Source organism: Pseudoalteromonas sp. SR43-5 (genome assembly GCF_014163835.1).
In the GTDB taxonomy this organism is placed as follows: Bacteria; Pseudomonadota; Gammaproteobacteria; order Enterobacterales; family Alteromonadaceae; genus Pseudoalteromonas; species Pseudoalteromonas distincta.
This window is the reverse complement of the sequence record NZ_JACJEA010000013.1, coordinates 57,672-115,342: the sequence shown is the minus strand read 5'-3', so window position 1 is coordinate 115,342 and position 57,671 is coordinate 57,672. Positions and strand designations below refer to the sequence as shown.

General features: G+C 39.3%; 54 protein-coding genes (2 of these 54 cut by a window edge). 30 read left to right on the top strand and 24 right to left on the bottom strand.

All coding sequences use genetic code 11. From position 1 onward, the window contains the following. The 4 genes from ftsY to rpoH all read left to right on the top strand — a co-directional run. Window positions 1-1,819, top strand: the 3' portion of a protein-coding gene (gene ftsY, locus H5090_RS09835; protein ID WP_182695585.1) for a signal recognition particle-docking protein FtsY. The gene continues 179 nt to the left of window position 1, outside the view; only the last 1,819 of its 1,998 coding nucleotides appear in the window; its start codon lies beyond the left edge, outside the window; its stop codon occupies window positions 1,817-1,819. A gap of 87 nt (window positions 1,820-1,906) precedes the next feature. After that, window positions 1,907-2,584 (top strand): cell division ATP-binding protein FtsE, encoded by a 678-nt coding sequence (gene ftsE / locus H5090_RS09830; protein ID WP_002957793.1) that lies wholly within the window; start codon window positions 1,907-1,909, stop codon window positions 2,582-2,584. After that, window positions 2,581-3,567 carry a permease-like cell division protein FtsX gene (gene ftsX, locus H5090_RS09825; protein WP_002957792.1) on the top strand — a complete coding sequence of 329 codons (987 nt, stop codon included), beginning with the start codon at window positions 2,581-2,583 and terminating at the stop codon, window positions 3,565-3,567. The genes ftsE and ftsX overlap by 4 nt, the downstream gene beginning before the upstream one ends. 314 nt (window positions 3,568-3,881) lie before the next feature. Next, on the top strand, window positions 3,882-4,745 hold the full coding sequence (gene rpoH, locus H5090_RS09820; RefSeq protein ID WP_002957791.1) for an RNA polymerase sigma factor RpoH: 864 nt from the start codon (window positions 3,882-3,884) through the stop codon (window positions 4,743-4,745). A 343-nt stretch (window positions 4,746-5,088) separates the two neighbouring features. On the opposite strand, the gene H5090_RS09815 is transcribed toward rpoH, so the two are convergent. From H5090_RS09815 to gpmM, 4 genes are read right to left on the bottom strand one after another with little or no spacing between them, the layout of a single operon-like run. Then, window positions 5,089-5,850: a divergent polysaccharide deacetylase family protein gene (locus tag H5090_RS09815; RefSeq protein ID WP_182695584.1), complete on the bottom strand. Its 762-nt coding sequence runs from the start codon at window positions 5,848-5,850 to the stop codon at window positions 5,089-5,091. Between the two features lie 50 nt (window positions 5,851-5,900). Further along, complete coding sequence (locus tag H5090_RS09810; protein WP_024597558.1) at window positions 5,901-7,166, bottom strand: S41 family peptidase; 1,266 nt, start codon at window positions 7,164-7,166, stop codon at window positions 5,901-5,903. Between the two features lie 34 nt (window positions 7,167-7,200). Beyond that, complete coding sequence (locus H5090_RS09805; protein WP_024603730.1) at window positions 7,201-8,340, bottom strand: murein hydrolase activator EnvC; 1,140 nt, start codon at window positions 8,338-8,340, stop codon at window positions 7,201-7,203. Window positions 8,341-8,343: 3 nt separating this feature from the next. Then, entirely contained in the window at window positions 8,344-9,888 is a 1,545-nt protein-coding gene (gene gpmM, locus H5090_RS09800; RefSeq protein WP_182695583.1) for a 2,3-bisphosphoglycerate-independent phosphoglycerate mutase, read from the bottom strand. 340 nt (window positions 9,889-10,228) lie between these two features. Here gpmM and H5090_RS09795 point away from each other — a divergent pair, with 340 nt between their 5' ends. From H5090_RS09795 to gpsA, 4 genes are read left to right on the top strand one after another with little or no spacing between them, the layout of a single operon-like run. After that, the gene (locus H5090_RS09795) at window positions 10,229-10,660 is read left to right on the top strand and encodes a rhodanese-like domain-containing protein (protein WP_002957784.1); all 432 of its coding nucleotides are present in this window, start codon (window positions 10,229-10,231) and stop codon (window positions 10,658-10,660) included. A gap of 31 nt (window positions 10,661-10,691) precedes the next feature. Continuing rightward, entirely contained in the window at window positions 10,692-10,949 is a 258-nt protein-coding gene (gene grxC, locus H5090_RS09790; protein ID WP_182695582.1) for a glutaredoxin 3, read from the top strand. Window positions 10,950-10,983: 34 nt separating this feature from the next. Continuing rightward, window positions 10,984-11,469, top strand: coding sequence for a protein-export chaperone SecB (gene secB, locus H5090_RS09785; protein WP_002957782.1), 486 nt, complete (start codon window positions 10,984-10,986; stop codon window positions 11,467-11,469). Window positions 11,470-11,472: 3 nt separating this feature from the next. Next, the gene (gene gpsA / locus H5090_RS09780; RefSeq protein WP_024597561.1) at window positions 11,473-12,480 is read left to right on the top strand and encodes an NAD(P)H-dependent glycerol-3-phosphate dehydrogenase; all 1,008 of its coding nucleotides are present in this window, start codon (window positions 11,473-11,475) and stop codon (window positions 12,478-12,480) included. Window positions 12,481-12,548: 68 nt separating this feature from the next. On the opposite strand, the gene trmL is transcribed toward gpsA, so the two are convergent. After that, window positions 12,549-13,013, bottom strand: coding sequence for a tRNA (uridine(34)/cytosine(34)/5-carboxymethylaminomethyluridine(34)-2'-O)-methyltransferase TrmL (gene trmL / locus H5090_RS09775; RefSeq protein ID WP_002957780.1), 465 nt, complete (start codon window positions 13,011-13,013; stop codon window positions 12,549-12,551). Between the two features lie 160 nt (window positions 13,014-13,173). On the opposite strand from trmL, the gene H5090_RS09770 reads away from it, so the two are divergent. After that, complete coding sequence (locus H5090_RS09770) at window positions 13,174-14,037, top strand: cation diffusion facilitator family transporter (protein ID WP_182695590.1); 864 nt, start codon at window positions 13,174-13,176, stop codon at window positions 14,035-14,037. On the opposite strand, the gene H5090_RS09765 is transcribed toward H5090_RS09770, so the two are convergent. From H5090_RS09765 to H5090_RS09755, 3 genes are read right to left on the bottom strand one after another with little or no spacing between them, the layout of a single operon-like run. Then, window positions 14,000-14,947, bottom strand: coding sequence for an alpha/beta fold hydrolase (locus H5090_RS09765; RefSeq protein ID WP_182695581.1), 948 nt, complete (start codon window positions 14,945-14,947; stop codon window positions 14,000-14,002). The genes H5090_RS09770 and H5090_RS09765 overlap by 38 nt on opposite strands. A gap of 3 nt (window positions 14,948-14,950) precedes the next feature. Next, window positions 14,951-16,366 carry an ATP-binding protein gene (locus H5090_RS09760; protein ID WP_182695580.1) on the bottom strand — a complete coding sequence of 472 codons (1,416 nt, stop codon included), beginning with the start codon at window positions 16,364-16,366 and terminating at the stop codon, window positions 14,951-14,953. Further along, window positions 16,344-17,033 (bottom strand): response regulator, encoded by a 690-nt coding sequence (locus tag H5090_RS09755; protein ID WP_002957776.1) that lies wholly within the window; start codon window positions 17,031-17,033, stop codon window positions 16,344-16,346. Before H5090_RS09755 ends, H5090_RS09760 begins: the two co-directional genes overlap by 23 nt. A gap of 164 nt (window positions 17,034-17,197) precedes the next feature. Here H5090_RS09755 and H5090_RS09750 point away from each other — a divergent pair, with 164 nt between their 5' ends. After that, entirely contained in the window at window positions 17,198-17,686 is a 489-nt protein-coding gene (locus tag H5090_RS09750; protein ID WP_182695579.1) for a periplasmic heavy metal sensor, read from the top strand. A 72-nt stretch (window positions 17,687-17,758) separates the two neighbouring features. Here the strand turns inward: H5090_RS09750 and yacG are convergent, their stop codons facing one another. From yacG to nadC, 8 genes are all read right to left on the bottom strand, one after another. Beyond that, a complete protein-coding gene (yacG, locus tag H5090_RS09745; RefSeq protein WP_002957774.1) occupies window positions 17,759-17,989 on the bottom strand; it encodes a DNA gyrase inhibitor YacG in 231 nt (76 codons plus the stop codon). A 101-nt stretch (window positions 17,990-18,090) separates the two neighbouring features. Then, entirely contained in the window at window positions 18,091-19,767 is a 1,677-nt protein-coding gene (pilB, locus tag H5090_RS09740) for a type IV-A pilus assembly ATPase PilB (RefSeq protein ID WP_182675564.1), read from the bottom strand. Between the two features lie 126 nt (window positions 19,768-19,893). Beyond that, entirely contained in the window at window positions 19,894-20,535 is a 642-nt protein-coding gene (coaE, locus tag H5090_RS09735) for a dephospho-CoA kinase (RefSeq protein WP_182695578.1), read from the bottom strand. A 1-nt stretch (window position 20,536) separates the two neighbouring features. Continuing rightward, window positions 20,537-21,430, bottom strand: a complete 894-nt coding sequence (locus H5090_RS09730; RefSeq protein WP_182695577.1) for an A24 family peptidase — start codon at window positions 21,428-21,430, stop codon at window positions 20,537-20,539. Window positions 21,431-21,593: 163 nt separating this feature from the next. Further along, complete coding sequence (locus H5090_RS09725) at window positions 21,594-22,823, bottom strand: type II secretion system F family protein (protein ID WP_024597567.1); 1,230 nt, start codon at window positions 22,821-22,823, stop codon at window positions 21,594-21,596. A gap of 86 nt (window positions 22,824-22,909) precedes the next feature. After that, the gene (locus H5090_RS09720) at window positions 22,910-24,253 is read right to left on the bottom strand and encodes an O-antigen ligase (RefSeq protein ID WP_182695576.1); all 1,344 of its coding nucleotides are present in this window, start codon (window positions 24,251-24,253) and stop codon (window positions 22,910-22,912) included. A gap of 64 nt (window positions 24,254-24,317) precedes the next feature. Further along, window positions 24,318-24,728: a pilin gene (locus H5090_RS09715; protein WP_182695575.1), complete on the bottom strand. Its 411-nt coding sequence runs from the start codon at window positions 24,726-24,728 to the stop codon at window positions 24,318-24,320. 484 nt (window positions 24,729-25,212) lie between these two features. Further along, window positions 25,213-26,064 (bottom strand): carboxylating nicotinate-nucleotide diphosphorylase, encoded by an 852-nt coding sequence (nadC, locus tag H5090_RS09710; RefSeq protein ID WP_182695574.1) that lies wholly within the window; start codon window positions 26,062-26,064, stop codon window positions 25,213-25,215. Between the two features lie 215 nt (window positions 26,065-26,279). Between nadC and ampD the strand changes: the two genes are divergently transcribed. The 7 genes from ampD to H5090_RS09675 all read left to right on the top strand — a co-directional run bounded on the left by ampD (window position 26,280) and on the right by H5090_RS09675 (window position 35,932). Continuing rightward, window positions 26,280-26,834 (top strand): 1,6-anhydro-N-acetylmuramyl-L-alanine amidase AmpD, encoded by a 555-nt coding sequence (gene ampD / locus H5090_RS09705; RefSeq protein ID WP_182695573.1) that lies wholly within the window; start codon window positions 26,280-26,282, stop codon window positions 26,832-26,834. Between the two features lie 13 nt (window positions 26,835-26,847). Continuing rightward, complete coding sequence (gene ampE, locus H5090_RS09700; RefSeq protein WP_182671424.1) at window positions 26,848-27,699, top strand: beta-lactamase regulator AmpE; 852 nt, start codon at window positions 26,848-26,850, stop codon at window positions 27,697-27,699. A 352-nt stretch (window positions 27,700-28,051) separates the two neighbouring features. Further along, complete coding sequence (pdhR, locus tag H5090_RS09695) at window positions 28,052-28,801, top strand: pyruvate dehydrogenase complex transcriptional repressor PdhR (protein WP_002957764.1); 750 nt, start codon at window positions 28,052-28,054, stop codon at window positions 28,799-28,801. 90 nt (window positions 28,802-28,891) lie between these two features. Beyond that, the gene (aceE, locus tag H5090_RS09690) at window positions 28,892-31,558 is read left to right on the top strand and encodes a pyruvate dehydrogenase (acetyl-transferring), homodimeric type (protein ID WP_002957763.1); all 2,667 of its coding nucleotides are present in this window, start codon (window positions 28,892-28,894) and stop codon (window positions 31,556-31,558) included. A 10-nt stretch (window positions 31,559-31,568) separates the two neighbouring features. Next, entirely contained in the window at window positions 31,569-33,485 is a 1,917-nt protein-coding gene (gene aceF / locus H5090_RS09685; RefSeq protein ID WP_182695572.1) for a pyruvate dehydrogenase complex dihydrolipoyllysine-residue acetyltransferase, read from the top strand. A 205-nt stretch (window positions 33,486-33,690) separates the two neighbouring features. Next, a complete protein-coding gene (lpdA, locus tag H5090_RS09680; RefSeq protein WP_002957761.1) occupies window positions 33,691-35,115 on the top strand; it encodes a dihydrolipoyl dehydrogenase in 1,425 nt (474 codons plus the stop codon). Between the two features lie 136 nt (window positions 35,116-35,251). After that, on the top strand, window positions 35,252-35,932 hold the full coding sequence (locus H5090_RS09675; RefSeq protein WP_182695571.1) for a tRNA-uridine aminocarboxypropyltransferase: 681 nt from the start codon (window positions 35,252-35,254) through the stop codon (window positions 35,930-35,932). Window positions 35,933-35,942: 10 nt separating this feature from the next. Here H5090_RS09675 and H5090_RS09670 read toward each other — a convergent pair whose 3' ends face one another. Continuing rightward, on the bottom strand, window positions 35,943-36,458 hold the full coding sequence (locus H5090_RS09670; protein WP_024604547.1) for a hypothetical protein: 516 nt from the start codon (window positions 36,456-36,458) through the stop codon (window positions 35,943-35,945). Window positions 36,459-37,394: 936 nt separating this feature from the next. Between H5090_RS09670 and H5090_RS09665 the strand changes: the two genes are divergently transcribed. From H5090_RS09665 to H5090_RS09650, 4 genes are read left to right on the top strand one after another with little or no spacing between them, the layout of a single operon-like run. Next, the gene (locus H5090_RS09665; protein ID WP_182694322.1) at window positions 37,395-38,399 is read left to right on the top strand and encodes a Fe(3+) ABC transporter substrate-binding protein; all 1,005 of its coding nucleotides are present in this window, start codon (window positions 37,395-37,397) and stop codon (window positions 38,397-38,399) included. Next, window positions 38,399-40,030 (top strand): iron ABC transporter permease, encoded by a 1,632-nt coding sequence (locus tag H5090_RS09660; protein WP_182695570.1) that lies wholly within the window; start codon window positions 38,399-38,401, stop codon window positions 40,028-40,030. The genes H5090_RS09665 and H5090_RS09660 overlap by 1 nt, the downstream gene beginning before the upstream one ends. Beyond that, window positions 40,031-41,080: an ABC transporter ATP-binding protein gene (locus tag H5090_RS09655; RefSeq protein WP_024604545.1), complete on the top strand. Its 1,050-nt coding sequence runs from the start codon at window positions 40,031-40,033 to the stop codon at window positions 41,078-41,080. Between the two features lie 48 nt (window positions 41,081-41,128). Then, complete coding sequence (locus tag H5090_RS09650; RefSeq protein ID WP_182671418.1) at window positions 41,129-42,028, top strand: Dyp-type peroxidase; 900 nt, start codon at window positions 41,129-41,131, stop codon at window positions 42,026-42,028. A gap of 7 nt (window positions 42,029-42,035) precedes the next feature. On the opposite strand, the gene argR is transcribed toward H5090_RS09650, so the two are convergent. Then, a complete protein-coding gene (gene argR, locus H5090_RS09645) occupies window positions 42,036-42,503 on the bottom strand; it encodes a transcriptional regulator ArgR (RefSeq protein ID WP_002957753.1) in 468 nt (155 codons plus the stop codon). A gap of 225 nt (window positions 42,504-42,728) precedes the next feature. On the opposite strand from argR, the gene mdh reads away from it, so the two are divergent. Further along, window positions 42,729-43,661, top strand: a complete 933-nt coding sequence (mdh, locus tag H5090_RS09640; RefSeq protein ID WP_002957751.1) for a malate dehydrogenase — start codon at window positions 42,729-42,731, stop codon at window positions 43,659-43,661. An 85-nt stretch (window positions 43,662-43,746) separates the two neighbouring features. Here the strand turns inward: mdh and ispB are convergent, their stop codons facing one another. Continuing rightward, complete coding sequence (gene ispB / locus H5090_RS09635) at window positions 43,747-44,718, bottom strand: octaprenyl diphosphate synthase (RefSeq protein ID WP_182695569.1); 972 nt, start codon at window positions 44,716-44,718, stop codon at window positions 43,747-43,749. Between the two features lie 422 nt (window positions 44,719-45,140). On the opposite strand from ispB, the gene rplU reads away from it, so the two are divergent. The 7 genes from rplU (at window position 45,141) to H5090_RS09600 (ending at window position 49,980) form a co-directional block, all read left to right on the top strand. Next, on the top strand, window positions 45,141-45,452 hold the full coding sequence (gene rplU / locus H5090_RS09630) for a 50S ribosomal protein L21 (RefSeq protein ID WP_002957748.1): 312 nt from the start codon (window positions 45,141-45,143) through the stop codon (window positions 45,450-45,452). A 16-nt stretch (window positions 45,453-45,468) separates the two neighbouring features. Further along, entirely contained in the window at window positions 45,469-45,726 is a 258-nt protein-coding gene (rpmA, locus tag H5090_RS09625) for a 50S ribosomal protein L27 (protein ID WP_002957747.1), read from the top strand. Window positions 45,727-45,864: 138 nt separating this feature from the next. Next, window positions 45,865-47,022 carry an Obg family GTPase CgtA gene (gene cgtA, locus H5090_RS09620; RefSeq protein WP_002957746.1) on the top strand — a complete coding sequence of 386 codons (1,158 nt, stop codon included), beginning with the start codon at window positions 45,865-45,867 and terminating at the stop codon, window positions 47,020-47,022. 73 nt (window positions 47,023-47,095) lie between these two features. Then, the gene (folA, locus tag H5090_RS09615; protein ID WP_002957745.1) at window positions 47,096-47,587 is read left to right on the top strand and encodes a type 3 dihydrofolate reductase; all 492 of its coding nucleotides are present in this window, start codon (window positions 47,096-47,098) and stop codon (window positions 47,585-47,587) included. A 78-nt stretch (window positions 47,588-47,665) separates the two neighbouring features. After that, complete coding sequence (locus H5090_RS09610; protein WP_024594810.1) at window positions 47,666-48,043, top strand: DUF3718 domain-containing protein; 378 nt, start codon at window positions 47,666-47,668, stop codon at window positions 48,041-48,043. Window positions 48,044-48,491: 448 nt separating this feature from the next. Next, window positions 48,492-49,376, top strand: coding sequence for a UTP--glucose-1-phosphate uridylyltransferase GalU (gene galU, locus H5090_RS09605; RefSeq protein WP_165744542.1), 885 nt, complete (start codon window positions 48,492-48,494; stop codon window positions 49,374-49,376). 130 nt (window positions 49,377-49,506) lie between these two features. Beyond that, window positions 49,507-49,980 carry a peroxiredoxin gene (locus H5090_RS09600; protein WP_024594812.1) on the top strand — a complete coding sequence of 158 codons (474 nt, stop codon included), beginning with the start codon at window positions 49,507-49,509 and terminating at the stop codon, window positions 49,978-49,980. Window positions 49,981-50,085: 105 nt separating this feature from the next. Here the strand turns inward: H5090_RS09600 and H5090_RS09595 are convergent, their stop codons facing one another. Continuing rightward, the gene (locus tag H5090_RS09595; protein ID WP_182695568.1) at window positions 50,086-52,212 is read right to left on the bottom strand and encodes a S8 family peptidase; all 2,127 of its coding nucleotides are present in this window, start codon (window positions 52,210-52,212) and stop codon (window positions 50,086-50,088) included. Between the two features lie 328 nt (window positions 52,213-52,540). Between H5090_RS09595 and H5090_RS09590 the strand changes: the two genes are divergently transcribed. Further along, window positions 52,541-53,725 carry an NAD(P)/FAD-dependent oxidoreductase gene (locus tag H5090_RS09590; protein ID WP_182695567.1) on the top strand — a complete coding sequence of 395 codons (1,185 nt, stop codon included), beginning with the start codon at window positions 52,541-52,543 and terminating at the stop codon, window positions 53,723-53,725. 196 nt (window positions 53,726-53,921) lie between these two features. Here the strand turns inward: H5090_RS09590 and H5090_RS09585 are convergent, their stop codons facing one another. From H5090_RS09585 to H5090_RS09570, 4 genes are all read right to left on the bottom strand, one after another. Continuing rightward, complete coding sequence (locus tag H5090_RS09585) at window positions 53,922-55,001, bottom strand: DUF4238 domain-containing protein (protein WP_182695566.1); 1,080 nt, start codon at window positions 54,999-55,001, stop codon at window positions 53,922-53,924. A gap of 353 nt (window positions 55,002-55,354) precedes the next feature. After that, window positions 55,355-56,554, bottom strand: coding sequence for an AGE family epimerase/isomerase (locus tag H5090_RS09580; RefSeq protein WP_182695565.1), 1,200 nt, complete (start codon window positions 56,552-56,554; stop codon window positions 55,355-55,357). After that, window positions 56,551-57,528, bottom strand: a complete 978-nt coding sequence (locus tag H5090_RS09575) for a carbohydrate kinase (RefSeq protein WP_182695564.1) — start codon at window positions 57,526-57,528, stop codon at window positions 56,551-56,553. The genes H5090_RS09580 and H5090_RS09575 overlap by 4 nt, the downstream gene beginning before the upstream one ends. Before the next feature lie 16 nt (window positions 57,529-57,544). Then, window positions 57,545-57,671 carry the 3' end of an MGH1-like glycoside hydrolase domain-containing protein gene (locus H5090_RS09570; RefSeq protein WP_182695563.1) on the bottom strand. The gene runs 1,175 nt beyond the window's last position, so 127 of the gene's 1,302 nt are visible here — the last part of the coding sequence; its start codon lies off the right edge, out of view; it ends in the stop codon at window positions 57,545-57,547.

Here is a 57,671-nt window from a genome sequence, read left to right as displayed (position 1 = left end):
TGAAACAGAGCGTTTAGAACAAGAACGCCAGCGTGCTGAAAACGCGGAAAAGATTGCCATTGAGCAGGCCAATTCTGAATTGCTTGCAAAACAGCAAGCAGATGCCGAGGCGCAAAGACAAAAACATGCGCAACGTTTAGCCGATCAAGAAAAAGAGATGCGCTTAGAGCAAGAACGATTAGCGGCAGAAAAAGTAGAGGCTGAGCGACTAGAGCAAATACGCCTTGAAAAACAAGATGAGGCAATCAAAGCCGAAAAGCTTGCAATAGAGCAAGCGAATGCTGAGTTATTAGCAAAAGAACAAGCGGATGCTGAAGCTCAAAGGCAAGAGCAAGCGAAGCGCTTAGCAGAACAAGAAGCGCAGATGCTTTTAGAGCAAGAACGCATTGCGGCTGAAAAAGCAGAGAATGAACGCTTAGAGCAAGTACGTATTGCAGCTGAAAAAGCAGAGAATGAGCGTTTAGAGCAAGAACGCCTTGCAGCTGAAAAAGCAGAGAATGAACGCTTAGAGCAAGAACGCCTTACAGCTGAAAAAGCAGAGAATGAACGCTTAGAGCAAGAACGCCTTGCAGCTGAAAAAGCAGAAAACGAGCGTTTAGAGCAAGAACGTATTGCAGCTGAAAAAGCAGAGAATGAACGCTTAGAGCAAGAACGCCTTGCAGCTGAAAAAGCAGAAAACGAGCGTTTAGAACAAGAACGCCTTGCTGCTGAAAAAGCAGAGAATGAACGCTTAGAGCAAGAACGCATTGCGGCTGAAAAAGCAGAGAATGAACGTTTAGAGCAAGAACGTATTGTAGCTGAAAAAGCAGAAAATGAGCGTTTAGAACAAGAACGTATCACAGCAGAACTTGCAATTGAAGAAGCTAAAAAAGCCGAAAAGCCAAAAAAAGAAGGGTTTTTCTCTCGTCTAAAAAAAGGCTTGTTAAAGACTCGCGTTAATATAGGTTCTGGTTTTGCGTCTATTTTTAGTGGAAAAAAAATAGACGACGAATTATTTGAAGATCTTGAAACTCAATTACTCACCGCCGATTTAGGCGTTGATACTACCATGAAGTTGATTGATCGTTTAACTGATGCAGCGAACCGTAAACAGTTAAAAGATGGTGATGCGCTTTATGAGTTAATGAAACAAGAAATGGCTGCGATGCTTAAAACGGCAGAACAGCCTTTAGTCATAAGCGAAGATAAAAAGCCGTTTGTTATTTTAATGGTAGGTGTAAATGGTGTTGGTAAAACAACGACTATTGGTAAAATGGCTAAGCAATTTCAAAACGAAGGTAAGTCGGTTATGCTGGCTGCTGGTGATACGTTTAGAGCGGCAGCTGTTGAGCAGCTTCAGGTTTGGGGAGAACGTAACAGCATTCCCGTTATTGCACAGCATACAGGTGCAGATAGTGCATCAGTTGTGTTTGATGCATTCCAAGCGGCTAAAGCACGTAATATAGATGTGTTAATTGCTGATACAGCTGGGCGCTTGCAAAATAAAGATAATTTAATGCAAGAGCTTGAAAAGATAGCTCGTGTAATGAAAAAGATTGATCCTGATGCGCCGCACGAAGTGATGCTAACTATCGATGCAGGCACAGGGCAAAATGCAATTAGCCAAGTAAACCTGTTTAATCAATGTGTTGGTTTAACTGGTATTACGCTTTCAAAACTTGATGGAACTGCAAAGGGTGGTGTTATTTTTGCGGTTGCAGATAAGTTTAATATTCCAATTCGTTACATTGGTGTTGGTGAAGGTATTGATGATTTACGCGCTTTTAAAAGCGATGATTTTATTGATGCGTTATTTAGCCAAGATGAGGACGACGTTTAATTTACCAAAAAAGGGAGCTAGCTCCCTTTTTAATTGCGAGGAATACTAATTTCATTAATGTGTTAATGGAGTTGGCATAATAAAAAGATGATAAATTTTCAGCAAGTAAGTAAGACCTATCCTGGAGGGCACCGCGCCCTCGAAAAAGTTAATTTTCATATTAAACCGGGTGAACTTGCCTTTTTAACTGGCCACAGTGGTGCGGGTAAAAGTACGTTGCTTAAGTTAATTAGCTTAATGGAACGTCCTTCAGCAGGTAGTGTATTTATCAACGGTGTTGATTTAAACAAAGTAAACTCGCGTCAAATTCCTTATGCTCGTCGTGATATAGGTATTATTTTTCAAAATCATAGGTTATTAGAGCGCTATACTATTTTTGATAACGTGGCATTACCTCTCATTATTGAGGGGACTCACCATAAGCAAATAGCTAAACGGGTCCATGGCGCGCTTGACAAGGTAGGCCTAATTGACAAAGTGAAATGTCATCCTTCAATGCTCTCTGGAGGCGAACAGCAACGAGTTGGTATTGCCAGAGCTATTGTAAACTCCCCACCAATTTTACTAGCTGATGAACCAACAGGTAATCTTGACCCAGAGCTTTCAATGGAAATACTAAAGTTGTTTGAAGACTTTAATAAACACGGTACCACTGTTCTTATCGCAACGCATGATTTGGGTTTGGTTGCACGTATGAAGTATCGTAGCTTAACCTTAAAAGATGGCCGTATGCTTCAAGACCCGCTTGCTGAGGGGGCACTATGAGTTTACTTTTTAAAGGTCGCCAAAATAGTAACGACAAGCAAAAAAAATCAGTATTAGCTGGCGGTTACTTTTTTATTATTAATATTTTTCGCCAAGGTGTGCATAGCTTAGGTGAAATGTGGCGCACGCCGCTTGCGTCTATGATGACTATCGCTGTACTTGGTTTGAGTCTAACGTTACCTGCAACACTTTACTTAGTCGTTAAAAACGTACAGCAAGTGAGTAGTGGCTTTGAAGAGGCGAGTGAAATATCGTTGTTCGTAAAAGAAAGTATGAACGAGCAAGAAACGCAAACATTAGTAAAGCGTTTAGCACTTTACCCAGAAGTGGAAAGTGTTGAGTTTATTTCAAAACAACAGGCATTAACTGAATTTAAAGATGTATCTGGCTTTGGGCAAGCTTTGGAGTATTTAGATAAAAATCCATTACCGGATGTGGTACTCGTTACTCCAACAAAACGTCACAGACACCCAAATGCCGCTAAAGTACTGCTAACTAAATTAGAAAGTGAACGTGAAGTTGATTTTGGTAAGCTCGATATAGCCTGGTTAGAGCGTTTAAATGCATTACTAGATTTACTCAAAGAAAGTGTAATAACTATCGCATTATTACTACTTACCTCAGTGACACTTATTATTGGTAACACCATTCGTTTGTCGATCATGGATAAAAAAGAAGAAATACAAGTAATGAAGCTAGTAGGCGCAACGAACACCTTTATACATGCCCCATTTTTGTGGACCGGTATTTGGTATGGTGTAATAGGTGGTTTGTTTGCCTTTATATGCGTAGGTCTGATGATGTGGTGGCTTTCAAGCGCTGTGAGCAGTGTGGCGGGGGTGTATCAAACAAGCTTTTCGTTAATAGGATTATCGCTTAATGAACTCGGCTTTTTAGTGTTACTTGCAACAAGCTTAGGATTTGTAGGCTCGTACCTTTCTGTAAATCGATATATTAAAGAAATAGAACCCGATAAAGTATAATAAACCCTGCAAACTATAAGTGAACCAACCCAGCTTGAAATGCGTAACGTATCGGACTGGGTTGTACCTCCCGTTATTAAAACTGTCATATTTGTGTACTATCCTCCCATAAAGTAATGAGTTGTAAATAAGGTGATGCGGTTAGGTTAATTGGCTGCAATCCCTCAATTCATCACTTATTCAGTCGCTTGTAGTAGACTAAACACATACTAAAAACTGCTTGATTTATACTTTTAAAAAGTTTTAAATTGGGGTTAGCACTCTTAGAGAAAGAGTGCTAAGATAGTTTCAAATGTTTATCACCGAGGTGAAAAATGAGTAAAGATTTATACGCAATGGCACTTACAGTCGGACAACAAAGCGCAAGCATGGACGGTTACCTTCAAGCGGTAAGCACTATTCCTATGCTTAAAGTTGAACAAGAGCAAGAACTTGCTAAAAGACTTCAGGAAGAAGGCGATCTTAGTGCTGCCAAGCAACTCATTATGTCGCATTTACGCTTTGTAGCACATATTGCTAAAAGCTACTCGGGATACGGCTTACCACAAGCTGACCTTATACAAGAAGGTAATATAGGCCTGATGAAAGCGGTTAAACGTTTTGACCCTACAGTGGGTGTACGTTTAGTGTCGTTTGCAGTGCATTGGATTAAAGCCGAAATTCACGAGTTTGTTCTTAAAAACTGGCGCATAGTTAAAGTTGCAACCACTAAAGCGCAACGTAAATTGTTTTTTAATCTTCGTAAAAACAAAAAGCGTTTAGGCTGGTTCAACCAAGCTGAGGTTAGCACTGTTGCTAGCGAGCTAGGTGTGAGTGAAAAAGAAGTACGTGAAATGGAATCGCGCATGAGCGGCCAAGACATGGGCTTTGACCTAACTGGTGACGATAACGACGATGCACCAACAAGTACATACTCTCCAGTACAGTATTTAACAGATGGCGCAGCTGACTTAGCTGACGACGTTGAACAAGAGCAGTGGAAAGAGCAAGCGCATACCCGTTTATTTAGCGCACTTAAAACACTAGATGAACGTTCACAAGATATTGTTAGCGCGCGTTGGTTGTCTGATGATAAAGCAACCCTTCAAGAGCTTGCACAAAAGTACAGTGTATCTGCTGAGCGTGTTCGTCAGCTTGAAAAAACAGCGATGAAAAAGTTACAAAGCGCTATGAGCTAATATTGCTCAAGCAGCAAAATTTAAAAAGCCCTGCATGAAAATGCGGGGCTTTTTGCTTTTGAGTAGGTTGGTTTGAGCGAAGCGAAACCCAACGATAAATATCTAATCAAGTAATACCGATACTCTGCATTATCGAATGGTTATACCAATCCGCAATAATACTTAATCATTTTGCGAGGCTAAACGTGTCGCTACCTGCGTTAAAAAAGTCTCATTTAGAACAACTGAATAGTGAATTTTTTGCCTAGCTATCAACACGTTTTTCCGCCCTCAAAATAGACCACTTAATTAAGCGAATTGGTATTAGTTTATTATTCGGATATAGCATTATTTAAAGCTTATATTACCTAGCACTCACTCCCTTTCTCTCAGCATGCGCTAACTGAATGTACTTACGTTCAACTAATTGCGAAACCGGTACGAGTTCAAAACCTTGCCTAGTTAGCTCTGGTAAGGCATGGCGTAAAAATTCGATGGTTTCTGGGTAGGGATGAGCAATTGCAATGGCAAAGCTATGGGAAATGGCTAATTGTTTTAACTCTTCAAGCCTTAGCTGCAGTTGTTCTGGTGTAGTTATGTTGTCTAAAAACACTTGGCGACTAATATTAGCAACACCCAAAAAGTTAGCGGCATTTTGTGCCTGACTCAAATCGGTTGTGCGACTATCTAAAAAATATAAATGACGCTTTTTAAGTACTTCCATTGTCCACTTCATAGCTTGGCTTTTTTGCGTAAGCGCTGAGCCCATGTGGTTATTAACGCCTTTAACTTGCGGTAAACTAGCGAGAGCTGTTCCAAGAGTTTGCTGAAGCTGCTCTTTATTCATATTTAAAGTAAGCGCACCAGGCCCTAGTTCTTTACCGTTAAGTGCTTGCATAGGTACATGAAGCAATAACTCTTTATTTGATTGACTGGCAAGTGTTGCAAAAATTTGCGAATAAGGGGTATGGGGCAAAATTGAATACGACAATTGCCCAGGTAAGGAAAGGAACTCTAAGTCCCGTTGATGATAGCCTATATCGTCTATCACTATTGCTATTTGCTTGGCGCTAATTGTTGCAGAGCTAAAACAAATAGCTAATGTTAGCCATTTTATTATTTTCACGTTTATAGTTTTTATTATCTTTTTAGCTTTATTTATACAGCTTATACAAGCTATTGCATGCTGAGTAATTGTTTGGCTTTAACCAACTGTAAATCGGTTAGATTACCAGTAAGTAATTGCGCATTATTGTTAGTGTGTTCATTTTTTATTATAACGGCTTTATTACTTTGTGAAAGGTTTGTTTGATTAACCGCCACATCTGGGGTTATTCCTATTCCATCAATCGATTTACCTAACGGTGTGAAGTATTTCGCTGTGGTGAGCTTTAATGCGGTATTGCCATCACCGAGTGGAATGAGTGATTGTACAGAGCCTTTCCCAAAAGATTGGCTGCCAACAATGGTTGCTCGGTTATTATCTTTAAGTGCTGCTGCAAGTATTTCGGCTGCAGAGGCAGAATTTTCGTTTATAAGCACAACTATGGGCGCATTTTTTAGAATGTCTCCACGCTTTGCATAAAATGCTTGGTTAGCATCGTAAAAACGTCCTTTAGTCGTTACTATAGTGCCACTTTGTAAAAATAGGTCTGATACAGCCACTGCGCTTTGTAATGTCCCCCCTGGGTTATCACGTAAATCAATTACTAAGCCTTTAAGTGGGTAGCCAAAATGGCTTTGCAGGGCGGCAACTTGTAGTGCAACTTCATGTAATGTGTGGTTAGAGAAGTTATTAATAGCTATGTAACCAGTTCCAAAATCTAAAAGTTCGCTTGTTACACTTTCGAGGTTTATTTGGCGACGTGTGACATGAAAAGTGAGTGGGTTTTTATTGTTATCGCGATTTACAATTATATCTATATTCGAAAATTCACTGTCTCTTATTAGTGTTGCTACTTCGTCGATAGTACGGTTTTGGGCTGCGTTGTTGTTTACACTTACAATAATATCGCCTGGTAAAATACCTGCCGCTTTTGCGGGCGAATTATTAACCACGTTAACAATAGTCATATTCTCGTCTATGTTCTTAACTTCTATACCAATACCTGTGTAACGACCATTTGTGTTATCAAATAATGAGGCTAATTCATACTCATTTAAGTACTTAGAATAGGAGTCGAGTTTTGAATATAAACGCTCAAACTGTTGGTTGTTATATTTAATATGGTGGCTATTTTGTAAGGTGAGATCTTCAACGTAATAGGTATGAATGTTGAAGAGTATTTCGTCTATTTGTTGTCTTTTAAGATCTTTAATTGAGCTTGCTAGTGCATTACTAGTAAAGGTAATTAGGGTTAGTAATACAAGCAAGTACAGACTTATATAAAAGTCTGCACTTTTTTTATTAACGGTATTTATTGTGTGTTTTTTAGTTGTCATCAGCTGCTCCAGGGCGGTGCAGCGATTTATCTAATTAAATACGTTTGCACCATTTTACAGGATTTACTGCGCGTCCTTTGTGGCGTATTTCAAAGTATAGACCAGAACTTGCCTGTCCGCCGCTTTGGCCTACTAAAGCGAGGGTTTCGCCTTCACGTACCATATCCCCTACATCTCTTAGTAGCGTTTGAGCGTGGCCATATAGGCTCATAAAACCTTCACCATGGTCTACAACAATTACCCATCCATAACCTTTTAGCCAATCGGCAAATACAACTTGGCCGTTGTGCACGCTATTAATATTAGTGCCTTCTTTTGCACCAATTAACACGCCTTTCCAATCAATACCACCATGCTTACGTTGGCCGAATGTGTGCTCTAACTTGCCTTTGCTCGGCCAGTCTAATTTGCCCTTGCTCTTATTTAGGCCAAGTAATTCTATTTTTTGTGTTTTTTCTTTTTCGAGCTCTTTAATCGTTGTTACTAAAGTTTGTTGGTTTTCTTTTAAATAATTTATTGAGCTTTTAGTGCTGTTGAGCTGAGCTTGTAAGTTTTTAAGATTAGCTTGGCGTTCACTTTGTGCATTAAGTAATGCAGTTTGGCGCCTTTTTTGTTCATCAAATAAAAGCTCTAGTTTTTCTTGCGTTTTAACGAGCTCTTCTTGGTTTTGTACTATTTGCTGTTGAAGATCTTTTAGATCTTCGATTTGTTCAATACGGGCTTTATTTAAGTAATTGTAATAGCTAAGTGTGCGCTCAAACTTGGCTGTGTCTTCTTGATTCAACAGCATTTTAGAGTAGTCGTCGCCACCGGCCATATAGGCACTTTTGAGTTGCGCGGCTAAAATTTTCTGAAACTGAGTGTGTTTTTTATCAAGCTCATCGGCTTTACTTTGTAACTCTTTTTGCTGTGTTTTAGTCTCTTTTACGGATTGCTCTGCCATGTTAAGTGCTTTAGCATTTTTAGCTATATCGAGTTCATGGCTTTTTAGATTTTTTTGTAGCGACGCTATTTTTTTTCTTTGGGCGTTATATTCAGCTTGGCTTTGCTCAAGTGCATTTTGAACCTCTGATAAGTCTTTTTTAGTACGATCTTCATTAGCAACTGCAGATGCAGCCACTAATGAAGTTAGTATCAAACCGCACTTAATTAACCGGTTAATACGTTTGTTCATGTGTTATTTCAACATCATGATAGGCGTACCAGTCATTTCTTTTGGTTGCTCCATACCCATTAAGTGAAGCATTGTTGGGGCTACATCACTCAAGGCTTTACCTTGCATTGGCTCTGCATCGCGACCAACATAAATAAAATGCACAGGTTCGCTAGTGTGGGCAGTATGTGCTTGGCCTGTTTTGAGATCAGCCATTTGCTCAGCATTACCATGATCGGCTGTAATTAGTGCTTCACCACCAAACTCTTCTAGCGCATCAACAACACGTCCGATACAGCTATCTACAGCTTCACAAGCTCTAACAGCGGCTTCAAATACACCTGAGTGACCAACCATATCGCCATTAGGGTAGTTACAAATAATAGCATCGTATTTACCGCTTTTAATTGCTTCTACCAGTTTGTCGGTTAGCATTTCTGAGTTCATTTCAGGTTGTAGGTCGTAGGTTGCTACTTGCGGCGAAGGAATTAGCTCGCGTGTTTCACCTTTAAATTCGCTTTCACGTCCGCCACTAAAGAAAAATGTAACGTGTGCGTATTTTTCGGTTTCTGAAATACGAAGCTGTGTTTTATTATTTTTTTCAAACCATTCACCGAGTACGTTTATTAGTGGTGTAGGTCCAAATGCAACAGGTGCGTCTATATCGGCTGCATACTCTGTCATCATTACAAATGCGCTAAGCTCTGGCGTTCTTTTTTTAGTAAAACCATCAAATTCAGGCTCAACAAAAGCGCGGGTAATTTCGCGGGCTCTATCTGCTCTAAAGTTAGCAAAAATAACGGTGTCACCATCGTTTATTGAAGCCGGAGTGGCACCTGTCGGCGTAATGGTCGTAGCTGCTACAAACTCGTCGTTTTCGTCGCGCTCGTACGCTGCATTAAGTGCTTCAACACCATTATCAAAATTAAAGTCGCCTTCGGCGAGCGTCATTACGTTGTAAGCTTTTTCTACACGGTTCCAACGGTTGTCTCTGTCCATTGCGTAGTAACGGCCAATAAGTGATGCTAAACGTCCGCACTTAAGTTTACTAAATAACGCTTCAATTCGTTCAATTGATGCTTTTGCGCTACGTGGAGGTGTGTCACGGCCGTCTAAAAATGCATGGAAATAGACTTCTTTAGCACCACGTTTTGCCGCCAGCTCAATACTTGCAACTATATGATCTTCATGGCTATGCACACCACCTGGGCTTAAAAGACCCATTATGTGAACCGCTTTACCAGCACTTACTGCTTTGTCTATGTTTTCAACTAAGGCTGGGGTTGAATCAAACTCGCCATCGTTAATTGCTTTGGTGATACGGGTAAAATCTTGATACACAATGCGCCCTGCACCTAAGTTTACATGGCCAACTTCTGAGTTACCCATTTGACCATCAGGAAGACCAACATCTAAACCCGAAGCCGATATTAATGTGTGTGGGCGGGTGGCCCATAAGTTGTCTAATACAGGTGTGTTAGCTGCAAGAATAGCATTACTTTGCGTATCTTCGCGGTGTCCCCAACCGTCTAAAATCATTAATACCAGTGGTTTTTTATGCTCTGTCATAATAGCTCCTGAAAATTAGTATCTGTTGATGGATACTGTGCACCTAAAAAGGTTTATTAGCGTGGTTTTAGCATACCGTGTTTTTAAGCTAGGATCAGCATTGAAAACAAGATATTAAATTTTTTCACTTATACCTCATTGACTAACCTGAACTCTGCTTGAGATAGATTTATTATCCAGAGTTCTTGTTAACTATATATGGGGGGGCTTTATCGTTTTTTAAACGCCTCTAAGTGCTCCTAAACTCGCATTTTAGGTTGGTTTGGGTATACTTGCGTGGCTAAAGTACAAAATCCTTAAAACATCACGTTTTAAAACATAATTTCATAGTGGAAGTAGAATGGATCAATATATTGAATTTATTACAAATCATCCCATTTTAAGCCTTGCTTGGGTTGGTATTGTTTTCCTTATTGTTAGTGGCTGGATAAAAAGTAAGCTTTCAGCTGTTCGTCAAATAAATCCCCAGCAGCTTACGTTACTTATTAACCGTGATGACGGTCAAGTAATCGATATACGTGCGCAAAAAGAGTTTAATGCAGGGCGTATTTCTGGTGCTGAGCACTTAAGCCCAGAGAATGCGAAAAAATCTGACTTTTCAAGCCTTGAAAAGTACAAGACTAAACCCATTATAGTTGTATGTACTACAGGTATGACTGCCCAAGGTACTGCAGCCGCTATGAGTAAAGCTGGTTTTGAACGAGTTTACTTATTAGCAGGTGGCATGGGTGCGTGGCAATCTGCCAGCTTACCAACTACAACAGGTCGCTAATCAGTTTAGCTAGGCCGATAGAGGATTTATTATGAGTAATGTTGTTTTATACACCAAGGCGTATTGTCCATTTTGTCAGCGTGCTCTTTCGCTTTTAAACAGCAAAGGCATTGAATACACAAATTATGATATTGGTGTGCAGCCTGAGCTACGCGATGAAATGATTGCCAAAGCAGGTGGTGCAAGCACAGTACCGCAAATTTTTATTAATGATGAACATATCGGTGGCTGCGACGACATGATGGCTATTGAAGCGCAAGGTAAACTTGACGCTAAGCTAAACGCTTAATTTAATTATAATAACGAACAAGTTAGGAATAACAATGAACGAAGAAAATCAAAACGTAGCAGCTGCAGAAGCTGGCGCACAATTTACTATTCAACGCATTTACACTAAAGATGTATCGTTTGAAACGCCAAACTCTCCGGCCATCTTTCAAAAAGAATGGACACCAGAAGTTAAGCTAGACCTAGATACACGCTCAAACAAGTTGGACGAAGGTGTATTTGAAGTTGTTTTAGCGCTAACTGTAACTGCATCTATTGGTGAAGAAACTGCGTTCTTATGTGAAATTCAACAAGCAGGTATTTTTACTATTGCTGAAGTTGAAGAAGTGCAACTTGCGCACATGCTAGGTGCATTTTGTCCTAACGTGTTATTCCCATATGCACGTGAAGCTGTTTCAAATCTTGTTAACCGTGGTACTTTCCCACAGCTTAACCTTGCGCCAGTTAATTTTGATGCGTTATTTGCACAATACATGCAACAACGTACTGCGCAAGCTGACCAGGCTTCAGCAGACGCATAACTTATGAGTACAGCAACTACAGCTGTTACTGTATTAGGGGCGGGGTCTTACGGCACCGCCCTTGCTATTTGTTTAGCCCGAAATGGTCACCAGGTGACACTTTGGGGAAGAAATAGCGACGACGTTGCCACGCTTGCAGCTGAGCGGAAAAATCAACGTTACTTACCTGATGCTCCTTTCCCAGATACTCTTACTCTTGAAGCTAACCTACAACATGCCGTTGCTAGCAGTGCTATTGTACTTGTTGTTGTGCCAAGCCATGCTTTTGGCGACACGCTTGCGCAGATAAAACCTGCATTGCAAGAGGGTGCTAAAGTAGCGTGGGCAACTAAAGGGCTTGAGCCTAATACTGGACGTTTGTTACAAGAAGTTGCTTTGCAAGAATTGGGTGATGACATACCACTTGCGGTACTTTCGGGTCCTACGTTTGCAAAAGAAATGGCGATGGGGTCACCTACAGCTATTTCAGTGTCTTCTACGTCACCTGAATTTGCGCAGCAACTGGCTGATTTACTTCATTGTGGTCGCTCATTCCGTGTGTATAACAATGATGACTTTATTGGTATACAGCTCGGTGGTGCGGTTAAAAATGTAATTGCAATTGGCGCCGGTATTTCGGACGGTGTAGGTTTTGGTGCTAATGCGCGTACCGCGCTCATTACCCGAGGCCTTGCAGAGCTCACTCGTTTAGGCTGTGCTTTGGGTGCTAAGCCAGAAACCTTTATGGGAATGGCAGGCCTTGGTGATTTAATACTAACCTGTACAGATAACCAATCACGTAATCGTCGATTTGGTTTGGCGTTAGGTAAAGGCGAGAGCGTTGATGCTGCTATTGAGTCTATTGGCCAAGTAGTTGAAGGCTTTAGAAACACTAAAGAAGTGTACTTACTAGCGCAGCGTGCTGGCGTAGAAATGCCAATCACTGAGCAAATTTATAAAGTACTTTATGAAAATAAAGACATGAAAGAAGCCGCTATGGCTCTTTTAGGACGAGAACAACGCGCTGAATAAGCGCTTGAGCTAGGCCTTAACTAAAAAACCGACACTATGTCGGTTTTTTATTGCCTAACGGATTATATTTACTGGGCGTTAGGGAAGCCCAACTGACGCCACGACTCGTAAACAAACACGGCGACTGCATTTGACAGGTTCATACTACGGCTATTTGCTTGCATAGGAATACGTACACGCTGATCGTTTGGTAATGCTTGAATCATTTCATCAGGCAGGCCGCGTGTTTCAGGACCAAATACCAAGCAGTCGCCAGCTTCGTAACTTGCTTCATGATGAAACTGACTGCCTTTAGTTGTACAGGCATACACTTTTTTAGGTTTGCATTTTTCAAGGTAGTCCTCAAAAGAGGCATGGCGTTGAACATGGCTAAATTCATGGTAATCAAGGCCCGCACGTTTCACGCGTTTATCGTCCCATTCAAAACCTAATGGCTCAATTAAATGTAATGCATAGCCAGTATTGGCACATAGGCGAATAATATTACCTGTGTTAGGCGGTATTTCAGGTTGGTATAAAACAATATCCAGCATAATGAGCCTTATAAAATAATCTGTAGTTTGACGAAGGGCAGTATACACGAAACCTTTTAAAAAAATGATATACTCAACACATTCAATACAGTGATTAATGGATACACGCGTGCATAACCGTAGCTACGAATTTTGGGTTAAAACTTCCAGCATTGTTACCATGGTCATGGTTAGCTTAATGATCGGCGCAAAAACATGGGCCTGGCTGGCTTCTGGCTCGGCTTCAATGCTTGGCTCGTTAACTGATTCGTTAATGGATATTACTGCCACCGCTATGAGCTTTTTAGTGCTGGGTTACGCACTGCGCCCAGCAGATGATGACCATAGATTTGGACACGGAAAAGCTGAAGCACTTGCAGGACTTGGCCAAGCCGCATTTATTGCTGGATCAGGTTGCCTACTTGCTTTTCATGGTATTGAGCGATTATTTAACCCTATACAGTTAAGCCATTCTTTATTAGGTGTGTGGGTAAGTATTTTTGCTATTGCGTGTACGCTCGTCATTGTATTTGTACAAAACAAAGTGGTTAAGTATACCGATTCAATTGCTATAAAAGCCGACTCAGTACATTACAAAGGCGATTTAATATTAAACGCTGCTGTGCTGTTAGCTATTTTGTTAGCTTATTATGGCGTGTTGTATGCAGATCCTATTTTTGCAATAGGTGTAGCGGGTTACTTACTTTATAACAGCTGGGATATAGCTCGCGATAGTGCCGATCATTTAATGGATAAAGAACTCCCTGATGACGAAAAAAAAAGCATATTTGACATAGCCAGAGCCCATGCTGATGTGCATGGCGTGCATGACATTCGTACTCGCCAAGGCGGTAAAGTTAAGTTTATTCAAATGCACTTAGAGCTTGATGATCATTTGAGTTTGATTCGCGCGCACAATGTGGCTGATGAAGTAGAGGCAATGCTCAAAGAACGTTTTGAGTCGGAGGTAGATATACTGATCCACCTCGACCCTTTGTCAGTACTTGTTAAGCCGTCACCGAATCACAAAATTGATAAAAGTTAGTTAATAGCGGCTTTCGAATTTCGTCACGTTCAAAAAGTAGCTCGTGTTTAGCGCCTTCAAAACTCTCAATCGTTGCATGAGCATGCCTTTTTGCAAGACTGTACTGTGCTTCGTTGTTTACCACTGTATCGCTAGCTGCACTTGCTATAAACAAAGGGATTGGTACGTTTAGGTTATCAACAGACTTTAAAAACGATATCGTAGCTGCTAGCCAGCCAAACGTAACGCCACCTAATTGTATGTTAGGTTCTAATTTATAGGTTTGCCTAAAGTAGGTGTAACGCTTCTCGCTGCTAGTAAGTACGTTTTCGGTAAATGGGATCGGGTTGTAGTTGCCTTGTCCAAATGCATAGCAAGAGTGTAAACCAAGTAAAGTGGCTAATTTAACAATAAACTTCGTTGGTATTTTTGGTACGTCTTTTGTAAAAATATCAAACATAGGAGCAGACAAAAACACGCCTTTATAGCTATTTTCAAATTTTGCTAAATAATCAATAGCAATGGCGCCACCCATTGAATGAGCTAGCATGACTTTTTTACCTTGCCAATGCCTTGAAACTATTTGCTGATCAAAGTTATTTAGGTCACTGCTGTAGTTATTATAATGTTTTACAAAGCCTTTATGTTTATTTTTAAGGTGCCTGTAAGAGCGGCCCTGACCTTGATGATCCATAATAAACACAGCAAAATTATTACTATACAGCTCCCATAGCAGTTCTTTATATTTTTCTAGGCCTTCAATACGCCCTGTACTTACTACTATTGCGGTTGTCGCGTTTTTAGGGATTGCGTATGCGTAAAATAGCTTTCCTGATGGCGTATCTAAGTAGCTTTTAATTAAATTTTCAGTATAAAAAACATTAATGGCCTCTTGATTGCTCTCAAGCTGGGCTTCTGAACTATAAAACATGCTTTACTCTTTTATTAATGGCAAGGTTATATTAGCACACAAGCCACCTAGTTCTTTATTTGATAATACTAAACTGCCACCATGCGCAGTAATAGCATTTTTAGCAATCGCCAGCCCTAAACCCGTACCACCACTTACGCGATCCCGCGCATCTGATTGCCTAAAAAAGGGCTCACAAAGCTTGCTCAGTTGATCATCGGGCACACCAGAGCCATCATCACATATTTCTATATAAATGGCATCTGTGTGCTTTAGAGTAATGCTAATTGTATTGTTTGCATATTTAATAGCGTTACGAAGTAGATTTTCAAGCGCACTGGCAATAAGGGTTTCGTCGCAATTAATATTTACGTCTACAGCGCCCACTATATTGAGCTGCTTATTATTTTGTTTTGCTTCAAACTGCGCATCGTTAATAACGTGATCTACAATTATTTGTAATGATTGTTTTTGCAGTGAAAGCGCTTGGCTTTTTGCTTCTAAGCGAGAAACTTGCAGCACGTCGGCAATCATCTTATCAAGTTGGTTTGCTTCTTTTTCTATGCGTAATAAATACGATTGGCTAGTGTCGTTAGCTTGCATTTGCGCAAGACCGGTAGCCATTTTTAAACGCGTAAGGGGCGAGCGTAACTCATGTGATATGTCGGCTAATAAGCGTTTTTGTGAACTAATTAAAAGCTCTAGCTGATTGGCCATGCTGTTAAAGTCTCGCCCAAGTATTCCCAGCTCATCTTTTCGGTTTACAGAAATGTCGGCTCTTGCGCTTAGGTTGCCCGCTGATAGTTTAATAGCTGCTTTTTTAAGACTATTTATAGGGGCTATTAAGTTACGGCTAAATACAAAGCTTAAAATAAGAGAGGCAACAATTGCGATGACTATTTTCATCCAATTAGGCATAAGCTTAAAGCGCATTAATAGCGGCGGTTGATGGTTAATATCTATTTCATAAAGATAAAAACTCCCTTCAGGCACGTTTATATTAACAGGGCCGAAGGCTTGATATTTTTCAGTAAAAATAATTTGTGGTGACATATTTTGAGTAAAGTTTAATAAACTTAAGTCGATGCTCTCTGGCACCTCTTTACTACTAAGGGAGTCTTCGCTTTGAGCTGCGCTTAAGTATAAAAGTTTACGCTTTGATAGGCGAGGGTGTACTAATACATCGCTTAGGCTGCGCTTATGTTTAATAGCAGTGCGCTCAATACTTTTAGCGGTATATATTAAGTTTTTTTTCATAGGGCCATAAAGCGGCTCGTTAGTTACCGCGTTAATAGCGGTAATGTTACTTAAAAATATAAGCGCTGCAACGGTGCCGATTATAGTTAACCAAAACCAAATAAATATTTTAAAAAACAGGTAGTGCCCAGGGTGTTTTAACCAAGCAAAGTAAGTGCTTTTATTCGCCTTGGATAAAGACATAACCCGTACCTCTCATTGTTTTAATTCGCTCACCTGGAATATGCTCTGCTATTTTTTTGCGGATATTACTTACATGCATATCGATAGAGCGATCAAAAGAAGCTAAGCGCCTACCTAGTACTTCTTCACTAATTTGCTCTTTACTAACCACTTCACCTGCATTTTTACACAATAGCGTGAGTATTTCGTACTCTGTACCAGTAAGCGTTAGTGTAGAGCCGTCTATTGAGGCCTCTCGAGCTGCAAGGTTAACAGTAATGCCATTAACGAGTAACTTACTCGTTGTAGCTACATTTAAGCTATTAATGTGCTCTATACGGCGAGTTATCGCTTTTACGCGGGCAAGTAATTCACGATGATTAAAAGGCTTTGGAATGTAATCGTCAGCGCCTAGCTCTAGACCAAAAATACGGTCAAAGTCTTCACCTTTTGCTGTAAGCATTATTACCGGTGTGAGTTTTGTTTGCCTAAGTTGTTTAAGTACTTCAAAACCATCAAGCGTTGGTAACATTACATCTAGCAATATCAGGGCGTAGTCATTTGCTTGTGCTAGTTTAAGGCCTTGTTCACCGTCGTGTACGCTTTGTATTTCAAAGCCTTGGGCAGTTAAATATTCACTTAATAGCTCACAAAGGCCAGTGTCGTCATCAATCATTAATAGTTTCATTTACAAACCCTTAGAGTTGTTTATAGCGTTATTTTACCCGCTAAATAGTGCAAAGGTGAATCTTTACACAACCTTTACACTGCTTTGCGTTACTTTGCGTTGAGTTAGGTATAGTTAACTCACTGGCTTAGCAGCCACAACCACCCAATATTAAGGTAATGATTATGACTAAATTAAACACACTTTCAAAATTAGTACTTATCTGTGGCTTAGCAACAGCAACGCTTGGTGCTGGTAGCGTGTTAGCTAAAGGCGACGGACATAAGCAAGGCCATTCTCAAGCTCGTTTTTTACTTTCTGAGCGCGGCGTTGAAAAATTAAACCTAACAGATGAGCAGCAAACTAAGCTAAAGGCTATTTTTGAAGCGCAAAAAACACAAATGAAAGCTCTGCGTGGCGACGATAAAGAAGCCCGTAAAGCGATGCGTGAAGCGCACAAAGCAAAAATGGATGCATTACTTTCGGCTGCGACATTTGACGAAAATGCAGCAAAAGAGCTATTAAATGAACGCCGCGAAAAAGGTGAGCAATTTGGTTTAATTAAACTAAAAACACAACACCAAGTAATGCAAGTGCTTAACGCTGAGCAAAAAGAGAAGTTTGCTAAAATGCAAAAGCGTATGAATAAAAAGCACCGTAAACAAAAAAGTTAATTTTACTTTTTTGTAAATACTAAAAAACCAGCGTAATGCTGGTTTTTGTATTTAGGGCATTATGAAGATAAATCACTTAAAAAAGTCATCTTCATTTTTAGCCATCATTGCTTCAATATCTTCAATCATGTCTTGGCTAAACTCTTCAGCCGAGGTGATTGGTGCAGAAATTTTATTATTTTCGAACGACCATTCACCTAAATCAATTAGTTGGCAGCGCTTTGAGCAAAAAGGGCGAAATGGGCTTTGCTCTGACCATTCAACTTTAGTTTTACAGGTTGGGCAGTTTACAACAGTAGGCATAAATTACTCTCTACAAATTTTTGGTGCATATTACATTACTTAGATATGAGTCTCTAGCTATAAGGCTCTGAGCTTAGAGCCTTATCTTTTACTGTGGGACTTTAAAAATTGGTTACGCGGTTTATTTCACCAAGGGATGTAAGGCCATCGGCTGCTTTGCGTAAACCCGATAAACGTAAATTATTAAAACCGGCTTTAAGTGATACCTCTGCTATTTCAAGCGAATTTCCACCGCGCATAATAATTTGGGCAATTTCAGGAGTAATTTGCATTACTTCGTAAATACCCACACGCCCTTTGTAACCATCAGTACAGCTATCACACCCTTTAGGCATATATAACGTCATTTCTTCAATTTGCTCGGCACTAAATCCTTGGCGAGCTAGTTCTTCACTCGGAAGTTGTTCTGGCGTTTTACATTTAGGGCACAAGCGACGTGCTAAACGCTGGGCTATTATTAAGCTAATCGAACTTGCTACGTTATAAGCAGGTACACCCATATTTAATAAACGAGTGATTGTTTCCGGCGCTGAGTTTGTATGCAATGTTGATAAAACCAAGTGACCTGTTTGCGCCGCTTTTATTGATATTTCTGCGGTCTCTAAGTCACGTATTTCACCTACCATAACTACATCAGGATCTTGACGTAAAAATGCGCGCAGTGCGTTGGCAAAAGTCATGTCGGCTTTAATATTTATTTGTACTTGGTTTACACCTTCAAGGTTAATCTCAACCGGATCTTCCGCAGTACTAATATTACGCTCAGGTTGGTTTAATATATTTAAACCTGTGTATAGCGATACTGTTTTACCAGAACCCGTTGGCCCTGTTACAAGTATCATCCCTTGAGGCTGGGCAAGCGCATCCATGTAAAGCTTTTTCTGCTCAGGCTCATAGCCTAATACATCAATGCCTAACATAGCGCTTGATGAATCAAGAATACGCATTACTATTTTTTCGCCCCACAAGGTAGGCATGGTACTTACACGAAAGTCGATACTTTTGCGTTCAGTAATTTTTAGCTTTATACGACCATCTTGTGGTTTGCGTTTTTCGGCAATATCGAGTCGCGACATTACTTTAATACGCGCAGAAAGCTTGGTTGCTAATGTATTAGGTGGGCTTGCCACTTCATGCAAAATGCCATCAATACGAAAGCGAATACGGTACTTGTGCTCATACGGTTCAAAGTGTAAATCAGAGGCGCCTTTTTTAATGGCATCCATTAAAATTTTGTTGATGTATACGATGATAGGCGCATCATCTTTATCGTCATCTTGTGGTGCTGTATCTCTTTGGCTTTCTGAGTCTAAGTCAGCAAATTCTTGAAACTCGTCATCAGTTAGATTTAAGCTGCCAGTGGCATCTAGTAATTGCTCTATTTTGGTATCGAGTTGAATATAATCAACAACAACAATTTCGCATGAAAGACCGGTACTAAACTCAAAGTTTTCGAATGCGCCGTAATCTGTTGGGTCTGATGCTGCTATATAAACTTTTCGATCTTTTTGAACAAGCGGCAAAATATGATGTTTACGTATAAGTTTTTCTTTTACGAGGTCGGCCGGGATTCTTGTAGGATCAAAGTCTTTTAAATCAAAATAAGGTACGCGAAACAAGTCGATACATTGTTCAGCTAAATCTTTACTATCGATTTTTCCACATTTAGAAATAAGCTCAGCTGTTGAGGCAAATTCATTTTGTTTGTTTTTAACCGTGTCGGCATCAATGCGGCCAAGGGTTATAAATTTTCTCAATAACGGTGAGTTAATATTCATTGCGCACCTGTTTTATTCCTTCAATAGTAAGCAATTTATCAGAAAAAAGAAGGTGATTACATCACCTTTCATTCTTTGTTGTGATTTTACTAACTAAAATACGAGTTTGTGTGAGTTAGGACAGTGTTAATGTGAGTTAGTTTTGTTGTGTAATGCATATTGTAGGTACTTTTTATGCAGATCAACAAGTTCTATATGCACTAGGTTTAAACTACGGTCGTTATTTAAAATATCATCCGCTTTTTGCTGTTTATCGGCACGTGACATTTGCGAGGCAATAATACTTTTAACTTGCTCACGACTTGTGTTGTCACGTTTTGCTGTACGCGCTATTTGTACACAGCTTGGTACGTCAATAAGTAAGGTATGGTCGCAATATTTATCAAGGTTGTTTTCAAATAATAAAGGCGCTACTAAAACAACATAAGGGCTAGTTGCACTATTTAAATCGTTTAGTATTTTTAACCGAATAAGAGGGTGTAGCAACGCATTAAGCCATTCTTTGTCACTGTTGTTAGTGAATATTTTTGCGCGCAATTCTGCTCTATTTAATGTGCCATCAGGCAATAAAATATCTTTGCCAAAGTGTGCTGTAATCGCTTTTAGCCCTTTGCTATTTGGGAGTACGACTTCACGCGCAATTATATCGGCATCAACTATTGTAATACCAAGCTCTTCAAACATGTTACTGATGGCCGTTTTACCACAGCCAATACCGCCTGTTAAGCCTAATACCCAGCTGTTTACTTTAGTTATTTGCTCACTCATTTTAATAACCTATTAAATTAAAATAAGCGCCTTGAATTTGGTTGCCCCAAAGCATAGTGATCCAGCCTGCTATCGCTAAATAAGGGCCAAAAGGGATAGGGGTCGCTTTGTCTTTACCTTGTATGCTCAACAGCGCAATACCTATAATGGCACCTACTACGCTCGAAAGCAGAATAATAGTAAGTAATGACTGCCAGCCAAGTAATGCCCCAAATACAGCGAGTAGTTTAAAGTCGCCATAACCCATGCCTTCTTTACCGGTTAATAACTTAAATAGCCAAAACACGCTCCATAGACTTAAATAACCACAAGCTGCACCAATAATTGCATCGGTTGGTGTAATTGTGTAACCCATTACAGAAGCAATAAGTGCAAGCCATACTAGCGGAAGTGTAAGTTGATCTGGCAGTAACATGTGGTCAATATCAATAAAGGTCAGAGCTACCAATATCCACGTTACAAAAATATATAAAAGGGCTTGCTCGGTCGCACCAAAGCTATAGGCAACAATTAAACTTAATAGGGCAGTAATTAGCTCTACAGCAGGGTATCGGACCGAAATAGAATTACTGCAGCTTGCGCATTTACCTTTAAGTATTAACCAACTAATAATAGGAATATTCTGCCAAGGCTTAATGGCTGTTTTGCATTTAGGGCAGGTAGAGTTGGGTTTTACTAAGTTAAAAGGCTTATTGATATTGGCTTGTTTAGATTTATTAGCTGTAAGCTCATCATCTAGCAATATGCGGCATTCGCTTTGCCACTCACGTTGCATCATCAACGGTAAGCGATAAATAACCACATTTAAAAAACTACCAATACATAAACTAATTAAGCCAATAGTGGTTAAATAAAACCACAACTGGCTTTGCATTACTTCAATAATACTTTGCATTATGTTACCTGAAAACTGTTCTAAAAGATTAAGTGTCTAAAAATTAAGTGAAATTATTATCACAAAGAGAAATAAAAGAGAGTAAATGAGAAGACATTAATAGCTATGCCTTACCAAAAAGTAAGCCCCTCTTTTATTTTCTGTAAATTGTTATTTTTAGTAATTAAATAACAGAGCCAAGTTGGAAAATAGGCAAGTACATCGCAACAATCAAGCCACCAACAAGTACACCCAGTACGGCCATAATAAGTGGCTCAAGTAGGCTTGAAAGGCCATCTACTGCATCATCAACTTCTTGCTCGTAAATAGTCGCTACTTTAGCAAGCATGCCGTCTAGTGAGCCAGATTCTTCACCAATCGCAACCATTTGTATTACCATATCAGGAAATATTTTTGAGTTACGCATTGCCCAGTTCATCTGATTACCTGAGCTCACTTCTACTTTGATATCTAAAATAGCGTAACGATAAACAGCATTACCTGAAGCGCCCGCGGCAGAGTCAAGCGCATCAACCAGCGGCACACCTGCAGCAAATGTAGTCGAAAGAGTTCGTGCATAGCGAGCAACTGCTGCTTTATTTAAAATCATGCCAATAACAGGCAGTTTAAGTATAGCTCGGTCGGTTGCATCTCTGAGTTTTAAACTTCTAAGCTTGGCTTCTTTAAAAGCGTATCCAAAAGCTACAATAGCGATTAGTATCATCCACCAATATGCTTGCATAAAGTCTGATATGCCAATAACAAACAAAGTGAATGCAGGAAGCTCTGCCCCAAAACCTGCAAATATATCTTGAAACTGCGGCACTACAAATATTAATAGTATTGAGGTTACAATGCCGGCAATAACTAATACTGAAATAGGATAGAACATCGCCTTTTTAATTTTTGATTTTAGCGCTTCGGACTTTTCTTTATATAAAGCAACTCGGTCAAATATTTTATCAAGTGCACCAGATTGCTCGCCAGAGGCTACAAGGTCGCAATATAAATCATCAAAATAACGTGGGTGTTTTCTAAGTGCTGTAGATAGTGGTTGCCCCGCTTTTACTTCATCAGCAATAGTTTCCATTAATTTGGCGACACTTTTATTGGTCGAGCCAGAGCCAATCATTTCTATGGCCTGTATTAAAGGAACTCCGGCCATCAACATAGTCGCAATTTGGCGAGTAAGTAGTGCTATATCTTTAGGGGTTACCTTTTGAACACTTTGAATACCAAACAGTGGTTTTGCTTTACGCTTCACTTTTGAGGGAGTGATACCTTGCTTGCGAAGCTGAGCTTTTACTAATGCAATACTATTACCTGTAAGCTCGCCTTCAAGTTTTTTCCCTCGTGCACTTACACCGACCCACTGAAAAGTATCGAGGCCTTTATCTTGTTGTTTTTTTGCCATTAAGAGTACCCAGCTGAATTTGGTTTAAACTTCATTATTACAAGCATAACTTAAACTAATGATTCTTGGTAGAAAAGTTGGACGCTTTAAAATCGTTGCCCAACGGACCAAAATCTAGGTCCGTAAATGTAGCCCTTATCAGGATCAATATTATTATAAATACTTATCGCTTTTTGTAAGTAAAGGTACCATGCAAAAACAAATAAAATGGTTACTAAAGCTTTTAAGTATTTATTTATGGAAATGCTTTGGATACTTTTTTTATTGATTCTACCAAGTAGCAACCCCCACATTATAAATAAGAGTGTTTGCGATACTGGCATTACATGCACGCCAGAAAATAGTGAGTATGTAATACCTATAGCAAAAGAGTAAAAGAGGCTTTCAGTAATGATATCTTTTTTATGCTTTTTTAAATGTGTTATCGCTTTTTTAAATGTTGTAAAAACAGCGGTTAAAATACATATAAGGGCGATAAGACCCCATTCATTTAAAATTTCAATTAATGAATTATGAGGGTGACTGTAAGGAGCTGAACTGCCAAGTGACATTTCAAATACTCCAGGACCATTGCCGATAAATAAATGCTTTAAAGATAGGTTAGAAAGAGTATTAAACCATAAATCAATTCGGCCTGAGGAGGATGTGCGTAGTATTTCAGTACCTCCTTTATTTAATGAGTCCAGAGCATAAAAAGCAATACAACTTAATATAAAGCAGGCTAATCCAATAAGTACTAGTTTTTTTAATGTAGTTTTTAAAGCAAGAGCAAAAATAGAGAAAACTAGAAATGAGAGTAAAGCCCCACGAGCTTGGCCAATAAATATTAATAATAGGTTTAAAAACAAAATAATAAATACAATACGCTGAATACCTTTAAACTTTAGGAGTAACACCAAAAAGGGAAGAATAAACACCTGTACTTGGTTGAAAAAGCGAATGTTAATAAAGCCTGAGTAAATTATGTATGGATTTAAAGGTTGCTGCTCCGAAAGTGTAAAAATTATATTAAGTAGGCATATTAAAATTAAGCTCGTATGAGCTATCAATAATGCATAAATGATAAATAAAATAGACCTTTTGTCATTTATGGTACTTACGTAATACATAGTTAAAATAAGTAAGCTTATATGAAGCGTGTACAGCAGACTAAAACTTTGCTCCGCACTCATTAATGCAGATAAATAACCACAAAAGATAAAAATCGAAAATAATATTCCATTTTTTTTGTTTAGTGCCAGCTTAAAAGTAGGCTCTTTAATGTCTAAAAAAGAAGTAAGCGCTATAAGACTGATACTAAGTAACAAAGCTATTTGAATTATGCGTTGGTGATTATGGTAATCGTAGGAAAATATGGGTATTAAAGGTATTAGCGTATACAGAAAAAACAAGCTGATGAGCGACGGTTTTATTATATTTACTGCATTCATAAGTGTTGATTCTTACACATTAAAAAAGCGCCAAACAAGGCGCTTTTTATTAATCAATAAATGATTAAGATTGTGGGCAGCTTTTAGGAGCTAGTGTTTTATCATCAGCTAAAGTTGTAGCACAAGACCAACCACCAGCATCAGTACGTGTCCAAGTTATTACTGCTTTGTTTACTTGAGTAGGTGCATTCTGTATTGTACATACAATACCGGCAGCAGTTGTTGCAATTAAGCAGTTTTCAGTTTCATCAGGCAAGCCAACTAGTTCATTTGTTGGTGTTTCACCACTGTTTGATGCTATTTCGAAACCTGTTCTACCAGCCGATATTTCAGATAAACCAGCTGTAAGTTTAGCAGTTGCTTGGTAGTTTGAGTATGCAGGCAATGCAATTGCAGCAAGAATACCGATGATTGCTACTACAATCATTAATTCAATTAGGGTGAAACCCTGTTGTTTTTGAGTCATTGTTTTCATGTTTCCTCTCCTAAAGGATAGATTTTTTGTAACTTAAATCACTTAAGCGGCAAAATGCCTCACTCAATTTAACTGATTTACTTTACAGTTTTACTTAAAATTAATTTTATTACACTTTAGCTTTAGAGTATGAAACACAAAAGCCGAATGTGAATTCATTATGTTTAGTACTAATTATAAAAGTTTACTAAGTGCACTACATGTTGTAGCAACAAATAGTATAGGCATAAAGTAAGTAGTTTAGTTGCTTTAGCTTTTAATTATGTTTTTAAAAACTAAAGGCACTAGTTATTTATGACTATCTTTTTAAATAAAATAGTACAACAGAATTAGTCTACCATTTTATTTTAGTATTTAGCACGTATCTTCTTATAAAAAAGCGATTTTATTTAACAATTTGTTACAAAGTAAGCCTTTTGGGTTATTTAATGCTTTTTTACTTAACTTGTCAATTAATTAGCGGTATTAATTACCCATTATTGCTTCATAATTGTTCAAAGCGCATCGATAAATCGATTGATTGTAAGTTTTTTGTTAATGCCCCGCTTGATATAAAATCGACACCTGCTTGTGAATAAGTTTTGAGCGTTTCTAGGGTCATATTGCCTGAAACCTCTAGTTTTGCGCGCTTATTGGTTAAAATTACAGCTTGCTTAATTTGCTCTACGCTAAAGTTGTCTAGCATAATTATGTCGGCGCCAGCTTCAATTGCTTGCTTAAGTTCTGGGAGGGACTCTACTTCTACTTCGACAGGTTTGTTTGGGTGATTTTGTTTAGCTTGAGCAACGGCTTTGTTTATTGTGCCACAAGCCGCTATATGATTTTCTTTAATTAAAAATGCGTCAAATAAACCAATACGATGATTTGCACCCCCACCACATTTTACTGCGTATTTTTGAAGTGCTCTAAGGCCTGGTATGGTTTTGCGTGTATCGAGTAGTTGCGTTGTTGTGCCGCTTAGCTCTTTTACATAATGTGCTGTAGTAGTGGCTGTACCCGATAACGTTTGTACAAAGTTAAGTGCAGTACGCTCGGCAGTTAATATTGAACGAGCTGAACCAGTGGCTGTAAATAATGTGCTGTTTGCTTTAACTGCGTCGCCATCATTAATAAGTACATTAACCTTAACGCTTGGGTCTACTTGTTTAAATACTTCAAGGATGATGTCTTTTCCACAAAAAATGCAGTCTTCGCGGGTAATTACTTTAGCATTTGCGTGCTCGTTTTGTGGGATAAGCTGCGCGGTAATGTCGCCGTCTTGTGCAGTTTGGTAATTTAAATCTTCATCTAAGGCGAGAGTAACAAGTTGGGTAATAAGCGTGTGCGAAATTGACATATGAAGGCTCATAAGTGTTAATAAATTAAGCAAATTTTACTATGTTTAAATAACTAATAGAAGCGCTTTTAAATGAGCAGGGGTTATTACACCTACATATATAGCATGGCTACTAAAAGTAATGCTACTAGCTGAATGTTAGCTAACCGCAATGGCTATCATTCTTTATATAAATCCTTTAGCATCAAGTTTATGTATACCGTGGTATTAAAATAATGCAGATAGATTCAAGCGGAGTTGCCGCTAATATAACGCAGCGGCCCTGTACGCATTTTGATGAGCGCCCTGAAAATACCGATATTTCGCTGTTGGTAATTCATAATATTTCCTTGCCGACTGGGCAATTTGGCACCGAATACGTTGATGCACTGTTTATGGGTGAGATTGACTGTAATGCGCACCCCAGTTTTTGTGATTTAAATGGGCTTAGAGTGTCAGCGCACTGTTTTATAAAACGTACTGGCGAGATTATTCAATATGTGCCATTTAATAAACGCGCGTGGCATGCCGGGCAATCTGAATATGAAGGGCAAAGCGCATGTAATAACTTTAGTATAGGTATTGAGCTTGAAGGTACCGACACTACGCCATACTCTTTAGCGCAATACGAAGTATTAGCTACACTTAGTAAATCTATAATACAACGCTATCCAAAAATTACTCCTTCGCGTATTGTTGGGCATTGCGATATTGCTCCAGGACGTAAAACCGATCCTGGGATTAGCTTTAATTGGCCATTGTTTTTTAATATGCTTGAACAACTAAGTTAAGAGAGTTATTCCCATGATTTTAGTTTCTATAATAATTGCATTAATTCTGGAGCGTTTAGGGGCTCGGTCTAATTACTGGCAGATAAGCTATTACACAAATGGTTATTTAAATCGCTCTAATAAGCTACTAGGTGACAAAGGCTTATTTAGTTCTGCTCCGGGCTTTTTAATTTGGCTGTTACTTCCAGTAATAGCAATAGCGTTTATTTATTGTTTATCTGATTTTGTACTATGGCAGTTAGCTATTAATATTGCTGTGCTTTTGGTTTGCTTTGGTTGTGCCAAGCAGCGTGCTTTATATAAGTCTTACTTAAATGCCTTAACGCGAGATGATGGTACTGCTGCATCTTTATATGCGCTGCAAATAGGTCAAAAGCGTACTGATGATCAAGATGGTGGCGAAACCTTTGGGCAAACATTGGCATGGGTAAACTTTAGATTTTACTGTGCGGTGATTTTTTGGTTTGTTGTTTTAGGTGCGCCAGGCGCGGTTTTATATGCACTGGTACGTACTTTAGCTGATTTAGTACGAGAAGATCATAAAGTAATATTTGCTAAGCGTTTTAAACTTATACATAAACTACTGTTCTGGCTTGACTGGTTGCCTGCACGTATCACCAGCTTTGGCTATTTAGTAATAGGTAACTTTAATAAAGGCACAAGTTGTTGGCTACGTTACGTGCTTAACTTTAAGTCTCCAAATCGCGAAGTAGTAACATGTACTGCACTTGCTGCAGAGCAAGTTGAAAAGCGTTATTACGGCTGTACCTACGAAGCCACGTGTATGATTAAGCTTGTTAAGCGTAATGTATTATTTTACTTAGTACTTATAGCGTTGCTTACATTATTTGGTGGGCTGTCTTAAGTTAATACTTTTTTAATAAAGTACCTTATGCAATGTAAGGTGCTTTAATCTCTTCCTGCAGTTTTTAAGTACAATAAAATAGAGCTAATATTCTAATTTATTCTGGTCAGACCAATTGTTTTCATCCCAAATACGTTATAACAATTTTTGTAAATTGCGCATTGTTTGATCTTCGTTCAAAATGCGTTACGCTACTTTAATTGCTCAAACTACCTGTAAATTGACAGCTAATAGTGTTTTTGATACCGTATTGAAAATTTTTGGTATGACCAATTTACCTTTTGGGTAAATCATACTACTTAAAGCCCCGTTTTATGGGCTCTTGGTATTTATACAACGCGGACGTTGATTCATGTCTTTAAAGATTAAAGCGGCAAAATTATCTGATGTTATTTTACAGCAACTTGAGAATATGATTCTTGAAGGCTCGTTAGCACCAGGTGAAAAGTTGCCACCAGAGCGTGAACTAGCAAAGCAATTTGAAGTGTCTCGCCCGTCACTGCGTGAGGCAATTCAAAAATTAGAAGCGAAAGGTTTAGTTACGCGTCGCCAAGGTGGCGGCACGTTTGTAAAAAATCAGCTCGAAGAAGGGCTTACTGATCCACTTTTTGATTTGATTAGTAAACACCCTGAGTCGCAGTTTGATTTACTTGAATTTCGTCATGCATTAGAAGGGATTGCTGCTTACTACGCAGCACTGCGCGGGACCAGCAACGATTTTAGCAAAGTAAAACAAAGCTTTGATGAAATTGCCTTAGTTAATGATGATTTACAGCAAAAAGCAAAAGCAATTAATGCATTTCACTTTAGCGTGGCAGAAGCCTCGCACAATGTGGTGTTACTGCATTTAGTTAGAGGTATGAAAGCGCTGCTTGAGCAAAATGTATTGCAAAATTTAACTGTTCTATTAAAAAAGTCAGATATTAGCAGTCAGTTAGCCCAACACAGGCGTTTATTAATGGATGCCGTTATTGACGGTAATCCAGAACAAGCCCGTTTAGCAAGTAATGCGCACTTAGCATTTATCGAAGAAGCACTACTTGAAGCAGGCAAAGAACATTCGCGAATTGAACGTAGTTTAAGACGCACTAAACAAAATTAAGTTAGTACATAACTACTTTGAACACACAAATTAAGTAGCTGTGATATTAAATTAACAATATTCGTATTTTAAACATAAGGAAACCTCCATATGTCTGAAGTCAATAAAATTGACGTAGACGCGCTAGAAACACAAGAGTGGTTACAAGCTCTTGAATCAGTTGTGCGCGAAGAAGGTGTTGAACGAGCTCAGTTTTTACTTGAGCAAGTATTAGAGCAAGCCCGTTTAGACGGCGTTGATATGCCAACGGGTATTACCACGAACTACGTTAATACTATTCCTGTAGATCAAGAGCCTGCTTACCCAGGTGATGTAAATCTTGAACGTCGTATTCGTTCAATTATACGTTGGAACGCGATTATGATCGTTCTACGTGCATCTAAAAAAGATCTCGACTTAGGCGGCCATATGGCGTCTTACCAATCATCTGCTGCATTTTATGAAGTGTGTTTTAACCACTTCTTTAAAGCACCAAATGATGTAGACGGTGGTGACTTAGTTTATTACCAAGGTCATATTTCTCCAGGTATCTACGCACGTGCATTTGTTGAAGGTCGTTTATCGGCTGCGCAACTAGATAACTTCCGCCAAGAAGTTGATGGCGAAGGCTTACCATCGTACCCACACCCTAAGTTGATGCCTGAGTTTTGGCAGTTCCCTACGGTATCAATGGGTTTAGGTCCTATTTCATCAATTTATCAAGCACGATTCTTAAAATACTTAGATGGTCGTGGCTTAAAAGACACTAAAAACCAACGTGTATATGCGTTTTTAGGTGACGGTGAAATGGATGAGCCGGAATCGCGTGGTGCTATTTCTTTTGCTGCACGTGAAAAACTAGATAACCTTTGTTATTTAATCAACTGTAACTTACAGCGTTTAGACGGCCCAGTTATGGGTAACGGTAAAATTATTCAAGAGTTAGAAGGCTTGTTTAAAGGCGCTGGCTGGAACGTAATTAAACTTGTATGGGGCAGCGGTTGGGATATTCTGCTTGCTAAAGACACTACAGGTAAATTACTACAATTGATGAACGAAACAATTGATGGTGATTACCAAACTTACAAAGCTAAAGATGGCGCATACGTGCGTGAGCATTTCTTTGGTCGCTACCCTGAAACAGCTGCCCTTGTTGCAGATATGACAGATGACGAAATTTTTGCGCTTAAGCGTGGTGGTCATGAGCCATCAAAACTATTTGCTGCATTTAAAAAAGCAGAAGAAACAAAAGGTCGTCCAACTGTAATTCTTGCTAAAACTGTAAAAGGTTACGGCATGGGTGAAGCAGCTGAAGGTAAAAACATTGCGCACCAAGTGAAAAAAATGGACATGTCGCATGTTGCACATTTACGTTCACGCCTTGGTCTTGATGACTTAGTATCTGAAGAGCAATTAAAAGAATTACCATACCTAGAGCTTGAAGAAGGTTCACCTGAGTACAAGTACCTACATGCGCGTCGTGATGAGCTTAAAGGTTACACACCTAAGCGTATTCCACGTTTTAGTGAAAAACTTACGTTGCCAGAAGTAGATGCATTTAAGCCACTACTTGAAGAGCAAAAGCGTGATATATCTACTACTATGGGCTTTGTTCGTGCACTTAATATCTTATTAAAAGATAAAGGCATTGGTAAAAATATCGTACCAATTATTGCAGATGAAGCGCGTACATTTGGTATGGAAGGTTTATTCCGTCAAATCGGTATTTATAACCCGCATGGCCAAAACTACACGCCACAGGATCGTGATATTGTTTCTTACTATAAAGAAGCAACTTCAGGTCAAGTATTGCAAGAAGGTATCAATGAGTTAGGTGCTATGTCGTCATGGGTTGCTGCTGCAACTTCATACAGCACTAACGATTTACCAATGATCCCATTCTACATTTACTACTCTATGTTTGGTTTCCAACGTGTTGGCGACATGGCATGGATGGCGGGCGATCAACAAGCACGTGGTTTCTTATTAGGTGCTACAGCGGGTCGTACAACGCTAAATGGTGAAGGCTTACAACACGAAGATGGTCACAGCCACATTCTTGCAAACACGGTTCCTAACTGTGTTTCTTATGACCCAACTTACGCGTTTGAAGTTGCAGTTATTGTACAAGACGGTATTCGTCGTATGTACGGTGACGACCAAGAAAATATTTACTACTACCTAACGCTTATGAACGAAAACTACCATCAGCCAGCTATGCCAGAAGGCGCTGAAGAAGGTATTCGTAAAGGTATTTACAAGCTTGAAAGTTACGAAGGTAAAAAAGCCAACGTACAGCTATTAAGCTCAGGTACTATTATGACTGAAGTGCGCAAAGCTGCTTCAATCTTAAGCGAAGAATATGGTATTGCATCAGATGTTTACTCAGTAACATCTTTCAATGAGCTAACGCGTGATGGTCAAGATGTTGAGCGTTTCAACATGCTTAATCCTGAAAGCGAGCAAAAAACAGCATTTATCACAAGCGTATTAAACGACTCTGTGACTGTTGCAGCAACGGATTACATGAAAAACTACGCAGAACAAGCGCGTTCATTCATTCCAAGCAGCAACTACAAAGTGTTAGGTACAGATGGTTACGGTCGTTCTGATAGCCGTGAAAACCTACGTCGTCACTTTGAAGTTAACGCAAGCTACGTTGTTGTTGCTACGTTATCTGAACTTGCTAAACGCGGTGAAGTTGAGAAGTCAGTAGTTGTTGAAGCACTTAAAAAGTTCAACATCGACACTAACAAACTTAACCCACTGTACGCATAAGAGGTTTGCAATGAGTATTGAAATTAAAGTACCTGATATTGGTGACGACGAAGTAGAAGTAACCGAAATATTAGTAAGCGTTGGCGATAAAGTAGATGTTGACCAATCATTACTAAATGTTGAAGGTGACAAAGCATCAATGGAAATACCTGCTTCTCAAGCGGGGACTGTAAAAGAGATTAAAGTTAACGTTGGCGACACCGTTACAACAGGCTCTTTAGTATTTTTGTTTGAAGGCGAGAGTGAAGGCACTGATGAGGAAAATACATCAGCCGCTGCTCCAGCTAAATCTGAAGAAGCAGCACCAGCTGCTTCTACAGGTTCTTCAATTAAAGAAGTAACTGTACCAGATATTGGCGATGATGAAGTTGAAGTAACTGAAATCATGGTTGCTGTTGGTGACACCGTTGAAGAAGAGCAATCTATCTTAAACGTGGAAGGCGATAAGGCAGCAATGGAAGTTCCAGCTCCATTTGCCGGTACAGTTAAAGAAATTAAAGTAGCCGCTGGCGACACAGTTAAAACTGGCTCGTTAGTGTTTGTTTTTGAAGTAGCAGGAAGTGAATCTGCAGCACCGGCTAAAGAGTCGGCTCCTGTAGAAGCGCCAGCTGAGAGCTCAACAGCAAGTTCAGCACCAAGCACTAAAGAAGTTAATGTGCCTGATATTGGTGGCGATGAAGTTGAAGTAACTGAAATTATGGTTGCCGTTGGCGACGAGGTTTCAGAAGATCAATCAATCTTAAACGTTGAAGGCGACAAAGCTGCAATGGAAGTACCAGCTCCATTTGCAGGTACAGTTAAAGAAATTAAAGTAGCCGCTGGCGATAAAGTATCGACTGGTTCATTAATTTTTGTATTTGAAGTTGCAGGCAGTGCGCCAGCGGCATCTGCACCAGCTGAAAAATCAGCACCTGCAGCAGCGGCTAAAACAGAGTCAGCACCGGCTCAAGCGGCACCTGCAAAAGCAAGTAATGAAAGCTTCACAGAAAACAGCGCGTATGCTCATGCATCACCCGTTGTTCGCCGTTTAGCGCGTGAGTTTGGTATTAACCTAGCTAACGTTAAAGGCACTGGTCGCAAAGCCCGTATAGTTAAAGAAGACGTGAAAAACTACGTTAAAAACCTAGTTAAGCAAGTTGAATCTGGTCAATTATCTGCAGGCAGTAGCGCAGGTGGTAGTGAGCTTGGTCTTATTCCATGGCCTAAAGTAGATTTTGCTAAATTTGGTGAAATTGAAGAGAAAAAACTGTCTCGCATTCAAAAGCTATCAGGTAAAAACTTACACCGTAACTGGGTACAAATCCCACATGTTACACAGTTTGATGAAGCTGATATCACAAGTCTTGAAGTATTCCGTAAAGAGCAAAATGCACTTAGCGAGAAGAAAAAGCTTGGCGTTAAAATCACACCACTTGTGTTTGTGATGAAAGCAGCGGCTAAAGCACTTGCAGACTTCCCAACATTTAACTCTTCACTGTCTAGCGACGGCGAAAGTTTAATTCTTAAGAAGTACATTAACATCGGTGTTGCTGTTGATACGCCAAATGGTTTAGTAGTGCCAGTGTTTAAAGATGTTGATAAAAAAGGCATTATTGAATTATCACGTGAACTAATGGAAGTATCTGTTAAAGCACGTGACGGTAAGCTTACATCGTCTGATATGCAAGGTGGCTGTTTTACTATCTCTAGCCTTGGCGGTATCGGCGGTACGGCATTTACGCCAATTGTTAATGCGCCAGAAGTTGCTATTTTAGGTGTATCTAAATCTGAAATGAAACCTAAATGGAATGGCAAAGAGTTTGAACCAAAACTAATGGTTCCGCTGTCTATGTCATACGACCATAGGGTTATTGACGGAGCATTAGCTGCACGCTTTACTGTGACTCTTGCAAGTTACATGAGCGATATTCGCCAGTTGGTGATGTAACCAGTTTAGTAAAATTGGTATACGCAATAAAATAAATAGAATCAAATCCCAGCCAGTTGTTTTTAGCTGGGATTTTTACCATTTGCAATGATACAATCTTTGTACGAATTGCATCACTTTGTGCGCTGCTCACTCTTTCTGCCTTGCAGAAACATGGCAGTTAAATTTTAGGGCAGTGTCCCGTTCAAACAATTAAGGTAAAAGCATGAGCAACGAATTAAAAACTCAAGTTGTTGTACTAGGCGGTGGTCCTGGTGGTTATTCTGCGGCTTTCCGTGCTGCTGACTTGGGCTTAGAAGTTACATTAGTAGAATCTCGCGAAACATTAGGTGGCGTATGTCTTAATGTTGGTTGTATTCCTTCTAAAGCACTTTTACACGTAGCTAAAGTGATTGATGACGCAGCAGAAATGTCATCTCACGGTGTTACTTTTGGCGCACCAAAAATCGATCTTGACCAAGTTCGTACTTGGAAAGATTCAGTAGTTGGCCAGTTAACTGGTGGACTAGAAGGCATGGCCAAAATGCGTAAAGTGAAAGTTGTATCTGGATACGGCAAATTCACTGGCAGCAATACTTTAGTAGTTGAAGGCGCAGACGGCGCTACAACTATCACGTTTGATAACGCGATTATTGCAGCAGGTTCTAAACCAGTTAACTTACCTTTCATCCCAGAAGATGACCGTGTAATTGATTCAACTGGTGCATTAGAACTTAAAGACGTACCAGAAAAACTACTTGTACTTGGTGGTGGCATTATCGGTCTTGAAATGGGTACGGTTTACCGTGCGCTAGGTTCTGCAATTGATGTTGTAGAATTTGCTGATCAATTAGTACCAGCAGCTGATAAAGACATTATCAAAATTTACCAAAAATACGTAAGCAAAAAATTCAACGTAATGCTTTCAACTAAAGTTGTTGGTGTTGAAGCTAAAGAAGACGGCTTATACGTAACGTTTGAAGGTAAAAACGCACCAGCAGAACCAGTACGTTACGACAAAGTACTTGTTGCAGTTGGCCGTACTCCAAACGGTAACTTACTTGATGCTGAAAAAGCGGGCGTAAACGTTGATGAGCGTGGCTTTATTAATGTTGATAAGCAATTACGTACTAACGTAAGCCATATTTTTGCAATTGGTGACTTAGTTGGACAGCCTATGCTTGCGCATAAAGCGGTTCATGAAGGTCATGTTGCTGCAGAAGTTATTTCTGGTCAGAAGCATTTCTTCGACCCTAAATGTATTCCTTCAATAGCGTATACAGACCCAGAAATCGCTTGGGTAGGTGTTACTGAGAAAGAAGCAAAAGAGCAAGGCTTAAAAGTTGAAACTGCGGTATTCCCGTGGGCAGCATCTGGTCGTGCAATTGCATCTGCTCGTACTGAAGGTTCTACTAAACTTATCTTTGATAAAGAAAGTGGCCGTATAATCGGTGGTGCTATGATCGGTATTAACGCGGGCGAAATGCTTGGCGAAATCGGTTTAGGTATTGAAATGGGTGCTGATGGTGAAGACTTAGCGCTTACAATTCATGCTCACCCAACATTGAATGAATCAATCGGCCTTGCAGCTGAAATTTTTGAAGGTTCAATCACTGATTTACCAAACAAAAAAGCAGCTAAAAAGAAGTAATTTAACTTTTTAGTATTTGCTTAAAAAACCCAACTTCGGTTGGGTTTTTTTATGTCTATTTTTAACTTAGATAAATATAAGATTAAATAACAAGAAGTCGTTACAATGCGCGCTTAATTAATTGAAGGTAAATACAGTGAAAAACTCAGTTTTAGCATTACGCGCTCAACAAATAAGTGAATCTCGTCGAGAGTTTAATGCTCGAGGCGGTAAATTAGATCGCTGTGAACAATGCCTGATTGCTAAGCACTACTGTATTTGCAAAGGTGTTGAGCATGCAGATTGTAAGGCCGCTGTGTGCTTACTGATGTATCATAATGAAAGCTTTAAACCTTCTAATACAGGGCGTTTAATTGCTGAAATAGTGCCAGATAACCACGCATTTAGATGGGATAGAACAGATCCTCACCCCGCTCTTTTAGCTTTAATAAATGATTCGCAGTATCAGCCTATGGTCGTCTTTCCCGCAGAAGATGTAGAAGAGGGCAGAGCCATTACAGAAGTGAGTATTGAATCAGGTAAAAAGCCGCTATTTATATTCTTAGATGGTACGTGGCGCGAAGCTAAAAAAATGATTCGCAAAAGCCCTTATTTAGATAACTTGCCTGTACTTTCTGTTACTGCTGATAAACTATCTGATTACCGATTACGTGTAGCCCCTCATGCGCATCAACTAGGCACTGCTGAAGTGGCTATTATGGTATTAGCACTTGCGGGCGAAATGGATGCATCGACAAAATTAGAGCAGCATTTTATTAAGTTTCGTGATGCGTATTTATTGGGTAAGCGCAATAAAGGCCGACCGCTAGAAGGTTAATTTTACGAAGTTAAGCAAATGCTTGCTGATTTTTTAAGTGAGCAAGTGCTTTATTTTGAATTGCTCTGAAGCCTTCTTCAGATGTTAATTGTAAAACAGTATTATACAATTGACTTATACTATTATGCACTTGAATAAACGAGATACAGTCTTCACCAATCATTTCTTTTGCTTCTTCAACTCGTTTTAAAAAGTAGCAGTTAATGTCTATTTTGCCATTAAATTGAGTCGTTGCAATTGCGTCTGCTATTCTATTAAGTTGATAACTAAACTCATCAGGTCGAGCACCTTCACCCCACTTGCTAATACGAATGTCGCGTTCTAACTGAATAATTTCGTTAAGTATATTTTTAAACTCACTCATTGGCATATTTAAAAAGTTATAACCTTTGGGGTTAAATAAAGCTTTATAGGGATTTTCGCTGGGGGTTTGGGCACTAAATACACCAATTGGTTTTGCTGTACTTGCGTCTGATACTTTACATAAAAAGGTATTACTTTGAGATGTTTTAAAATTCATATCCATTGAGTATTTATGATCCTTGCGTTATTTAGTTATCGGCGCAATTAATAAAAAACTTAGCGAAATTTAAAATATTAATAAAGTATTTTAAGGTCTTAGCATTGATTTGCTGTGACGCGATATTACTCAGTAAAGATTAGTGATAGTTGCTCAGTGCTTTACTCACCCAAATTTTAGGCAAAGAAAAGCGCGCTCTATCTCTAGGCGCGCTTGCGGAATCTTCTAATTTTCTGCATCCTGCAATTGAACTTAATCAACTCCAATTTTCACTAATCCATGTTTATTACTATATTACTTTTTAGTTCTATGTAATGTAGACCGTCCGGGCCTGTATCCTTTAATTCCTAAACATCCTGTAGGGTAAATACTATTACCAAATCCTTAATTACACTTCCTAGCGTATCCTTGTTTTAACCAATCCCTTGTGTTGCCTTAAAGGCCTGTCCATTTATTCCTTCAACATCCTGTTGAACAACTTAGCCTTGTTGTTATCCTTTTCGCATCTTCCTGACGCTGTCCTTTTTACAACATTGCGTTGTGATACTCATCCTGAGCCTGTCCTAAAGTCCGTGTTGTCCTGATAACCTAATCATTGGTTGGTTGAGTAAGCAGTCCATTTCCTTTTACTCAATAAGCGTCATTGCTTGGTTGATGCGTAAATTATAGTGCAATAGAGCAACTAAAATAGAGATAAAACTACATTCAATTAGTGTTTTTGCAATAGTAATAAAAATAAATTTCATATAATTCATGTGTTTAACTGTTTTTAGGTTGTTTTTTATCTTGTTTTTTACTCATTAGCTGTCACATCCGTAAGACATCTCTTACACCGTATTTCCTTTTTGGGCGTTATTTACATATTTACATTTATTTAAAGTGTGCACTTTTAGAATGAGCACGGTAGAATTCGTTGATAATAATAGTTATTTAGGTGGAATAATGAAGAAAGTATTTGCACTTGTTTTAGGGGTAGTTGCATCGGCACCAGTCTTTGCAAACGATGTTGTTAACATCTACTCTTTTCGTCAACCGTTTTTAATTCAGCCAATTTTAGAAGATTTTACAAAGCAAACAGGCATAAAAACCAATGTTGTTTTTGCTAAAAAAGGGCTAATTGAGCGTGTTAAACGCGAAGGCAAGCACAGTAAAGCTGATTTAGTATTAACCTCTAACTTTAGCGCGCTTATTCAATTAGAAGATTTAAAATTAACACAAACTATAAAAAGTGACAGTGTAAATAATAATGTTCCAGCCGCCTTTCGTGACGGTGATGGCCAATGGGTTGCGCTTACTAAGCGAGTGCGTAATGTATATTCATCAAAAGAGCGAGTTGGTGAGTTACCTAAGCTCACTTATGAAGATTTAGCAGACTCTAAATACAAAGGACAAATTTGTACGCGCTCTGGCAAACATCCATATAATTTAGGTTTAGTGGCTTCTATGATTGCACACCATGGTGAAGCGCAAACTAAAGAGTGGCTTGAAGGTGTTAAGGCTAATTTAGCACGCAAGCCCCAAGGTAACGATCGTGCTCAAGTTAAAGCTGTTAAAGAAGGTTTATGTAACTTGGCATTAGGTAATAGTTACTACCTTGGCAAAATGCTAGAAGATAAAGAACAAAAAGGTTGGGCAGAGGCCGTAAATATTAACTTTCCGAATCAAGTTAATCGTGGCTCACATATAAATGTATCGGGTGCGGTTATTACCAAATACGCTAAAAACCCTGAAAATGCATTAAAGCTCATCGAGTATATGACCGACAGCAAAGCACAAAACATGTATGCCTCATTAAATATGGAGTATCCAGTTAAGTCGGGTGTTGAATTATCAACTTTGGTTGCCTCTTGGGGTAGCTTTAAAGAAGACAGCTTGCCACTTGATGAGATTAGTAAATATCGTCCGTTAGCACTTAAGCTAATTGATGAGGTGAAGTTCGATCTTTAATGACTAATAAATTTAAGCTGTCTAAATGGCAGCTCTTTGCATGGTCGACTGGCTTAATACTATCGGCCCCGTTGTTTTTTCTTCTTTTTGAATCTCTACAAGGTAGCTCTGAGGTGTTTTCTCACCTGTGGGATACCGTGCTTTGGGATTACATAACCAATACCGTATTGTTAGTTTTAGGTGTTTGCGTCCTTAGCTGCGCCATAGCTTTGCCACTTGGGTGGCTAACGGCTTACTGTAGTTTCCCGGGTAAAAAACAGTTTGAATGGGCACTTATGCTACCCCTTGCTATGCCCACCTATATTATTGCCTATGTATACACTGATTTATTAGATTATGCGGGCCCGGTGCAAATAGCGCTGAGAGAATGGTTTGGCTGGCAATCGCCTAGCGACTATTGGTTTTTTGATATACGTACATTACCCGGCGCCATCGTTATGATTGCCTTGGTGCTTTACCCGTATTTATTTTTAATTTTTAAAACGGCCCTTCGCGAGCAGTCATTCAAATTAGTACAAGCTAGCCAGTTAATGGGGCTATCTCCTTGGCAAAGCTTTTTTAAAGTCAGTTTAGTGCTCTCTCGTGGGGCAATTGTGGCGGCTCTTGCGCTTATAAGTATGGAAACCATGGCTGACTTTGCAACAGTGAGTTATTTTGCCGTAAGTACATTAACAACCGCCGTATACGATACGTGGTTTGGTTATTACTCACTTACAGCGGCCGCTAAAATATCGGGTGTGATGTTATTACTGTTATTTTTAGCATTAATGGCAGAGCGCTTTAGTCGCCGAAACCAAGCGGTATTTGAGCGCCAATCAAGCGTAAATAGTGAATCTCTCTATGTATTAAAAGGAAAGTCTGCTTGGCTCGCAACGGCATTTTGTAGCTTTATTTTACTTATCGCTTTTGTAATGCCTATTGCAGTACTTATAAATTACGCCATTACCTACTTTGATAAAGCATGGAATGTTGAGTTTTTTAGTTACGCTTGGCAAAGTTTAAAAGTGGCAGGGGTTGTAAGTGTTATAACCATTACATTGAGTGTTTTTGTGGTTTTTTATCAGCGTGTTGCAAAGCAAGCGTATCCGCTTATTCCTGGTCGTTTAGCAAGCACAGGTTATGCGTTGCCAGGAACTGTACTCGCTATTGCGGTTTTATTACCTCTTACATTGTTAGAGAACACTATTAACACAGCACTCGAGCCGTATAACTTAGACATTGGCTTACTGCTTACAGGTAGCATTCTTACTATTATTATTGCTTATATTGTTAGGTTTTACGCCATTGCACACGGAGCAATTGAGTCGAGTTTTTTACGTATTAGTCCATCACTTGATATGGCAAGCCAATCAATGGGTAAAAGCCAAGGGCAAACGCTGCGTTTAGTGCATCTACCTTTACTGCGAAGAGGATTGCTCACTGCTGCCTTATTGGTATTTATTGAGTGTATGAAAGAGTTGCCAGCTGCGCTATTGCTCAGACCGTTTAATTTTGAAAGCTTAGCTACTCATGTATTTCAGTATGTGAGTGATGAGCAATTAGAGCTTGCTTCAATATCTGCATTATTTATTGTTATTGTTGGGTTTATTCCTTTGTATTTTATTAATCGTTCTATGGAGCAGCGTAGTTAAATGAGTAGTTTAATTTTACAAGGCGTGAGCTATCACTATAACGGCACAAAGGTTATTCACGATTTAGATTTAACAGTGGGTAAAGATGAAATTGTTTGCCTACTCGGGGCGAGTGGATGCGGCAAAACAACCACATTAAAGGCGATTGCAGGTTTAATTGAAGCCAAGCAAGGGTCTATTTTTATAGACGGTAAATTAGTGAGTGATGAGCAATCTTTTGTCTCACCTGAGCATCGTAACATCGGCATGATGTTTCAAGATTATGCGTTGTTTCCGCATTTAACGGTGGCAAATAATATTGCATTCGGGCTTAGTAATATGAGCAAAGCTCAAAAGCAGCAACGCGTTGATGAAATGCTTAAGCTTGTACATTTAATTGGCTGTGCTGACAGGTTTCCACACCAGTTATCGGGTGGCCAACAGCAACGCGTCGCTATCGCTCGTGCATTAGCTTATAAACCTAGTTTATTACTCCTTGATGAGCCTTTTTCAAACATCGACACACAAGTGCGCTTTGAATTAATTGCCGATATACGTCGAATTATTAAAGCAACTCAAGTATCTGCTGTATTTGTTACACATTCAAAAGAAGAGGCATTTGCCTTTTCAGATACACTGGCCATTATGCATCGCGGTAAAATTGAGCAACAAGGCACGCCTGAGCAGCTTTTTGCAGCTCCATGTTCAAAGGAGGTTGCAGAGTTTCTGGGTCAGGGCATATACTTAAGCGCAGAAGTGTTAACCGCAACTGAATATAAAACACCATTTGGTTTAGTCGAATCTTATGTTGAGAGTAAGCATAATGTAAGTGCAGGGCTTATATATGTGCGCCCTCATCAAATAGAATTAGTGGCAGATAACCAAAGTGACAAATTCAGCAAGCGAGCTACAATCATAAGTCGTCGCTTTATTGGTTCGGCGTATGTTTATTCGCTTGTTATTGATGAACAAGAAATTGAAGTTGCTGCACAATATGGCCAGTCATTTGAAAATAATGATCAGGTTATAATAAAAATAAAACCTCACACGGTGAATTTTTTCGAATCGTAATTAATTTGTTATTCGCTGTGTTTTTATCTGTAAAACTAAGGAATAACAATGGCGCAAGCGCAATCAGGGATTTGTGCTGAAGCAAACTTACACGGTTTGCACTTATTTTTTAATGTGTTTGATGGTCAAGACGAATCACTTCGCGCAAAGTTAAAACAAGTAAGCGCTATAGAAGAAGAGTTTAGCGATCAATTTTCAGAATCAATGCTCTCTTGTATGGTTGCTATTGGTGCGCAATACTGGCCGCATATCCTCCCTGAATACATTCCAAGCGAATTACAGAGCTTTCCCAATATAACCCATAGCGATCACCAAATGAGCGTACAACCGTGCGATTTATTTGTGCAAATTCGCTCTGACCGTGAAGATGTTAACCATTTATTTGCGCTGCAAATTTTAAAATTATTTGCCCCCGATGTAGAGCTGGTGGAGCAAATTCGGAATTTTCGCTTTTTAGATGGACGTGATTTTAACGGTTTTATTTATGGTGGCGACACCGCACATGGAAGAAAAAAGCGCGCTACGGCTTTAATCAGCAACCCTGGTAGCTTTGAAGATCAGGGGAGTTATATTCATGTTCAGCGTTATAAACATGATTTAACTATGTGGCAGCATTTATCATTGAGTGAGCAAGAGCAAATAATGGGACGTACGCGTCTTGATAACACGCTAATTACCCCAGCGATCGAAACCAGCCATGCTTCGCGAAGTGAGCTAAAAGACGAAGACGGACAACCGCTACTATTAAATCAAAGCATGCCTTATGGCGACGTGTATGAGCAGGGAATGTTATCAATTACATGCGCTTGTACGGGCACCGCATTTGAAAAAGTACTTAATAGTCGTTTAGGGGAAGGGGATTGCTACGACCACTGGCTTGATTTTACTCAAGCCGATATGGGCTCTGCTTTCTTTGCACCTTCAATAGGGTTTTTAAAACAAATTTAGTTTGCTATTAAACTGTATCAAATAAAATGCGAACACGTTCAAGTGTTACATCTATTTCAGATATTTTAGCAGGAGCGATAAAAATAGTGTCATCGCCGGCAATTGTTCCTAGTACGCCATCTGCTTTACCTAATGAATCTAATAAACGTGCAATAAGCTGAGCAGCACCTGGGCTGGTACGAATGATGATCATCATTTCGTTGTGCATAATGTCGATTACTAATTGGCGTAATGGGCTTTTAGCCGTAGGTACACCCATTTCAGCAGGTAAGCAGTAAACCATTTCTTGTTTGGCATTACGTGTGCGTACAGCGCCAAATTTACTTAACATGCGTGATACTTTACTTTGGCTTATATTGTCAAAACCTTGATCTTTTAACGCATCAACTATTTCGCCTTGAGAGCCAAAATTTTCTTCTTTTAATAGTGATTTAAATGCTTTTACCAGTGCTTCTTGTTTATCTTGTGGTTGCATAGTCTTTATTCGTTTTTGTTATTTATGCCGCAAATTCTACACAAAAATGAATAATTATGCAGCAGTTGTTTAGTTAACTTGCCAGTTTGATGCGTTAAATCACATAAGTTTACGACTATGGTCGAAAATATACTTGAAATAGACAGGATAAATTTGTTTTTAGTCGCTAATTTCATTATCTTAAGAGCCACAAATGTTTCCTACCTCAAATTACGGAGAATTCCAATGAAAGTTGCTGTATTAGGTGCTGCAGGCGGTATCGGCCAAGCGTTGTCTTTATTATTAAAAACAGGCTTACCAGCTGGCTCTGAATTATCACTTTATGATGTTGCACCAGTAGTACCAGGTGTTGCGGTTGACCTTTCTCACATCCCAACAGATGTTAAAGTTGCAGGCTTTGGCGCAGACGATTTAAATAAAGCGCTTGAAGGCTCTGACATCGTTCTTATCCCAGCGGGTATGCCGCGTAAACCAGGTATGGATCGTGCTGATTTATTCAATGTAAATGCTGGCATCATCAAAACGTTAGCAGAAGGCATTGTTGCCAGCTGTCCTAAAGCGTTAGTAGGTATTATTACTAACCCAGTAAATGGCACAGTTCCAATTGTTGCTGAAGTATTCAAAAAAGCAGGTACTTACGACGCTAAACGCGTATTCGGTATTACTACGCTTGACGTTATTCGTTCAGAAGCATTTGTTGCTGAACTTAAAGGCGTAGACGTAGCAACTGTAAAAGTACCAGTAATTGGTGGTCACTCAGGCACAACTATTCTGCCTCTACTTTCTCAAGTTGAAGGTGTTTCTTTCACTGATGAAGAAGTTGCTGCACTTACTCCACGTATCCAAAATGCGGGTACTGAAGTTGTAAATGCTAAAGCAGGCGGTGGTTCAGCTACGCTATCTATGGGTGCTGCTGCAGCTCGTTTTTGTATGTCTTTAGTTAAAGGCCTACAAGGTGAAGAAGTTGTAGATTACGCTTACGTTGCTGTTGAAAATGGCGATGCAGAGTACTTTGCACATCCAGTACGTTTAGGTAAAAACGGCGTAGAAGAAATTCTTTCTTACGGCGAACTAAGCGCATTTGAAACAAAAGCAAAAAATGACATGCTTGAAACTCTGAAAAAAGACATCAAAGAAGGTGTTGATTTCATGGCGTAATAGCCGCTTTAAGCAACAAAAAAGCCTGCATTTGCAGGCTTTTTTATTGCTCAGAACTAATGTCACACTGTGTAACTAGTTAAAACTAGTGGTCGCGGTCAACCGCAATACGGGCAAGGCTTATAAGTGCTTGCTTATAGTCAGACTCAGCTAAAAAGTCTAAACAGGCAATGGCTTTTTCGGCCTCAAGCTCTGCTTTTTGCATTGTAAACTCAAGCGCATTAGTTTGTTTTAGTGCAGTTAAAATTTCTTCTAAATGCTCCATACCATTACTGTGCTCTATTGCATCACGAATGAGCTGCGTTTGTTGCTCGCTACCATGTTGCATAGCATAAATAAGCGGAAGGGTTGGTTTGCCTTCAGCTAAATCATCGCCAATGTTTTTACCTAGCTGCTCAGCGTCTGCATTATAATCGAGTACGTCATCTACTAGTTGAAACGCAGTACCTAAATGCATACCGTATAGGTTTAGTGCATCAAGTGTCGCTTGGTCTTGCTCTGTGATAATGGCAGCAAGGCCTGTAGCTGCTTCAAATAATTTAGCCGTTTTAGAGTAAATAACCTGCATATAGCTGGCTTCAGTCGTATCTGGGTCATTGCAGTTCATTAACTGTAATACTTCACCTTCAGCAATAATGTTTGTTGCATCGGCAAGTACTTGCATAACCTGCATTTTTCCAAGGCCAACCATAAGCTGAAATGAGCGAGTGTAAATAAAGTCACCAACCAATACGCTAGCAGCATTACCAAACTCAGCATTTGCTGTAGGCGTGCCACGTCGTAAGTTTGATTCATCTACAACATCATCATGCAATAGCGTTGCTGTATGGATAAACTCAACAATTGTTGCAAGTGTTATGTGATCTTTACCCTGATAACCGAGCGCTTTGGCTGCTAAAATAGCCAGCATTGGACGAACGCGTTTGCCGCCACTGCTAACTATATATAAACCAAGCTGATTAACTAACGCCACATCTGAGCGCATTTGCGCATGTATAAGTTGATTGACGTCATTCATATCGCTTTCGATTAACGCCTGGATAGCTTTTATATCCATTGATCTCCGAGCCAATTTTTATGTGTGAACGGCGCAGATTGTACAACAAAAAATGCACTAGCTCGATATTTTGTGACGATTGATTGAAAAAACACTATTAAAGTACTTAATTTAGACTGAATTAGCCAAGATAGCTGATTAATTGATAACCAATACACAGTTGGTAGCGCGCTTAGATATTAAGCTGTGAAGGTCATATTTGAGAGCATTAATTTATTTCGGCTAAGAGTTAAAAAGCGCTTGGCAAAAGGGCTAATTAATATAAAATGGGGTAAATATTGAATTGCTCTCAAAGCAGCTACTTTTTATTCATTTTAATTACAAAATAGGCTTGCTAGTTATTTCGCGTTAGCGTAAACTTCGCGCCCTATCGAAGAATATTTTAGTTGCGCCGATTTGAGGGTGCACAGACGGAGTTAATTATGTACGCGGTTTTCCAAAGTGGTGGTAAACAGCATCGTGTGACTGAAGGTCAAACGATTCGTCTTGAAAAATTAGACGTTGAAACTGGTGCGGCAGTAGAATTTGATTCAGTACTTTTAGTTGCTGATGGTGAGAAAATCGAGATCGGTGTACCGTTCGTAAACGGTGGCAAGATAACAGCTGAGGTTGTTTCACATGGTCGCGGTGAGAAGATTAAGGTTGTTAAATTTAGACGCCGTAAGCATTCTCGTAAGCAAATGGGCCATCGTCAATGGTTCACTGAAGTTAAAATCACTAGCATTAGCGCTTAATTAGAGGTACTTAGAAATGGCACATAAAAAAGCAGCTGGTAGTACTCGTAACGGTCGCGATTCAGAAAGCAAACGCCTAGGTGTTAAGCGTTTTGGTGGCGAATCAGTTCTAGCGGGTAGCATCATTGTTCGTCAGCGTGGAACTCGTTTCCACCCTGGTACTAACGTAGGTATCGGTAAAGACCACACTATCTTCGCAAAAGCAGATGGTAAAGTTCAGTTTGAACAAAAAGGTCCTTTAAACCGTAAATACGTAACTATCGTAACTGAGTAATCAGTAAGGTAGTTAAAAACCCCGCCTTTGCGGGGTTTTTTGTTTTGTAGTCAGCCAATATATACCCAAGCCTGCATTTGAGCTGGCTTGGGTATATAATAGAGTTATTAAACAAGCCAATCCCTAAAGTGAGTAATCATGAAGTTTGTAGATGAAGTAGAAATTCGCGCAGAAGCTGGAGACGGTGGCAGCGGCATCGTGTCTTTCCGTCGTGAAAAATATGTTCCAGATGGTGGACCAGACGGCGGTGACGGTGGAGACGGTGGTAGTGTTTATCTACAAGCTGATGAAAACTTAAATACCTTAATTGATTATCAGTTTGAGCGCTTCCATAGAGCTGAACGTGGTACTAACGGTCGTAGCCGTAACTGTACAGGCCGAAAAGCTGATGACTTGTTTGTTATGGTGCCTGTAGGCACGCGCATCATGGATGTTGATACCCAAGAGGGACTTGGCGATTTAACGCAACATGGTCAACGAATTTTGGTTGCAAAAGGTGGTTTCCACGGCTTGGGGAATGCGCGTTTTAAATCAAGTACTAACCGAGCACCTCGTCAAAAAACATTAGGCACACCAGGTGAAGTACGTAACTTAAAATTAGAGTTACTATTATTAGCTGATGTTGGTTTACTTGGATTACCAAATGCCGGTAAATCTACGTTTATCCGCAGTGTATCTGCAGCAAGACCAAAAGTAGCTGATTACCCATTCACGACGCTTATTCCTAATTTAGGTGTAGTACGTCCTGAAGCAAATAAATCATTTGTTATAGCCGATATTCCGGGTCTAATTGAAGGTGCATCTGATGGCGCAGGCCTAGGTATTCGCTTTTTGAAACATTTAGAGCGTTGTCGTGTGTTATTACACATTATTGATGTAATGCCGGTAGATGGTTCAAACCCTGTTGATAATGCGTTTTCGATTATTAACGAACTGCACCAATACAGCCCTAAATTAGCTGAGAAGCCACGCTGGTTAGTATTTAATAAAATAGATTTATTACCAGAGGATGAAGCAAAAGCGTTATGCGAATCGATTGCAGAAGAGCTGGGCGAAACTGAAAATATCTATCACATTTCAGCAATTAATAAACTTAACACTCAACCATTAATCCACAACATAATGACACTACTTGATAGCATGCCTAAAGAGAAGTTTGTACAAGTGGAAGATGAAGAAGTTGAATTTAAGTGGGATACCTATCATGAAAAAGCCACTAAAGGTAAGGGCAATGATGATGATTGGGATGACTGGGATGAAGATGATTACGACGTAGAAGTTGTCTACGAGCGTTAATTAAATAGAATTTACTAAAAAGGAGCTTATGCTCCTTTTTCTTTGTTTAAGAATAAAGTACTAGGTGTTTATTATGATAATTTCAATGATTGCAGCAATGGCAAATAACCGTGTAATTGGTCTAGATAATAAAATGCCATGGCATTTACCTGCAGATCTTCAGCATTTTAAAAAGGTCACTACGGGTAAGCCTGTGATCATGGGTCGTAAAACTTTTGAGTCTATAGGCCGTCCATTACCTGGGCGCCGTAATATTATTATTACTCGAAACAGCGAATATACTGCACAGGGTATTGAAGTAGTAACTACGCCAGATGCCGCATTAGAACTCGTTACTACTGCTGAAGAAGTAATGATTATTGGTGGTGGTAATATCTATGAGCAATTTTTACCAAAAGCAGAACGCCTGTATCTAACTTTTATTGATTTAGATGTTAAAGGCGATACACAGTTTCCAGATTACAATAAAGTTGCTAATTGGTACGTGAAAGAAGAGCAAGAAAACCATCCGGATGACAAGAATTTATCTAGTTATAAATTCGTAACTTTATATAAAGAACGTTAACATTATTGCGTAAATTTTGATAGATTGATATAATATTTGATAGTCTATATAAGAACAAAGTATTATAAAGGGTTTGTCATGTTTAAATTACCAAAGCTAGTTGCACTTACTGCCGTTGTAGCTGTTAGTTCGTTTTCGTATACAGCACCTGTAAATGCTGAAGATCAATTAGCAGTATCTATTTGTGAATATATTGCGGCAGACGATAAAAACCGATTACGCAGCAAGCTTAAAAGCTCTCGTGTAAAAATTCGTAATATTTATGATGCAGTACAATGTAATGGTAATAACTTATTACGTCATGCTGTTGCTAGTAATGCAGTAGATACTGGTGAGTATATAGTTAAAAACTTATCAAAAAGTGCGTTAACAGATGGTGCTGATATTGCTTGGGCTGAAGGGAATTTTGCCAGCTCACCGCTTATTGCAGTAATTAAAGAGCGTGCAGGTCTTTAATTATAAAAAGGTTTTGTAACGCGACCTTTAGTTAGAAATTTATTGGTCTGGGTTTGTTATTTATAGCAAACCCAGGCTTTTTTCGTTTAGCTAATGTAATCTCACCCCACAACAAAATCATTAATAAACTTCATAACTTACCTGCTCATTTTAAATAACCAAAAATGTAGAGTCTCTGTTTAATAAACAGCTTCAAATTTACTTCTTCAAAAGAGGTAACTTTATTCAGCTGGTATCTATTTTGTATCTGCTAGTTTGTACCAATACGCAATAATACTTAATTATTTTGCGGGGCTAAACGTGTCGCACCTGTGTTAAAAAATTCTCATTTAGAACAACTAAGTAGCGAATTTTTTGCCTAGCTATCAACACGTTTTTCCATCCTAAAAATAGATCACTTAATTAAGCGAATTGATATTATTTACAAACTTAATCACTAAGGACAGATATGAAAGCTGTAATTCCAGTAGCTGGCTTAGGGACGAGAATGCTCCCTATGACAAAAGCTATCCCAAAAGAAATGCTCCCAATAGTCGATAAGCCTCTAATTCAATATATTGTCAGCGAATGTGTGTCCGCTGGTATTAAAGATATTGTGTTAGTTACGCATAGCTCTAAAAATGCAATCGAAAACCACTTTGATACAAGTTATGAACTAGAAGCGACTCTTGAGAAGCGTGTTAAACGAGCTTTATTAGATGAAATTCGCTCTATTTGTCCAAATGATGTAACTATTATGAGTGTACGCCAAGGTGAAGCTAAAGGGCTAGGGCATGCTATTTTATGCGCTAAACCAATAGTTGGTGATAACAACTTTGTTGTGCTCCTGCCTGATGTGATACTTGATGCCTATACTGCGGATCAAGAAACTGAAAACTTAGCGGCCATGATTAAACGCTTTAAAGAAACTCAAGCAAGCCAAATAATGCTTGAGCCAGTAGCTAAAGAAGACGTTAGTAAATATGGTATTGCGGATATTAATGGGGTTGATCTAATGCCAGGCAAAAGTGCTGCAATAAAAGCAATGGTTGAAAAACCTGATGCAGATTTAGCGCCTTCTAACCTAGCTGTTGTAGGGCGATATGTACTGAGTAAGAACATTTGGCCTCTACTTGCAAAAACGTCTGTAGGTGCTGGCGGTGAAATACAACTTACAGATTCTATTGACGCATTAATGGCACAAGAAACCGTTGAAGCATTTCATATGAGTGGTCGCTCTCACGATTGTGGAGATAAGTTAGGTTACTTAAAAGCAATTGTTGAGTACAGTCTGCGAGATGAAAAGCTAGGTAATGATTTTTCAAGTTTTATAAATGATTTGAATTTACCTTAATACAGCGCGTATTCTTCGTTCTATGGTAGGCTGTTTTGAGCTACTAAGTTAGCCGTACTTTTTATACATAGTAGTAGGCTACGTAGTACGATTGTTACTTATTCTGTATTAATCTTTTCAAGGAATTACCATGATTGAGCAAGGCCAAGAATTACCAGCAGTGACGTTAACGCAATTAACTGACGACGGTATGCAATCTCTTACAAATAAAGAATTGTTTGAAGGTAAAAAAGTCGTGTTATTTGCAGTTCCTGGTGCGTTTACACCAACGTGTTCAAATGCCCATTTACCTGAATTTATTACCCTTGCTGATAAAATTAAAGCAAAAGGTGTTGATGCTATTTACTGTGTATCAGTTAATGATGCATTTGTTATGAAAGCATGGGGTGACTCACAAAACGCGCAAGAAATTACAATGCTTGGGGATGGCGATGGAAGTTTCACTAAATCGTTAGGGCTTGATAAAGATACTGCTAGTTTTGGTGGTATACGTTCAACGCGTTACGCTATGATTATTGAAAATGCGCTAGTAACAGGTTTATTTGTAGAACAAGACAAAGAGTTTGTTGTAAGCCGCGCAGAATCAGTACTAGAGAAGCTATAACAGTAATAAAGTGTAGATTTTAGTTTTAACTAATCTGCTAGTTATTATTGAAAAACCGATGTTGGCAGCAACATCGGTTTTTTTATTAAAGGCTCAAACTTTAAATTACGGTTGGTATTGCCCGCTAAGCGTTAAACCAGAGAAAGTGCTATAAGCGTTAACGCTTAAGTGCCAAGTACCTGCTTGTGGATTAGTAAATGTACATGTTTCTGCATTGCCATTTTTATAAGGGCGGCAATCGTATGAGCTTGCTGTTGGTTGGCTACCGTATTTTACAAATAAATCAGCATCGCCACTGCCACCCGATGTTGTTACTGTAAACGTAGTCATTCCAGCTGGTACATCTAACGTGTAATGTTTCCACTGCCCAGTATTGGCTGACACATCGCTTATAGTGCCGCCACCTGCTTGTGGAGTACCTGAACCGCCACCCGATGATGAACCACCAGTAATATTACCTACTAAGCTAACAGCTGAATACGCAGAGTAGCCGTTAAGCATTACGTGGTAAGTTCCCGCAGTAGGGTTATCAATAGAACACTCTTCGCTATTACCGCCTTTATATGGACGACAATCATAGGTAGTAGTTGTAGGTTTACTGCCTGCACGTACGTATAAATCAGCATCGCCAGTACCACCACTCATAGTGAATGTTACGTTAGTTGCACCGCTTGGTACTGTCATCGTGTAAAATGCTTGTGCATTTGCAGCCCCACTTAAACCTGTTTTAGCTTCACCATTAATAAGCTCGCTATCGCCACCGGTAGGTGGAGTAGTGCCGCCACTTGCTGCTGCAACAGCTGCGGCAGCATCAACAATACCCGTACCACAGCTAGTACATGTTGCAGGGAACGAACGGGTAGTTGATTTTAAAATACTTTCTATTTCGTCAGGCGTTGCATCTGGCTTTGCTTGCTTAATAAGTGCCGCAACACCTGCTACGTGGGGCGCAGCCATTGATGTACCTTGTGAAAAGCCATAGCTGTCGCTTGAAGGTGTAGACGAACCTGAATTGTAAGTTGATAGAACGCCTTCAGAGTCGTTTGCAAAGCTTTGTGCGCCACCTGGTGCTGCAACATCAATATTGCTACCGTAGTTTGAGTAATAAGCTCTGCCGCCATTACGGCCCACTGAGGCTACGTTTACTACACCGTTACAGTTACCTGGGTTGTAGTTTGCTGAGTTATCGTTATCGTTACCTGCAGCAATAACTACCACAGTGCCGTTACTACGTGCTGTGTTAATTGCATTTTGAGTTGTAGAGCTACATGAACCGCTCCCACCTAAACTCATATTAATTACATCAGCAGGGTTTGAGTTAGCAGGAATACCTGAAACACTTCCACCAGATGCCCAAATAATACCGTCTGCAATATCAGAGGTTAAACCACCACACTTACCTAGTACACGAACAGGCACTACTTTTGCGTTATAAGCTACGCCTGCAACACCTTCACCGTTATTGGTTACCGCAGCAACTGTGCCTGCTACGTGCGTGCCATGCCAGCTAGAGTTTTGTGCACCGTTAGTACCACATTCATTCGCAGCAACTGCATCACCAGGATCACGTGCATCGCTATCGCGACCACCACCGTCATTAGCTACCGAAAGGTTAGAGATCATATCGTAACCCGGTAAAATATTAGCGTTTAAATCAGCATGAGGGCGGTAGCCCGTATCTAGTACAGCTACAACTACACCGCTACCCGTTGCGGTATCCCATGCGGTCGGTAAGTTTAAACCACCGGCTTGCTCGTAGTAGTGCCATTGGTCATCAAAACGTGGATCGTTAGGAGTTGAAAACGGCTTTAGCATTTGATCCACTTCAATGTATTCAACATTGCCAGAATCAACCATTTCTTGCATAAACTCTTGGGCCTCAGCCGCACTTAATTTTTTATCAGCACGCATTACGTGATGATTATTAAGTGCCATTGCACGAACGTATTTTGCTTTTACTTTGCCTTTTTTAGAAGCGAAGTTTTTAACAAAGCTTTGTGCGCGCTTTTTCATGCTAGCTGGGCTTGCGTCTGCAGTTGAGAGGCTCGCCATTTCGTTATTATTTTTATATTTAATAATGAACTGAGTTTCGAAACCGCCTTGGCTTTGTAGTTTAGCCGATGTTTCAGCCATTGAACTTGAAACTGATTGAGCCATGCCAGATGTTGCAGTAAAAAGCGTACTAACTGTAATTGCAATTGCGCATCTTTTAAAAGTTTTACTTGTTGTCATAATTATCCCTAGATTTTTATTTATTATTTCGTGATGTAGGATCACGATGCGGGAACAAAAGTAAACTATCTGTTAACTAGGTTAAAATATCAATTTATTATGTACCTCTTTCATTTAGTTATAACTCAGGTTTTTAGCGGTTTACTCGTTGTTTAGTATTTGTCATGTAAATTAAAAATAAGTATAAAGGGTTGGTTTATTGTGCGGGTAATTATTCCCGACTTATTACTGATGCGTTTTTGTTGTGTTATTGCTAATAATTTAAATGCTACGTTGTTAGCTATCAAACTTTGCTATAATCGGAAAAATTTTTTAGTAGGGTAAAATAATGAGTCAAGTAGATGTAATTGTAATAGGTGCGGGAGCTGCAGGATTAATGTGTGCAGCGCAAGCTGGATACCGTGGCCGAAGCGTTACAGTACTTGATATGGGGAAAAAACCAGGTCGTAAAATTTTAATAAGTGGTGGTGGGCGTTGTAATTTTACAAATGAAAACGCAACCCCTGATAACTACTTATGCGCAAATGCTCATTTTGTTAAATCATGTTTAAGTCGCTATACACAGCATGACTTTATTGAGCTGGTAGACAGACATGGCTTGGCGTATCACCATAAAACACTAGGTCAGCTTTTTTGCGATAACAATGCACAAGACATTGTTGATATTTTACTGACCGAATGTGAGTGGGCCGGGGTAAATATAAAACTACGCAGTGAAGTGATCAGCGTATCAAAAACCGAAACCGGCTATAGCGTTACCACAGAGCAAGAAACCTTAAGCTGTGAGTCGTTAGTTATAGCATCAGGTGGCTTAACTATGCCAAAACTAGGGGCTACACCAATAGGTTATAAAATTGCAGAGCAGTTTGGCTTAAGCGTGTTACCAACTATGGCTGCACTTGTACCATTTACTTTGCATCAGCATGATAAAGAGCGTTTTGAAGGGCTCTCGGGAATTAGCATTCCCTGTGAAGTTTCAAGCGAAGACGGCACCGTATTTAAAGAAAACATCCTCTTTACTCACCGAGGGTTATCGGGCCCAGCAATATTGCAAATAAGCTCATTTTGGCGAGCAGGGCAGGCTGTAATTATAAACCTATTACCTGAAATTGATTTAAGGCAGCAACTTGCTGATTGGCGAGAAACGCAAGCCCAAAAGTCTTTAAAAAATAGCCTTGCGACTATTTTACCTAAACGCTTTATAGAAATACTGCACGAAAGCAAAGCGATACCAGATTGTAATATTAATCAGCTTACCCATGCTCAAATAGATGAGCTGGTAAATTACATTCACGCTTGGCAAATTAAACCCAATGGCACAGAAGGTTATAGAACAGCAGAAGTAACATTGGGCGGTGTAGATACTGACGAGTTGAGCTCAAAAACCTTTGAAGCTAAAAAAGCTAAAGGCCTATACTTTATAGGCGAAGTAACTGACGTAACAGGGTGGCTTGGAGGCTACAACTTCCAATATGCGTGGAGCTGTGGATTTGCTTGTGGGCAGTATGCTTAGGTTGTGTAGAGACAATAAAGTTTGTAACCTTGGGGTGATCGCTCCACCCCTTAACCTTGGTAAAAAATATTATTTAAAATATGATTAAAGTTAACCACTTGAATTTAAAGTATTTTATTCCTTAAAAATAAAGTCATAATTTGAGTCATAAAAGCAATAAAATAGCGATTGAAAAACAAGCAAATAAGTCATGTTTTTATTCTTTTTTTGACCTCATTTCTTTAATGAATTGTTCATGTTTAGCTAATTCTTCAGGTATTCGATCATAACAGGTTATATCCTGACTTTTTTTCTTGTTTTTAACTTTGCAAAATGACAACCATCTATCAAAAATATAAGATTTATGCCAGAGGGTGATTTTACTTTTAGCTTCCCTTCCCATAATTGTGGGAGCTATGGCTTTTACTGTATTACTATAAATGCTATTCGCTGGAAGCTTATCGCTCATTTTTTTAACATAGTTTGAGTCATCTGTAGACCTAAAAACAATAAATGAGCCTCGACTCCTAAATTGAAGTTCATTTAGCAGATGTATATCTGGTAAGTTTTCAATTATGGTACAGGAACTATTTTTAGCTCCCATTTTATAGATCTTACTATCATATAAACATAAGGTAATAGTGCTTGATATTGGTAAGAAAACTTGCAATCCACATTTAGACAAACCACTGATATCTATTGAGTGTAAGTTACGAAGATACCAGTTGTAATGAACCACAGGATGATCTGATATCACAAACTCAGTGGCTGTTTCATTAATTAGTATGTGCCACTCTAAATCTAAGAGAAGAGGCACTTTGAGCGCAGCTTCCAGTGTTTGCAGTTGAAGAAAAGATTTTGGGTTATCAAAAGAAACTTTTATACCGTCTAGAGCTTCTTTATCAAAACCATTTAATTGACCTAATTGATTTATTAATTCATTAAAATAATTGTCAATATTATCTAGCGAGGAAGAATATGCATTTGGTGTACGGCTTAATTGAACTAAAATAAACCGAAGAAGGTCTACTCGCCCTTCAAAATCCAATTGTCCATCAACTTCCCTTGTAATTATTTTTAAAGCCTGAGCGCCTGGCCCTTCAATATAATCACGCAAAAAATTTTCGATCGTGTTGTCTTTATCATAGAAGTTATTCTCGAATAGTTCAGCTCCAACATTAGATGGCCGTAACTTATTCCTAGTTGAATCGAATATATTAATAGCACCATCGTTATAGCTAAAGTTTTTAAGTAAACACCTGGGTACGAAGTGCTGCTTCCTTGTTATCTTTTTCATTTATATTTTCCCTACAATGTAGCGGCAATTATTAATAACCTCTAGCTATTTAATGCTAACGATCTTAGGTTTTGATTCTCGTAATAATCTAATTCTATCTTCTATATCTAGAAAATTCATCATCACAGTTAACAGCATTGTTTGCTCTGCATATGCTTCATCTAGCCTTTGATTGGCAACATCTAACTCATGTCGGTATTTATCTTTTAGCCTGAGTTTGTTTCTCTGATGAGATTGCATCCAAAACCTCAAGATACAAGTGGTACAGTGATTTTGGCCACCCATTAAGAAAAAAACCGCCAAGCTGGCGGTTAAAAGGTCTACACAACACTGTAAAAGTTATAACTACATAGTTACTTTAATAGTTCGAGCACATCAAAACAGGCACCCATTGTATGGTAATCAGTTTTACCTATTGGGCTTTTCATCGTGTCTATTTTTTTATTGTCAGCGGTTAAAATTCTAAACCAGGCTCCGTATTTATGATCAACTAAATGCTGCCACGAATACTGCCAAATTTTGTCATACCATTGCTGATATTTTTCATCCCCTGTTGCTTGATAAAGATACGCTGCACAACACAGAGTTTCGGCTTGAACCCAAAAGTATTTATCGTCATCGCAAATAGTTTTATCAGGGGCAAAGCCGTAGCAAATACCGCCGTGCTTTTTATCCCATGCTACATTTATTGAGTTATCAAATAAGGCTTGAGCGCGTTCAATAAGCCATTTTTGTGGCTTATGCTTATTTAAAAACATAAGCAGTTTTGACCACTCTGTTTGATGGCCAGGTTGAAAGCCCCACGGACGAAATAAATTTTTAGGATCGTCTTTGTTGTACTCTAAATCGACCTGCCAATTTATATCGTAATGCTCCCAAATAAGCCCACCCATTAAACTAGCTTGGCGGTTAACCATGTTGTCGGCAAGTGTGAGCGCACGGTTTAAAAATATTTCGTCTCTTGTGGCTTCATAAGCGGCAATAAGTGCTTCACAAGTATGCATATTGGCATTTTGGCCGCGGTATGAATCACATTTTGTGAAGTCGCTGTTATGCTGATCTTTATATAAACCGGCTTTTGCATCCCAAAAATGTGTTTCCATTGTTTGAAATGTATCGTTGAGGTATTCGCGCGCCTCTGTAACACCTGCGCGATATGCCCAGCTGTACGCTAAAATAACAAATGCAAAGCCATAGCAATGATTGGTGTTATCAAGCACGGTAGCTTGAGCGTTTTCAACTTTTAATAACCAGTTGTAGCCGCCTGTTTGCTCAACAAAATGGTGCTTACGAATAAACTCAATTCCCGATTTAACACGGTTTAGGTACTTTTTGTCATTAAAGGTTTGGTACGCACGCGCATAGTTAAATACAAAACGAGTAGAGCTTACTAAGTGGCGCGTGTGTTTATCAAATACCTCACCGTTATCAGAAAAGTTTTGGTAAAAACCACCGTGTTCATCGTCAATATTTGGCTCATAAAACGCTAACGTGTCGCTAATGTGCTGTGTTAAAAATTCACGGCTTTTAAAGTTATCTGGTGTGCTTTTCATAGTTCGCTCCTAAAATCGTGTAGAGACTTTTGGTTAGGTAGGGAGTTAAATGCCCCTTTGTAAGATGCGGCATGGGCACCACATAACGAAGCAAATTCAAAAATAGTTCTTAGTGTTTCGGGCGTGTTGCAAAGCTCGCTAAAAGAGCTGGGTGTCAGGTTTTGTAAGCCTAGTTGATACAGCAGTCCACCTACAAACGCATCTCCTGCAGCGGTGGCATCAACCATAGTAACCTTTTTAGGGTGAAGCGTTTGCTTGGCATTTTTTGTATACCAATGCATAGGGTTGCCTGCATCGGTAACTACAAATAGCTCACAACTGTTATTAAGTGTTTGGGCAATAAACTCATCGCTCGATTGCTCACCCGCTAAGTATTCAAGCTCTTCTTTTGAGGCTTTAATAATTGAGCAGTCTTTTAATAACGGTAAAATATGCTCGCGAGGGTTGGCATCGCTTGGCCATAAATTGAGGCGCAAGTTAATATCAAAGCTCACAATTGAATTATTTTGTTTTGCAAATTTAACACCGTAAGCGGTGGTGTTTCTGATGTTTTTGTCGGTTAATGTGTTTGAGCAAATATGAAAAATATCGCATTGCTCAAACCATTCGCGACTAAAGTCATCGTTACTAAAGTGCAAATCGGCGGTGTTATCACGGTAAAACTCAAACGTACGATCGCCATCGTTATCGAGTGATACAAACGCGAGAGCTGTTTTTGCTTGGTTGGTAAAACGCATAAAGTCGGTTTTTACACCTTGCTCTTTTAATGCATTATGTAAAAAGTCGCCAAAGCTATCAGTGCTTAGCATTCCTGCAAAGTAGGCATTACCGCCTAGCTTTGCAATAGCAACGCTTACGTTTGCAGGCGCACCGCCTGCAAACTTTGTAAACGCTTCGTGTTCGTTGCTGTTTTGGCTCAATTTATTTGAAAGTAAATCAACCAGTACTTCACCAAAGCATATTGTGTGTTTCATGATCTTGCCTTAGTTATTAGTCAAGTAGCCAATGTAATGCAATTGCAGCTGTCCACGAGAAATCTTTACCACCACAGCCTGCACCTGTTTCTGGGTTAAAATATTCGTAGTAGCCTGACTTAACAACTAGGTTGCGAGTGTCA

What these genes read in the sequence shown, in the direction of transcription:
- pdhR (WP_002957764.1), top strand. Translation starts at nt 28,052, where the DNA reads ATGTCTTTAAAGATTAAAGCGGCAAAATTATCTGATGTTATTTTACAG.
- gpmM (WP_182695583.1), bottom strand. Translation starts at nt 9,888, where the DNA reads ATGACAGAGCATAAAAAACCACTGGTATTAATGATTTTAGACGGTTGG.
- H5090_RS09665 (WP_182694322.1), top strand. Translation starts at nt 37,395, where the DNA reads ATGAAGAAAGTATTTGCACTTGTTTTAGGGGTAGTTGCATCGGCACCA.
- pilB (WP_182675564.1), bottom strand. Translation starts at nt 19,767, where the DNA reads ATGAATATTAACTCACCGTTATTGAGAAAATTTATAACCCTTGGCCGC.
- rplU (WP_002957748.1), top strand. Translation starts at nt 45,141, where the DNA reads ATGTACGCGGTTTTCCAAAGTGGTGGTAAACAGCATCGTGTGACTGAA.
- H5090_RS09670 (WP_024604547.1), bottom strand. Translation starts at nt 36,458, where the DNA reads ATGGATATGAATTTTAAAACATCTCAAAGTAATACCTTTTTATGTAAA.
- ampE (WP_182671424.1), top strand. Translation starts at nt 26,848, where the DNA reads ATGATTTTAGTTTCTATAATAATTGCATTAATTCTGGAGCGTTTAGGG.
- yacG (WP_002957774.1), bottom strand. Translation starts at nt 17,989, where the DNA reads ATGCCTACTGTTGTAAACTGCCCAACCTGTAAAACTAAAGTTGAATGG.
- ampD (WP_182695573.1), top strand. Translation starts at nt 26,280, where the DNA reads ATGCAGATAGATTCAAGCGGAGTTGCCGCTAATATAACGCAGCGGCCC.
- H5090_RS09655 (WP_024604545.1), top strand. Translation starts at nt 40,031, where the DNA reads ATGAGTAGTTTAATTTTACAAGGCGTGAGCTATCACTATAACGGCACA.
- nadC (WP_182695574.1), bottom strand. Translation starts at nt 26,064, where the DNA reads ATGTCAATTTCGCACACGCTTATTACCCAACTTGTTACTCTCGCCTTA.
- H5090_RS09660 (WP_182695570.1), top strand. Translation starts at nt 38,399, where the DNA reads ATGACTAATAAATTTAAGCTGTCTAAATGGCAGCTCTTTGCATGGTCG.
- H5090_RS09810 (WP_024597558.1), bottom strand. Translation starts at nt 7,166, where the DNA reads ATGACAACTAAAAAACACACAATAAATACCGTTAATAAAAAAAGTGCA.
- H5090_RS09575 (WP_182695564.1), bottom strand. Translation starts at nt 57,528, where the DNA reads ATGAAACACACAATATGCTTTGGTGAAGTACTGGTTGATTTACTTTCA.
- H5090_RS09770 (WP_182695590.1), top strand. Translation starts at nt 13,174, where the DNA reads ATGGTCATGGTTAGCTTAATGATCGGCGCAAAAACATGGGCCTGGCTG.
- ftsX (WP_002957792.1), top strand. Translation starts at nt 2,581, where the DNA reads ATGAGTTTACTTTTTAAAGGTCGCCAAAATAGTAACGACAAGCAAAAA.
- H5090_RS09580 (WP_182695565.1), bottom strand. Translation starts at nt 56,554, where the DNA reads ATGAAAAGCACACCAGATAACTTTAAAAGCCGTGAATTTTTAACACAG.
- folA (WP_002957745.1), top strand. Translation starts at nt 47,096, where the DNA reads ATGATAATTTCAATGATTGCAGCAATGGCAAATAACCGTGTAATTGGT.
- ftsE (WP_002957793.1), top strand. Translation starts at nt 1,907, where the DNA reads ATGATAAATTTTCAGCAAGTAAGTAAGACCTATCCTGGAGGGCACCGC.
- H5090_RS09590 (WP_182695567.1), top strand. Translation starts at nt 52,541, where the DNA reads ATGAGTCAAGTAGATGTAATTGTAATAGGTGCGGGAGCTGCAGGATTA.
- aceE (WP_002957763.1), top strand. Translation starts at nt 28,892, where the DNA reads ATGTCTGAAGTCAATAAAATTGACGTAGACGCGCTAGAAACACAAGAG.
- ispB (WP_182695569.1), bottom strand. Translation starts at nt 44,718, where the DNA reads ATGGATATAAAAGCTATCCAGGCGTTAATCGAAAGCGATATGAATGAC.
- H5090_RS09805 (WP_024603730.1), bottom strand. Translation starts at nt 8,340, where the DNA reads ATGAACAAACGTATTAACCGGTTAATTAAGTGCGGTTTGATACTAACT.
- aceF (WP_182695572.1), top strand. Translation starts at nt 31,569, where the DNA reads ATGAGTATTGAAATTAAAGTACCTGATATTGGTGACGACGAAGTAGAA.
- H5090_RS09585 (WP_182695566.1), bottom strand. Translation starts at nt 55,001, where the DNA reads ATGAAAAAGATAACAAGGAAGCAGCACTTCGTACCCAGGTGTTTACTT.
- H5090_RS09750 (WP_182695579.1), top strand. Translation starts at nt 17,198, where the DNA reads ATGACTAAATTAAACACACTTTCAAAATTAGTACTTATCTGTGGCTTA.
- H5090_RS09760 (WP_182695580.1), bottom strand. Translation starts at nt 16,366, where the DNA reads ATGTCTTTATCCAAGGCGAATAAAAGCACTTACTTTGCTTGGTTAAAA.
- grxC (WP_182695582.1), top strand. Translation starts at nt 10,692, where the DNA reads ATGAGTAATGTTGTTTTATACACCAAGGCGTATTGTCCATTTTGTCAG.
- H5090_RS09720 (WP_182695576.1), bottom strand. Translation starts at nt 24,253, where the DNA reads ATGAATGCAGTAAATATAATAAAACCGTCGCTCATCAGCTTGTTTTTT.
- H5090_RS09595 (WP_182695568.1), bottom strand. Translation starts at nt 52,212, where the DNA reads ATGACAACAAGTAAAACTTTTAAAAGATGCGCAATTGCAATTACAGTT.
- lpdA (WP_002957761.1), top strand. Translation starts at nt 33,691, where the DNA reads ATGAGCAACGAATTAAAAACTCAAGTTGTTGTACTAGGCGGTGGTCCT.
- H5090_RS09755 (WP_002957776.1), bottom strand. Translation starts at nt 17,033, where the DNA reads ATGAAACTATTAATGATTGATGACGACACTGGCCTTTGTGAGCTATTA.
- H5090_RS09610 (WP_024594810.1), top strand. Translation starts at nt 47,666, where the DNA reads ATGTTTAAATTACCAAAGCTAGTTGCACTTACTGCCGTTGTAGCTGTT.
- H5090_RS09715 (WP_182695575.1), bottom strand. Translation starts at nt 24,728, where the DNA reads ATGAAAACAATGACTCAAAAACAACAGGGTTTCACCCTAATTGAATTA.
- rpoH (WP_002957791.1), top strand. Translation starts at nt 3,882, where the DNA reads ATGAGTAAAGATTTATACGCAATGGCACTTACAGTCGGACAACAAAGC.
- cgtA (WP_002957746.1), top strand. Translation starts at nt 45,865, where the DNA reads ATGAAGTTTGTAGATGAAGTAGAAATTCGCGCAGAAGCTGGAGACGGT.
- mdh (WP_002957751.1), top strand. Translation starts at nt 42,729, where the DNA reads ATGAAAGTTGCTGTATTAGGTGCTGCAGGCGGTATCGGCCAAGCGTTG.
- H5090_RS09725 (WP_024597567.1), bottom strand. Translation starts at nt 22,823, where the DNA reads ATGGCAAAAAAACAACAAGATAAAGGCCTCGATACTTTTCAGTGGGTC.
- H5090_RS09795 (WP_002957784.1), top strand. Translation starts at nt 10,229, where the DNA reads ATGGATCAATATATTGAATTTATTACAAATCATCCCATTTTAAGCCTT.
- H5090_RS09730 (WP_182695577.1), bottom strand. Translation starts at nt 21,430, where the DNA reads ATGCAAAGTATTATTGAAGTAATGCAAAGCCAGTTGTGGTTTTATTTA.
- coaE (WP_182695578.1), bottom strand. Translation starts at nt 20,535, where the DNA reads ATGAGTGAGCAAATAACTAAAGTAAACAGCTGGGTATTAGGCTTAACA.
- secB (WP_002957782.1), top strand. Translation starts at nt 10,984, where the DNA reads ATGAACGAAGAAAATCAAAACGTAGCAGCTGCAGAAGCTGGCGCACAA.
- galU (WP_165744542.1), top strand. Translation starts at nt 48,492, where the DNA reads ATGAAAGCTGTAATTCCAGTAGCTGGCTTAGGGACGAGAATGCTCCCT.
- trmL (WP_002957780.1), bottom strand. Translation starts at nt 13,013, where the DNA reads ATGCTGGATATTGTTTTATACCAACCTGAAATACCGCCTAACACAGGT.
- rpmA (WP_002957747.1), top strand. Translation starts at nt 45,469, where the DNA reads ATGGCACATAAAAAAGCAGCTGGTAGTACTCGTAACGGTCGCGATTCA.
- H5090_RS09600 (WP_024594812.1), top strand. Translation starts at nt 49,507, where the DNA reads ATGATTGAGCAAGGCCAAGAATTACCAGCAGTGACGTTAACGCAATTA.
- H5090_RS09765 (WP_182695581.1), bottom strand. Translation starts at nt 14,947, where the DNA reads ATGTTTTATAGTTCAGAAGCCCAGCTTGAGAGCAATCAAGAGGCCATT.
- gpsA (WP_024597561.1), top strand. Translation starts at nt 11,473, where the DNA reads ATGAGTACAGCAACTACAGCTGTTACTGTATTAGGGGCGGGGTCTTAC.
- argR (WP_002957753.1), bottom strand. Translation starts at nt 42,503, where the DNA reads ATGCAACCACAAGATAAACAAGAAGCACTGGTAAAAGCATTTAAATCA.
- H5090_RS09650 (WP_182671418.1), top strand. Translation starts at nt 41,129, where the DNA reads ATGGCGCAAGCGCAATCAGGGATTTGTGCTGAAGCAAACTTACACGGT.